This window comes from Salinisphaera sp., assembly GCF_035690525.1.
Lineage (GTDB): Bacteria > Pseudomonadota > Gammaproteobacteria > Nevskiales > Salinisphaeraceae > Salinisphaera.
Genome location: NZ_DASSKM010000123.1, coordinates 1 through 57,671, shown reverse-complemented (window position 1 = coordinate 57,671; position 57,671 = coordinate 1). Strand labels below are relative to the sequence as shown.

Sequence of the window (57,671 nt, the reverse complement as noted above, 5' to 3'; positions counted from 1 at the left end):
TGGGCGATTTCATCGACCACTGCCATGCCCTCGACCACGCGGCCGAATACGGCGTAGCCGGGCCGCGCGCCCATATTGTTGAGGGCCTCGTTGTCTTCAAGATTGATGAAGAATTGCGAGGTGGCCGAATGCGGGTCCTGCGTGCGGGCCATCGACAGCGTGCCGCGTTCGTTGTCCAGGCCGTTGGTGGATTCGTTTTCGATCGGCGCGCGCGTCGACTTCTGATTGAAGCCCTCGTCGAAACCGCCGCCCTGGATCACGAAACCCGGAATCACGCGATGGAAGATCACGCCGTCGTAGAAGCCGTCGCGCACATAGGCCAGAAAATTTTCGGCCGTGATCGGCGCGTTGTGTTCGTCGACATCAATATGGATGTCGCCGAGATTGGTCTTGAAGATCACCATGACAAAGGCTCCGCGCAAAAACGGCTATTGTGCGCCAACCGGTCCGGCTTGCCTATGCCGGGATCCGCTCCGCCGGGGTGACGCGAGCCAGCGCCGCGTCGATGACCTCGAGCCCGGCGCCGGGCCGGCCGCCCTGTTCGGACAGCACACGCCGCCAGGCGCGGCCGCCCGGCTGGGCATGAAACAGGCCGAGCATATGCCGGGTGACGTTCTTCAGCGCGCCACCGGTAGCCAGATGGCGGCCGATGTAGTCGCGCATCGACTCGACCACTTCGAAGCGCGAGGGCGCGGGCGCGTCGTCGTCGAAAAAGCGCGCATCGATCCCGGCCATCGAATAGGGGTTGCGATAGGCCTCGCGGCCGATCATCACACCGTCGACGTGTTCGAGCTGTTCGGCAGCCGTGTCCAAATCCACGATGCCGCCGTTGATCGACATCGGGAGGTCCGGAAAATCCGCGGCCAGCCGATGGACACGCGCATAATCCAGCGGCGGCACCTCGCGGTTCTGTTTCGGGGAGAGCCCCGACAGCCAGGCCTTGCGGGCGTGCACGATCAGCCGATCCGCGCCCGCGGCGGCCACGCGCGCGGCGAAGTCGTAGAGAAATTCGTAGCTGTCCCGATGGTCGATGCCGATGCGCGTCTTGACCGTCACCGGGATCGAAACACGCGCCTTCATGGCGGCCACGCAGTCGGCGATACGCTGCGGCTCGCCCATCATGCAGGCGCCGAAGGCGCCGTTCTGGACCCGATCGGACGGGCAGCCGACATTGATATTCACCTCGTCGAAGCCGGCATTTTCGGCCAGTTCGGCGCAGCGCGCCATGGCGGCGGGCGCGCTGCCGCCGAGTTGCAGCGCCAGTGGATGTTCGTCGGCATGATGCGCCAGAAAGCGCGCCGTATCGCCGTGGATAAGCGCGGCCGTGGTCACCATCTCCGTATACAACAGCGCATGGCGCGTGATGCGGCGCATGAAATAGCGCTGGGCCGGAGTGGTCCAGTCCATCATGGGTGCCACACTGATCCGCGAAGCCCGCCCGTGCCGGTTAAGCGTTGTATTTTCGAGGCTGTCAGAGGTCAATGAAGGCAACTGTCTAGCGCGGTTTATCGTTATTTTACGTGCTTTTTGTTATGCCGTGGCGGCATTTTCACGTGGGCTCGATGACAGCGGCACAAACGCAGCCGGGTCGGCGCCAGTCAATCGATGCAGCGCTTCAGCTCGAGGTCAAGTAAGGTATCTTGCCGCCTTGCGGGGCGACTAGTGATAGATTTCGTCTCTTCGTTTATAGCCTGTCTCGGCCGTGTTGGCCCGGGGTTTGGCTTCACACTGGCGAATAATGATGCATTCGGCAATAGAGCGGGATTATCGGGGCTCCAAGTGCCTATATATTTTCTTTGGCGGCATCAGCAACGGTGTGGAAATACCGCCGTTTGAATTTTATAACGCGGCTCGGATTCTGGATGCGGATAAAATATTCGTTCGCGATCTTAAGCAGGCCTGGTATCAAGCGGGTCTGCAGAATCAAACAAGCAACATTCCCGAAACGACCGCGTTATTAAAGCGAGAAATCCAGGAAGTTAATCCCGACCAGGTCATGTGCGTGGGCGGGTCGATGGGAGGTTTTGCGTCGATGCTGTTCGCGCCGCTCATCGGTGCCACTAAAGCCGTCGTTTTTTCGCCCCAGACATTTATATCGCCCTGGTCACGCATCCGATACCGGGATGGACGCTGGAAAAAAGAGATTCTTCGAATGTATCGTCGTTCTTTTTTCCTGCCGAAAATCTGGGATATAAAATCCCATCTCCAGCGCCACCCGGCTGCTGTGGACGTTTATTACGCCAAGAACCATCATCTTGATCACCTGCACGTCATACGCCTGGCTGCCTTGCCCTCGGTAACTTTGCATGCGATGCCGGGCAGTGGCCATAACGTAGTACGGAAATTACGAGACGACAACGTACTAAAAGACGCTTTGCGGCCGCCTATGTAGGGCTCTGGGCTCTGATCGGCCAGGTTTTCGCATTAAAGTTTCGCTCTCGCTTCGGATGCCATGTATTCGCTGATTCGCCCCGCGCTTTTTCGGCTGGAGCCTGAACGCGCCCATGCACTGACTCTCGACTGGCTGTCGCGGATGGCCCCGGCCGCGAACAGGCTCTACGGCGCGCGTATACCGTCGCTGCCAACCACCGTCATGGGGCTGACGCTGCCCAATCCGGTCGGCTTGGCCGCCGGACTGGACAAGGACGCGGCCCATATCGACGGGTTGGGCGCGCTCGGCTTCGGTTTCGTCGAGGTCGGCACGGTCACGCCCGAACCGCAGCCGGGTAACGACCGGCCGCGGCTGTTCCGCCTGCCCGAGCAGCGCGCGCTGCTCAATCGGTTCGGGTTCAACAATGCCGGCGCCGAGGCTTTGGCCGCGAACCTGGCGCGAGCGCGCTTCGGCGGTATCGTGGGCGTCAATATCGGCAAGAATAAAGCCACGCCCGCCGAGCGGGCGGTGGCCGACTATACGTCGGCGCTGGCCGCGGTCTACGACCGGGCCCACTACGTCACGCTCAATGTGTCGTCGCCCAACACGGCGGGGCTGCGCGACTGGCAGGGTGCGGATGCGCTCGATGGCTTGCTGACGGCCGTGGTCGCCGAGCGGAACCGATGGGCAGACATGCGCGGCCGCTATGTGCCGCTGGCGCTCAAGATCGCGCCGGATCTGGACGAGGCCGGCGTGGACGCGATCGTCGCCCGTCTGCGCCATCACCGGATCGACGGCGTGATCGCGACCAATACAACCACCGCGCGCGACGCTCTGCCGCCGGCCTGGCGCGAACAGGCCGGCGGCGTGAGCGGACGGCCGGTGCGCGCCGCCTCCAATCGGGTGATCGCCGCCCTCAAGGCGCGTCTGGGCGACGATATTCCCATCATCGGCGTGGGCGGCATCATGAGCGGCGCCGATGCCGCGGCCAAGATCGCGGCCGGCGCTTGCGCCGTCCAGCTCTACACGGGGCTGATCTATCGCGGCCCGGCGCTGGTGCGCGAGGCCGTCAGTGCGCTTCGCGCGCAGCGAGACAGCGCATTAGCTGCGTCGCAAAACGCTGACCGATGAATCGATGCACGCGGCCAGATGCCGAATTTTCGAGCCCCGGGGCCGCTTTCCTTGCCGTGGGCGAAGACGACGCGGGGTACGCCGCGGGTGTCGTTCATCGATGGACGCCGATTCGGGTGGCGGGCTACTATGCCATGCGGAAATGTAACGGTGCGCCGGGGCGCAAGGTCGACTTCTGAAGTTCGTTTCGTTCGCCAATCGGGTGGTTCTCACCCTCGCCGTATTGGCGAACCGGGTAGCGAGCCCGGCCGGAGCCGGCGTCCGCCTGCTGATCGGCACCGAGCCCGGCATCGGGGGCGCCGCGGCGCTCCACGACGGCCTGTCGCAGCGCTGATATGCAGCCGTTGCCCGATCCCTCGCCGATGCGCTGGCAGCCGCGCCGGTTCAAGTCGGCGGCGATCGTGGTCGCGGTCGGCCTGGGCTGGCTGGCGGCCGCGTGGCAGGCCAATTGGGCGGTGGCCGTGGTCGGCAGCGTGCCGGGCGTCGTATTGATTGCGACCGGCGCCGGCCAACTGTTTTGGGCCGGCGATCGTCAGCTCTGTTACCACATGGCGTTGGCCGGGCCGGTGAGCTCGCTGTTGGCGCTGATCCTGGGATATTGGCTCGGCTGGATCGCGTGCATCACGCTGATCGTCGGTGGAGCGGCGGCGTTCATCGTCGCCGGCTGGGCGCTGCGCATCCAGCATCCGGTGCCCGCCGATGTCTCGCCGCCGACCGCGCAATTGAAAGTGCTGGCCAAGATAGCCGCCGACGCCGCGCTGTTGGGTTTTTTCGTCAACTGTGCGCGGGTGCCGCATGGGGCGGCGGTGGAAACCGATATCGCCGAACTCGAGGCGATCGGCGCGACGGCCGACGAGCGCGATTGGCTGGCGTGCCCGGAGCGGCTGCATGGGCCTGTCGGGCCGTTCGAGGCGCCGCGCATCGAGCGCGCGCGTACGCTCGGCATCGACTACGAATGGCTGACCGCGGCTTCGCGCTATACCCCCGATCCGGCGCTGCCGGGCATCGAGCGCTGGCAGGCGCATGCGCGCAACCGCACCATGGCCGCGCGCGTGTTGCGCCACGGCAACGGCGCGGGCCGGCCGTGGCTGTTGTGCATTCACGGCTATCGCATGGGCGTCGCCGGGCTGGATTTTCAGTTGTTCGACGTGGGCCGGCTGCATGCGCGGCGCGGTTTGAACCTGATGATGCCGATTCTGCCGCTGCACGGCGTCCGCCGGGCCACGCCGCTAACCGGCGGATTGTTCCTGGACGGCCCGTTTGCCGACCTGATGCATGCCCAGGCGCAATCGCTGGTCGATCTGCGCGGCTGCATCGCTTGGATCCGCGCAATCGATCCGGATGCGCGCATCGGCGTGCTCGGTTACAGCCTCGGCGGCTATCATGCCGCACTGCTGGCAGCGCACGAACCCGATCTGGCCTGTGTGATCGCCGGCATCCCGATGACCGACATCCCAGCCACGCTGTGGCAGCATCTGCCGACCGCGCACGCGCGCTATTTGGAAGCGCGCGGACTGAGCGCCGCCGCCGTGGGCACGCGTCTGGCGCCGGTTTCGCCGTTGGTGGCGAAACCGCGGGTGGCGCGCGAGCGGCGCTTCATCTTCGCCGCCACGGCGGATCAGCTTATCGCGCCCGAACAACCGCTGGCGCTATGGCGCCACTGGGATGAACCGGCCCTGCAGTGGTACCACGGGTCGCATCTTTCGGTGCGCCATGAAGTCGATGTCGACCCGTTCATCAACCGCGCGTTAGCCGATACCGGAATGCACGGGTAACGGCGGCTAAACGAGCCGCGGTTGTGGCCGGGGCTCGCACCGGCCAGAATTGCCGGAATTGTCGGAATCTAATCATGGTCGAACCCCAAGGATAGGAGCTGCGGTGAGCAATGTCGTTCTGACGGCCTCCGGGCTGTACACGCCGGACGAGGCGATTTCCAACGATGAACTCGTGGCGTCTTTCAATGCCTATGTGGATATTTACAACCAGGCGCACGCCGACGATATCGCGGCCGGGCGCGTGGCGCCCCTGTCGCACTCGAACAGCGACTTCATCACCAAGGCATCGGGCATCGAAAGCCGCTACGTGGTCGACAAGGCGGGCATTCTCGACCCCGAGATCATGCACCCGCGTATTCGCACGCGGTCCAACGACGAGCCGTCGATTCAATGCGAGATGGCGCTGGCCGCGATCCGGCCCTGCCTCGAAGCGGCGGGCCGCGCGCCCGAAGACATCGACGCGATCCTGGTGGCCTGTTCCAATCTGCCGCGGCCGTATCCGGCGCTGGCGGTGGAAGTACAGGAGTTTCTCGGCGGCGGCCGTTACGGTTTCGATCTGAATGTAGCCTGCGCCTCGGCGTCGTTCGGTATCCAGACCGCGGCCGATATGATCAATTCGGGCAGCGCGCGGCGGGTGCTGATGGTCAATCCCGAAATTTGCTCGGCGCACCTGAATTTTCGCGATCGCGACAGCCATTTCATCTTCGGCGATGTGGCGACCGCGGCGCTGATCGAGCACGTCGACGATGCGCCGGCCGATCGCGGTTTCGAGGTGCTCGGCACCCGATTATCGACCCGATTTTCCAACAACATCCGCAACAACTTCGGTTTTCTCAACCGGTCCGAGACCGAGCCGCGCCCGCCGGCCGACCGGCTGTTCGTCCAGAACGGACGGCGCGTGTTCAAGGAAGTGGGGCCGATGGTCGCCGAGATGATCGTCAACCATGTCGGCGAACACGATCTGGATGCCGGCGACATCAAGCGGCTGTGGCTGCACCAGGCCAACATCAATATGAACACGCTGATCGCCAAGCGCGTATTCGGGCGCGCGCCGGAAAACGGCGAGATGCCATCGGTGCTGGCCGAGTACGGCAACACCAGTTCGGCGTCGCCGATGATCGTGTTCCACAAGTTCTCGGACGACCTCGCGGCCGGCGATGTCGGCGTCCTCTGCGGCTTTGGCGCCGGCTATTCGGCTGGTAGCGTCATCCTGCGGCGCCGCTGAAAAATAAGAATTTATCCGCAGATCAACGCAGATAGACGCAGATTTAATACAGATAAGACGAAGCTCTTTTTTATCTGCGTGAATCTGCGTCCATCGGTGGATAGTTTTCGTCTGAAGATAAGAATTTGTCCGCAGATCAACGCAGATAGACGCAGATTTAATATAGATAAGACGAAGCTCTTTTTTATCTGTGTGAGTCTGCGTTCATCTGCGGATAGCTTTCGTCTGTATTTAGCCTTCTTTGGAGTCAATCCATGACCGGCAACTCTCAGCGCAAGTATCGCGCCGACTATCGGCCGCCGATCTATCTCATCGATACCGTGGATCTGGATTTTGATATCCGCGATGGCGTGATCCGGGTCACCGCCCGCCATTCGGTGCGCCGCAACCCGCAGGTAATCGGCGAGGGAGATCGCTGGTGGCTCGACGGCCGCGAGCTTCGCTTGCTGAGCATCGCCGTCGACGATGAACCCGTGGCCGACGCAGCCCTGGAAATCACTGCGACCGGCCTGTGGCTGGACGGTCTGCCGGATCGTTTCACGCTCACGGTCGTCACCGAGATCGATCCCGAGCGCAATCTGTCGCTGGAAGGGCTGTATCGCTCGGGCACGATTCTGTGCACGCAGTGCGAGGCGACCGGTTTCTCGCGCATCACCTATTTTCCCGATCGGCCGGACGTGATGTCGCGCTACACCACGCGCGTGGAGGCCGACGCCGCGCGCTATCCGGTGCTGCTGTCCAACGGCAACTGCATCGAATCGGGCGAGGCGGACCACGGGCGCCATTACGCCGTATACGACGACCCGTTCGCCAAGCCCTGCTATTTGTTCGCGCTGGTCGCCGGGGATCTCGGCGTGATCCGCGATACCTTCACCACTGCCTCGGGCCGCGCGGTGGCGCTGCGCGTGTATACCAAACACGGCAACGAGGATCAGTGCCATCACGCCATGGCTTCGCTCAAGGACGCGATGGCCTGGGACGAAGCTACCTACGGTCTGGAATACGACCTCGATTCCTTCGTGATCGTGGCCGTGGGCAGCTTCAACATGGGCGCGATGGAGAACAAAAGCCTCAACATCTTCAACACCGCCTGCATCTTCGCCCACCAAAACACCGCGACCGACGGCGATTTCGCCCGCGTGCGCGATGTGGTCGCCCACGAGTACTTTCATAACTACACCGGCAACCGCGTCACCTGCCGGGACTGGTTCCAGCTCTCGCTCAAGGAAGGATTGACGGTCTATCGCGAGCACCAGTTTGCCATCGACCACGGCTCGCCCGGCGTCACCCGCATCGAGCAGGTGCGCATGATCCGGGATGTTCAGTTCCCCGAGGACGCCGGCCCCAGAGCCCATCCGGTACGGCCCGAATCGTATGTGGAGATGAACAACTTCTACACCATCACGGTGTACGAGAAGGGCGCCGAGCTGATCCGCATGATGGCCCGGATGGCCGGCCGCGACGCCTTTACCACGGCGGTCAAGCACTATCTGGACAAGCACGACGGTCAGGCCGTGACGATCGATGATTTCGTGGCCGCCGTCGAAGAGTCGACTGGGCTGGATTTGGCCCAGTTCCGCCACTGGTACGGCTTTGCCGGCACGCCGCGCCTGCGTGTCGTATCGCGCTACGACGACGGTCGTCTGACGCTGGAAATGGCCCAGGCCACGCCGGCTACGCCGGGCCAGAAGAGCAAGCCGAACTTCGATATACCCGTGTCGGTCGCGCTGTTCGACGATGCCGGGCGCGTCGTCCGCGAACCCGAAATCGTGCGGCTCGACAAACAGCGCGACACCTTCGTGTTCGAGGCTCTCGACCAAGCGCCCACGGTATCGGTACTGCGCGGTCTGACCGCGCCGGTGCGACTGGAGTTCGACCAGAACGAAGCCGCGCTCGTGCGCTTGATGGCGCACGATTCGGACCCGGTGTCGCGCTGGGACGCCGCCCAGAGCCTGTACATGGCCACGCTCAAGGTCGCGGTGAGCGCCCACCGGAATGCCGGACCCATGCCCGAGCTGGGCGCCGGCGTGATCGAGGCGATCGCCACGCTTGTGGCCGATCCGCCCGAAGACCGAGCGCTGCTGGCGGAAATGCTGAGCCTACCGAGCGCGACTCAGATCGGCGAGGCGTTCGAGGCGATCGACGTGGCCGCGGTCGAGGCCGGGCGGCGCCACGTCAAGCGCCGGATCGCGGTGCGGTTCGAGACCGAGCTATGGGCGCTCGTCGATGCCCACGCGCCGCGCGGTGACTATGTCTTCGACCGGGACGCGGCGGGGCGCCGGCGGGTATTCGCCACCGCGCTGGATTATCTGGCCGGCCTGAATACGCCGGCAATTCGCGAGCGCGCGCGTGAGGTATTCGAGCGCGCCGACAACATGACCGACCGCATGGCCGCGCTTAACGCGTTGCAGGACCTGCCGGGCGAGGATCGCGATGCCGTACGCGCCGCGTTCGCGCACCGCTTCGCCGATTATCCGTTGGTGATGGACAAGTGGCTGCGGCTGACCGCGGCCACCGAGGACGGCGACGCCGTGGCCCGGGTGCGTGATTTGCTGGGCGACGCCCGCTTCGATTTCACCAACCCGAACCGCGTGCGCGCGTTGATCGGAGGGTTCGTGCGCGGCAACCCGTTGGCTTTCCATCGCGAGGACGGCGCCGGCTATCGGTTGGTGGCCGACGAGATTCTGCGGCTCGATTCGCTCAATCCCCAGCTTGCGGCGGCGCTGGCCGGTCTACTGGCGCCGTGGCGCCGCTACGCCGAACCCTATGCGTCGGGCATGCGCGACGCATTGGCCCGAATCGGCGCGGCAGAATTGTCGGACAATACCCGCGAAATCGTCGAGGCGGGCTTGGGCGAGGCGGCGTGAGCCCAGGCGGGCGCGCTCTGTGTCACACGGGTGTCATATTGCGTTCATAACATCGACACAAGCCCGATGTGATCGTTCGCCATGGCAAGCAAGCACATACTCGTCGTCGAGGACGAAGCCCCCATTCGCGACATGATCCGGTTCGCGCTCGAGCGCACCGATTTCTCGGTGGCCGAGGCGCCCGACGCCCAGGCGGCCCGGCTCGCGATCGCCGAGCGACGGCCCGATCTGGTGCTGTTGGACTGGATGTTGCCGGGGGTGTCGGGCGTGGAACTGGCGCGGGAATGGCGTCGCGACGAACTGACCGCGAATCTGCCGATCATTCTGGTCACCGCGCGGGTCGACGAGAACGATCGTGTGCGGGGGCTGAATCTCGGCGCCGACGACTACGTGACCAAGCCGTTCTCGTCCTCGGAACTGATTGCCCGCGTACGCGCGGTGCTGCGCCGCAGTCTGCCGGGCGGCGAGGATGAAACGCTCGAGCTCGACGGCCTCATTCTCGACGCCGCGAGCCAGCGCGTCACGGTCGGCGATACCTCGGTCAAGCTGGGGCCGACCGAATATCGTCTGCTGCGTTTTTTCATGAGCAATCCGGAGCGGGTCTACAGCCGCGAGCAGATGCTCGATCGCGTCTGGGGTCAGAATGTCTATGTCGAAGAGCGCACGGTGGATGTGCATATCCGCCGGCTGCGCAAGGCGCTCGCGCCGCACGGTTTCGACGGTTTCATCCAGACGGTGCGCGGCAGCGGCTACCGGTTTTCCCTTAAACCGGTGTAGCCTGCCGGCATGAATGCGCCGGCCAACGACATGCGCCGTGTCTGGTGGATGGCCGGAATGCGATTGGCCGCTTGGTTGGCGTTTGCCGCGTTGATCGGGCTGTTGTTCCACCGTGTCACGCTTGCGCTGCTGGTTGCGCTGGCGATCTATACGGCGGGTCATCTGTTTTTCGCCTATCAGTTGCATCGCTGGCTGACCCAGGCACGGGTCGAGCCGCGCGACGGGTTCGGCGTCTGGCGGGAGATCTATACCGAGCTGTTCCGGCTCAAGCAGCGCAACCGCCGCCGAAAGAAACGGCTCAAGAGCATCGTCGGCGAATTTCAGGCCTCGACCGCGGCGCTGCCCGACGGCGCGGTGGTCATCGACGGCCGCGGCCGTATCGTCTGGTTCAATAATGCAGCGGCCGCGCTGCTCGCGCTACGGGCCGGGCAGGACAACGGCCAGCGGATCGTCAATCTGGTACGCCACCCGCGGTTCGCCGCATTTCTCACCGGGGCCGATCAAACGGGCGCGCCGCTGGAGGTGCCGTCGCCGGTCAACGATGCCGATACGCTGTCGCTGCGCATCGTGCCCTACGGCGACGGCCAACGGCTGCTCGTCGCACGCGACATCAGCGAGCAAAAACGCCTCGAATCCACGCGCCGCGATTTCGCCGCCAACGCCTCGCACGAACTGCGCACGCCGCTGACGGTGCTACGCGGCTATTTGGAGATGATGAAGGAAGAGGCGGTCGATGCCGGTGAGCTGGCGGCTTGGCGGGTGCCGATTCGCGAGATGGACGCGCAGTCCGCGCGCATGGGGCGCATCATCGACAGCCTGCTGCGCCTGGCGCGGCTGGAAAGCGAGGGGCTGGCGCAGGCGCAGGAGGTCATCGACGTGCCGGCCATGATCCGGCGGCTGGCCGAGGATTTTCGCAGGGCCGACGAAGGCCGGCACGAGATCGAGATCGATGTCGAGAACGGGCTGTCGCTGTTCGGGCGCCCGGCCGAAATCGAAAGCGTGATCTCCAACCTCGTGGCCAATGCGCTGCGCTACACGCCGGCCGGCGGCCATGTGACCGTACGCTGGCACGGGCGCAATGGTGCGCCCCGGCTCGCGGTCAGCGACGACGGGCCCGGCATCGCGGCCGAGCATCTGCCGCGATTGACCGAGCGCTTCTACCGGATCGATCCGGGGCGCGGGGCCTCCGACGGCGGCACCGGTCTCGGGCTCGCCATCGTCAAACACGGCCTCGAACATCACGAGGCCGAACTCGTGATCGACAGCACGCCGGGCGTGGGCTCGACCTTTGCCGCTGTTTTCCCTCGTCAGCGTGTCGTGGCCGACAGCGCGGCGTAAACACTGCCCGGGCCAGGCATAAATGGTCCAGCTCCCTAACGGTTCGGCCGGCTGATCCAAAGCCGGGTTCAATCGCTGTCCCCGGCCGTATTGCACGCCGCGCTTTGGCTGCGACCGATATCCAGTGTCACAAAACGTTCACCTTTCGGTCATCGAACTGACACGGCGTGCGAATAACTTGCGTGTTGAGCCACGGCTCCAGGGCCTGGCGCCGAATCTCAACTAGCAGGGAGTTCAATATGAGGAATCCGCTCGCCGATGCTGTGTCGGCGCCGACCCCGCGCGCGCGCGCCGGCCAGTTCGGCGTTGCCGTCGGATCAACGCTCGTCGCCGCATCGTTGCTAATCGCGGCCCCGGCCTCCGCCCAAAGCACGACTATGAAACTGATTCAGATGATGCACGCCAACGGCAGCATCACCGATACGCAGTTCAACCAACTCAAGGCCGCTGCCGCCGAGGAGGGGCGCAATCGGATGTCGTCGATGGCGGATACCAACGCCGGCACGGATACATCGATCCCGACGACACTGGACAATGATGCCAATACCGCCGATTTTCGTCAGAGCGTCGAGGATCGTTTCGATGAGCTATCCTGGCTCGACAAGATCAAGTTCACCGGCGATCTGCGCCTGCGCTACGAATACAACGACAACAGCACGCGCCAAAACGCCGCCGGGCACAATATCGCCCGCAATCGCGGACGACTGCGTTACCGGCTGGGCATCATCGCCGCTCCGATCGCCAATCTGGAAGTCGGCGCCGGGATTGCCAGCGGTGGCGACGATCCGCGTTCCACCAATCAAACCTTCGGCGACGACTTTAGCTCCAAGCCGATCCGGCTCGATTACGCCTACGCGGCCTATAAATTCAACGACTACATCGAAGGCATTGGCGGCAAGTTCAAGTTCGGCGACTATCTTTGGATGCCGACCGATCTGATCTGGGACGGCGACATCAATCCCGAGGGCGCGTCGGTTCATTTACATAGCGACACGGCCGTCGGCACGACGTTTCTAAACAGCGGCGTCTGGGTGCTTCAGGAATTTTCCGGCAATTCGAGCGATCCTTACCTGTACTACGTACAGGGCGGCCAGCATTTCGAAAGCGACAACTTGTTCGCATCGCTGGCCGGCACCTACTATGGCTACGAGAACACGGCCCAGCCGGGCACCTTCAATCCGGACTACAGCGCCGGCACCAACACCACGACCCAGTTCTCCGTGATCGACGTGAACGGCCAGATCGGTACCCGCTTCGGCGCCGGCGGCAAGGCCTCGCTGATCGGGGAATACGTCAAGAACATACATAGCGGCGTCGGCGCCGACACCGGCTATGCCTTGGGCGCCAAGGTCGGGTGGAATAAGTGGGCGATGAAGTATCTCTACGGCGATCTGGATGCCAACGCGGTACCGGACACGTTCCCCGACTCCGATCGCCTGGGCGGCGCAACGGCCATGAAAGGGCACGAAGTCGCGCTGAGCTATGCGCTCAACGATGCCGTCGAACTCGGGCTGGATTACTACAACAGTCAGAGCAAGCGCACGACCGAGGACGAGCAGTTGCTCCAGGCCGATGTCGTCTTCAGCTTCTAAAAAGCGCCGTCGCGGTCTCGAGCGGATCCGGCCGTGTCGGTGTCGGCCAGGCCTGGACGTCCGGTCGTGCCTAACCGGCCATGCTCCGCACCGGATGTGCAATGACGGCGTGTAGAGGCAGCCGTGGTCGCTCCAGGCACAGCCTCGGGCCGGCGATGGCCGTTTTCGTCGCTGGCGCGCACGGATGATGGGGTGGTCGCCGGGCTCGGCTTCACAGCCGGAGGCCCAGCGCACCCAGGCCGCTGCTATATTGGGTTGTTCGGGCGTAGTCGTTTGTTAGTCGGTTGCCGTCGTCAATTCGATCTGTATGGTTACGTGCTCGCCCGGGAACGAACCGCGGACCACGGTTACGGGGTCGGGACGGCACGGTTTCCTGGAGACGGCATGACCCTGAGCGTTTTCCAATTGATCGGCATATTGATGACGCTGACCGCGCTTTTTGCGTGGTGCAATCAGCGCTTCATCGGGCTGCCGTCGGCCATCGGTGTCATGCTTTTGGCCCTTGCGGTCTCGCTGGCCATGCAGACAGCCTCGTGGTTGGGGGTGGCCGATATGACCCGGGCCGGGAAACTGGTCGGCGAGATCAATTTCAACCATGCGCTACTCGATGCCATGCTGGGCGGTCTGCTTTTTGCCGGTTCGATGCAGATCAATCTGCGCGATCTCAAACGAGAGGCGGTCGTGGTGGTCCTGCTGACGACCATCGCGCTGACGGCCTCGACACTCTTGATCGGGGCCGTGATCTGGGGCGTGTTCATCTGGCTGGGTATCGGCGTAGAGCCGATCTACTGCTTTATCTTCGGCGCGCTCATTTCACCGACCGATCCGGTGGCAGTGCTGGCTATTCTGCGCCAGGCGGGTGTTCCCAAAACACTGGAAACTCAGTTTACCGGGGAGTCGCTTTTCAACGATGCAATCGCGATCGTGATGTTTACCTTGCTCATCCAGATTGCCAGTGGCACCGGCGGCGCCGCGCTCGAGCCGGGCCATGTGGCTCGGCTATTCGCTGAAGAAGCCGTGGGCGGTATCGCGTTTGGAATATTGATTGGCGGTATCGCCTTCATACTGCTCCGCGGTATCAACGAGTATAAAGTCGAAGTCATCGTCACTCTGGCGCTGGTTACCGGAGGCTATGCCGCCGCCGAGGCTCTGCACATATCGGGGCCGCTGACGGTGGTTTCCGCCGGTCTGCTGGTCGGCAACCCGGGGCGGGGGCTGGCCATGTCGTCGCATACGCGAGAGCACGTCGACACTTTCTGGGAATTGATCGACGAGATCCTCAACGCCGTGCTGTTCGTGCTGATCGGACTGGAAGTGCTGCAAGTGCCCTTTTCCAGCGGCGCTATCATCGCCGGGCTGATCTCGATCCCGATCATTCTTGGCTCGCGGGCGCTGTCGGTGGCGGTACCGATCGGATTGCTTCGGCTGCGACGTACGATGGCTCCGCATACGATCAAGATTCTGACCTGGGGCGGTCTGCGTGGCGGTATCTCGGTCGCGTTGGCATTGTCGCTGCCCGCTGGTGACGCCCGCAATATCATCGTCGGCATGACCTATATCGTGGTCGTTTTTTCGATCGGCGTTCAGGGGCTGACGATCGGGCGCGTCGCACGGCTGTCTGCATAGACACCGGCCGGGCGCCGAGCACCAAGTAATGCGGAGATCGGGCCGGATTGAATCCGACGTCCGGGTCCGACAACTGGATACGACTGCTCGTCGGCCGCGTACGATCCGAAATCCGGATCGCCTGGATCGCTCTTGTGCTCGTCGCGGCCATCGGCCGCGAAGCACTTGAAAATCAAGGATGGACATATGCCGGCCTTGATTTTCGGGGGCGTTGAAAACAGCTGACATTTCAGCTGTTTTGGTGCCGGGTTAATAGCTCGCATCGACAGGCCGCGAGTGCAGAGATTATCGTGACTGAATCGGCTGGCCCATGATCACCCAGCTCTTACCGTCTATCTTTGACCGATTTTTTTGTAAAGCGAACAGGCCATGCACATTATCGTGGTAGGTGCCGAACAAGTCGGTGAGTATCTGGTCCGGCTGGCACTCGAGGTCAGGCATGACGTGGTGTTGATCGAGTCCAACGAAGAGCGGGCCGAGCACTGCGCTCAGACGTACGACGCCCAGGTGTTGCATGCCACCATCGGCGAGGAGGATATTCTCGACGAGGCCGGTGCCAGCCAGGCGGACGCGCTGGTCGCGACCACCGCAGATGATTCGATCAACCTCATGGCCATGGTGCTCGGCCAGGAATACGAGATTCCGCGTTTGATCAGCACGGTTAATTCGAATCATCGCAAGCCTCTGTTTGACCGATTGGGTGTCAGTACGCTGGTCGATCCGGAGATTCTGGCGGCGCGTCATCTGCTCGATCTGGTCGTGCATCCGGGCGGCGAGACCGTGACTTCGTTAAGCGGTCACGGCGTCATCTATGAGATCGAACTCGACGCCGGGTCCATCCTGGCGGATCGTACCCTGGGCGAGATCGATGACGATCGGGCCTTGCCGGAAAACAGTTGCATCGTGCTCATCGAACGCGACGATCAACAATTGTTTCCGCGTGAAGACAAGCAGCTCAGGGGCGGCGACAACCTGCTCGTATTCAGCGCCACGCCGTTGAGCCAGGACGATCTGACCTTGTTTGCGGATCAAGACGAATAACGCGGTGCGCAACCAACAATCCGTTCTGCTCCAGCCTGTCTGTCGGGGTGTGGGTCTGCTACTCCACGTGCCGGCGCTCATGGCGCTTTTTTCGATGCCGGTTTGCGTTGTTTTCGACGAATATTCAGGCATGCAAGCGTTCGCCTGGACAGCGGCGGCCGGTTTCGTACTCGGCCAGGGTTTGTACTGGCCGGCGCGCGGCCATACGCCTACCCAGGCTCGCCACGCCATGTTGATCGCAGCTCTCGCATGGCTGGCGGTATCGGCCGTCGGTACTCTGCCGTTTATCATCGGCCGCGGTATCCCGGTGATCAACGCAATGTTCGAATCCTTATCGGGATTTACCGGCACGGGCATGAGCGTGCTTCGCGCCGACCGACTGCCGCATTATCTGCAGTGGTGGCGTAGTCTGTCGCAATGGATCGGCGGCGTGGGCGTGATCGTGCTGTTGTTGTCGATACTGCCGCCCCGACACAGCGCACTGGAGCTCTATTACTCCGAAAGCAGAGAGCAGAAGTTGCTGCCGTCGGTCCGCTCGACGGCACGGGCGATCTGGTCGATCTATGTCGTTTACACCGGCCTTGGCATCGGCTTGCTCTGGCTCGGCCAGGTCCCGATCTGGCGCGCGATCAATCAGGGAATGACGGCCATCGCTACTGGCGGCTTCGCCATCACCGGCGACAGTTTGATGTCGTCGACGCCGTTGGCAAAACTCCTTTACTTACCGATCATGATCGCCGGCGCGATCGGTTTCTATGCCCACTATCACGCCGTTCGCGAACGCCGGCCGATACAAGGCTGGTTCGGCAGCTCGGAACAGAAACTGTTCTGGTTCATACTGGTGCTGGGTGCTCTCGCGCTGGCGGCCAACAACTTCATCCTGTACCGGACCAGCTGGCTCGACAGCGTTCTGCAGTGGGTTTCGGCGGCTACGACCACCGGTTTTCAGAGCGCTTCGCTGGCGCACTGGCATCCGGGCGCGCTATTCATGATGTCGCTGGTCATGCTCGTTGGGGCGACTGCCGGCTCGACGGGCGGTGGACTCAAGATGCTGCGTCTTGTACTGCTTTATAAATCGATCGTATGGCGGCTGGCTGAAATCACACGCCGTCCGCATGAGATCGTCCGTCTGACTTTTGACGGCGAAGCGCTAGCCAAGGACGACGCAAACTCGCGCGTACAAGCCGCGACCACTCTAACCTACGGCTGGTTCCTCGTCAGCGCGACCGCGGTTCTGGTTATGACCTATTCGGTACCGGATACGACGCCGTTACAGATCACCATCTTCGATGTGTTCTCGGCGCAGTCGAACGTCGGGCTGACCGCCGGACTGGTCGGTCCCTCGCTGAGCATTCCGGGCAAACTCACGCTCATGGTCGTGATGTGGATGGGTCGCCTGGAAATCATCCCCATCATGGTGCTGATTGCGGTCGCCTTACAGCGGACCACGCGAAAACGAATCTGAGACCGCTCCGGGGTAGGGGAAGCGAATCAACCCGCCACCTTCGCGGCAAACGTCAATGCTGTCGGTCGTCCGCGTAGGGATGACCGATCGCGTGGGCGTCCGGGCGGTGGAAAATCAGCGTGATGATCACCGACGACGCGGCCAGCGCCGCCATCAGGAAGAACGCCTTGTCGAAGCTGCCCTGGCTGCCGACCACCCAGCCGGTGATCGCCGGCGCCAGAAAGCCGGCGATGGCGAAGCCGAAGTCCATGATGCCGAGCGCGGTGGCCGCGCGGTCCGGCGCGATATCGACGTTGACGGTGTAGTAGGCCGAATTCGCGCCCATCGATGCGGCCAGGGCCACCGTGATGAGGATCAGCGACAGCGTCAGGCTTGAGGAAAACGCCACCGGCACGATCGCGACCGCGGCGAGCGCCTGCGTGCCGGCGATCAGATAGCTGCGCGACGGGCGCAGTCGATGCGTGCGCTTGAGCAGCCGATCGGAAAAATGGCCCAGAACGTACAGTGCCACCGCGGCCGCGGCCCACGGCACCACCGAAAACCAGCCCACGGCCGAAACGCTCAGATGAAAGGCTTTTTCGAGATAGCCCGGCAGCCAGGTCATGAAAAAGAACAGGAAATAGCCGAACACGAAGAACGCCCAGTAATTGGCGAGCAGCGTCGGGTTGGTGGCCAGCCGGCGCCAGGAGGTCGATGTGGCGCCGTCGGCGCGCGCGGGCACGCGTTCGTTCGTATCGCGCTCGTCGTCCGGTTGGTCCGTCATGTCACCGCGCACGCGTATCTTTTCGAGCTCGGCCTTGTTGACACACGACGACTGCTCCGGCTGGTCGCGGAACAGGAACCACCACAGCGGCAGCCAGATGAAGCTGAGCAGCGCCAGGATATAGAACATGCCGCGCCAGCCCAGCCAGGTGATCAGGGTGGACACCACCGGCGCGCCGATCGCCAGCGCCACCGGCACCGCGGTCAACGACGAACCCATGGCCTGGCCGCGTTCTCGTGGTGAAAGCCAGCGGCTGATCGCCCCGGTCATGCCCGGAAACATGGGCCCCTCGGCCACGCCGAGTGCGGCGCGCGCCACCAGAGCGAGGGTAAAGCCTTGAACCAAGCCGGTGCCGCCGATCGAGATCACCCACAGCGCCACCGACACCGCCAGCACGATGCGCGCGCCGAATCGGTCGACCAGGAGGCCGCCCAGAAACGTGGTCAGCGCATAGCCAATGCCGAACGCGCCCAGTATCAGGCCGCGCTGCGAAGTGTCGATCCCGATCTCCTTGGCCATCGGGGCGATCGCGTAGGAAATGGCCGAACGATCGATATAGTTAATGACGATGATCGCGAATAGAAGGCCGACCACGACCCAGCGGTAATGGCTCGCCTGTTCCCGGTGTTGCGGGGACCGTGCTTCGTTCATGTAGCACTCTCGCAGTGATTGATCATGGACAAGATATCAGTGGGCGAGCAGGCCGTGGCCGTTCTCGCTATAGCACGGGCAATCTCGCTCGGGCATCGCTCCGCATCCGAGGCGTCCGCGGAACCGGGTCGGGCCAGCTTATGATGCGCGTTCGCTTTTTGCTCCTCGGTCAATATCTTGTTCGTGACGTTGCCCTTGATTTGCGCCGAAATATCGCCGCCGACGACCTTGTCCTTGCCGGCCATCAGGGCCTCGTAACCCTGGCGGGCGACCTCGGTGGGGTCGTTCTTGTCGCCGGCGCCGATCGCGGTATCGTCCATATCGCCGCGATGGAAGAAATTGGTCCGGGTCTGAGCGGGCAATAGAGCGGTTACGCCGACTCCATGTTCGGCCAATTCGTTGCGAATCGCCTCGGCGAACGACAGCCCGAATGCCTTGGTGCCGCCATAAACCGCTTCGAATGGGGTCGGGGTGGTGCCCGAGATCGAGGATACGATCAGGATTCGCCCGGCGCCGCGCTCGACCATGTCGGTCGCGACCCGCTTGGCCAGATGCACCGTGGATGTCACGTTCAGCGCGATCAGCCGCAGTTCGTCCTCGAGCCTCGTCCCGCCGACGAAATGCCCGCCCAGGCCGAGCCCGGCGTTCAACGCGATTGCGTCCACCGGGCGGCCGGCGTCGCGGATCGCGGCATAAAGCTGCTCCACGCCGTCGTATTCCGTCAGATCGGCCCGCGCGGTTGTGATCGTCGTGCCGTGCTCGGCCAGCTGTTTCGCCGCTTCATCAAGGCCGTCGCCGTGCGCGCTGATGAGCACATCGTGCCCGTTCAGCGCGAACTGGGCGGCCAATTCGTAGCCGATACCTTGGTTGCCGCCGGTCACGACGGCGAAAGGGCGTTGTTCTGTATTGGTCATGACTCGATCCTGGAGTCGAAAATTCATGGCCTTACTTTAGCGTGGCGGCGCCGGCTCTTGGGGCGGTTAGCGAACGTCGCGGGCATCATGGGGGCAATCATTCCGGCGCGGCAGTAACGGCCCGGCCGGCGGAGGGTTTCCTTAGGTGCCCTGCAGGCGACGTTCCGCGCCTTTGTCCGACTTTCGTGTCGTTGCGCCCGGCAGGCACTTGTCCGAAGGTTGAATACTCGCATCACCCGCGTATGAACGGAAAAACCAATAAAACGGCACGACCCGTTGCTGGGCCGGTGCATCAAGGAGGAACTCATGGCAAACCGGCATATTCTGCGCAGGGGCATGACTATCGGTCTGTCCGTGACCGCCATGGCAATCGGCAGCACGGCGATAGCCGCGCCCACGAAAGGAACGGTCAGCGTCCTCAATTGGTGGACTTCGGGCTCCGAGGCCAAGTCCATGAACATTCTGGAGCAGATGCTGGCGGATCAAGGCTACAAGATGGTCAACGACGCGGTATCCGGCGGCGGCGGCTCGAATGCCCGCACCGTGCTCAAATCGCGCATCCAGTCGGGCAATCTGCCGGGCGTGGCCCAGATCAAGGGCCCGCAGATCCAGCAGTGGTGCAACACCGGGCTCACCATGAACATCGATCCGGTGGCCGAGAAGGGCAACTGGAATCAGGTTCTGCCCGAAGCGGTGTCGAAATATATGAAGTGCGACGGGCACTATGTCGCGGTGCCGTTCAATATTCATCGCACCAACTGGCTGTGGATCAACAAGTCGGTGCTCGACAAGGCCGGCGCCCAAATGCCGACGGACTGGGACTCGTTGGTCGCCGCGCTTAAAAAAATCAAGCAGGCCGGAATAACCCCGATCGCCGGCGGCGGCAATACCTGGCAGGTCGCGACCGAACTCGACGCGATCGCCCTGGCGGCCGGCGGCCCCGATTTCTATCGCAAGGCCTTTGTCGATCTCGATCCGGATGCATTGTCGAGCGACGCCATGATCAAGTCGTTACAGCATCTGCGCACGATCCAGCAATACACGGATCCGAATGCGCAAGGCTTGTCCTGGAACCACGACACCGGCGAAGTGGTGCAGGGCGAGGCTGGTATGCAGATCATGGGCGATTGGGCCAAGGGCGAAATCACCAACGCCGATGCCACACCCGGTAAAGAAATCGCCTGTATCGCTTTCCCCGGGGCGTACACGGGATACAGCTATCAATCCGACAGCTTCGAAATGTTCGCGCATTCGAACTCCGACAAGAACGCCCAGTACGCGTTCGCGCGCACCGCGCTGTCGCCCGAGTTCCAGCGCAAGTTCAACAAGGCCAAGGGCTCGATTCCGGTGCGCCAGGATGTCTCCCTCGAGGGCTTCGACGCCTGCGCCCACAAAGCGAAAAAAGACTTCATCACCGCCAAGAAGAACGATGCCCTCGTGCCCACCTTCTCCCAGGACATGGCCGAAACAGGCGCGGTCAAGGGGGCGATCTTCGACGTGATCGCCAAGTTCTACAACAACAAAGACATGTCGGCCGAAGATGCCGCCAAGGAGATGGCGCACCGGGTTCAGCAAGCCCAGGCTATGTCGTAGGTATCACGGCGCCGCAAAGCCAATTGAAACTCACGTTGCCGGTCTGTTTCGTGAAGATAAATATACTGTACCGGAATTTCCGCAGGGTGACGGCTGTGCCTGGGTGCCGAACCGTTATCATCTTGTGACGGCCGATCGCTGAGCGCCACCCGAGCTTCCGCGAAACTCCCGCCGGTACATCGACGGCGTGGTGTTGAAGACCGTGCCGAAATGCTGGCGCATCGACAGAGTGGAGCCGAAGCCGGCGCGTTCGGCGACCCGCTCGATCGGTTGTGCCGTGGTTTCCAGCAGGCGCTGGGCCAGCGCCAATCGTTGCCCGAGCAGCCATTGTCCGACGCTGGTGCCGGTTTGCTTGCGAAAATGACGGGTGAAGCTGCGCCGGCTCATCAGCGTTTTTGCGGCCAGCGAGTCCAGACTGTGCGGCTGATCGAGGTGGCGCACCACCCAGTCCAGCGTCTGCGCCAGCGGCCCGTCGTCCGTTGTTGGCAATACCGGTTGCTCGATGAATTGCGCCTGGCTGCCTTGTCGATGCGGCGGCACCACCAGAGTACGGGCGATACGTGCGGCCACGTTCGCCCCGAGTTGCTTGCGCACTACGTGCAGGCAGCAGTCGATACCGGCGGCAGTGCCGGCCGACGTCAGCACGTCGCCCTCGTCCACATACAGTACGTCCGCATCGACCGAAACGCGCGGAAAGCGCTGCGCGAACGGTTCCGCCCAGCGCCAGTGCGTGGTGGCGCGACGGCCGTCGAGCAAACCGGCTTCGGCCAGCACGTAGGCGCCCAGGCACAAGCCCACGATCAACGCGCCGCGTGCGTGCGCCTGTTGCAGCGCCGCCAGCAGCGCTTTCGGCGCCGGTTCGTGCGGATCGCGCCATGACGGCACCACCACGATGTGCGCCTGCGCCAGGTCGTCGAGGCCGTAGTCCGTGCTGATGCTGAAACCGATCTGGCTGCGCAGTTCGCCGGGCTCGGCGGTGCATACGCGCACGTCGAACGGCGGCGGCTCGATGCCGGCCGGTTCGCCGAACACCGCACAGGGCACGGATAGATGGAACGGGCGGATATCGTCGAAGGCGGCAATGGCCACGGATGTTGCACGCATGACATGAGGGTTTGGCGATTTGGCCCGATTATAACTAAATATGGCATACAGGCCACTATTGGCGATGCCGCAGGTGGCGGATGATGACGACTCCCGGGACACAGTGTCCTCAACATCAAGGAGATGTCGTCATGACTCAGCCCAACAACAGCCAACAGCCGAAACGGGCCCTCGTCGTCATCGACGTGCAGAACGAGTACGTTACCGGCGGTCTGCAAATCGAATATCCGCCGGTCGATGACTCGCTGCGCCACATCGGCAAGGCCATGGACGCCGCTCGCGATGCCGGTATTCCGGTGGTCGTGGTACAGCAGATGTCGCCGCAGGCGGCGCCGCTGTTTGCCGAAGGCTCGGATGGCTGGCGGTTGCATGATGTGGTGGCCAGCCGCCCGCGGGACCACTTCGTGCAGAAGAAACTGGCCAGCGCGTTTGCCGGCACCGACCTGGGCCACTGGCTGCGGCAGCAGCGCGTCGATACGCTCGCCGTGGTCGGTTACATGAGCCACAATTGCGACGACACCACAATCAAGCACGCAGTCGATGCGGGCCTCGACGTGGAATTCCTCAGCGACGCCTCGGGCAGCGTGCCGTACGCCAACCGTGCGGGTGCGGCCACGGCCGAGGAAATCCACCGTGTGTTCGCCGTGGTTCAGCAGTCGAACTTCGCCGCCGTGCTGAGCACCGACGAGTGGCTACAATGCGTGGCCGAGGGCAGCCGCCCGGAACGCGACAACATCCACGCCACGCATCAGCGGGCGCTGGCGGCGATGAAACACGCGGCGGCCTGAGCGGCGACGGACTTCGCCCGTACCCGTTCGGGGGCGCCCTTTCGCTGGCGAAATATCCTTTTAACGGCGCGAGGCTGGATCCCGCCTCGCGCCGTCGAATGGCCGAAACCGCAGAACTTGCCGGCAACGAACCCGATCAAGTTTATGAAGCCATTCCGTCCAGTTGGAGCAATGCGTCTTCAGGCAGCGTCAGTGTGGCAACAGCGATGTTCTCGCGCAGATGCGTCACGGACGAGGTGCCGGGAATCAACAGGATGTTCGGCGAGCGTTGCAGCAGCCACGCCAGCGCCACCTGCATCGGCGTGGCGTCGAGTCGTTTGGCCACCTCGTCCAGCGTGGACGATTGCAACGGGTTGAACCCGCCCAGCGGAAAGAACGGCACGTAGGCGACGCCGTCACGGGCCAGGTCGTCGATCAGGGCGTCGTCGTCACGATGCGCCAGGTTGTAGTGGTTCTGCACACAGACGATCTCGGCAATTCCACGGCCTTCGGCGACCTGGGCAGGCGTAACATTGCTCAGCCCGATGTGGCGCACCAGACCCTGCTGCTGCAACGCGGCCAGCGCCGTCAACGGCTCTTCGATCGATCCTTCGGCGGGGCCGTGGGCGTCGAACATGATGCGCAGATTGACCACATCCAGCACGTCCCGCCCGAGGTTGCGCAGGTTGTCGTGTACGGCCTGGGTCAGCTCGTCGGCCGAAAAAGCGGGCAGCCAGGCGCCCGTTTCGTCACGCCGCGCACCAATCTTGGTGACGATGACGAGATCGTCCGGATACGGCGCCAACGCTTCGCGGATCAAGTGGTTAGTGACGTGTGGGCCGTAGAAATCGCTGGTGTCGATGTGGTTCACACCCGAATCAACGGCTTCGCGCAGCACGGCCAAGGCCGCGTCACGATCCTTCGGCGGGCCGAATACGCCGGGGCCTGCCAGCTGCATGGCGCCATAGCCGAGGCGTTTAACGGGCCGATCTCCGAGAGTGAATGTGTCAGGTATCGCAGTATGGGACATGAAAAGTCTCCTCAATGGGTGTGACGTGAAGGACGATTAAACTCGGCAAAATGTGACAACCGTGCAACGGTTGCATCCGTTGCTCGGCCATCCGTGGATGCGGCCCTGCGTGAAAGCAGGGGTCACGCGTCATCCTGCAGCATGGCCAGCGTCAGGACGTTGTCGCCGATCCCCCAACCGCCATCGGTCACTTCTTCGACGAGAACCATGGTGTTCGAGCGCGCCCGCTCGCCGTAAATCTCGGCGTACAGGTCGGTGGTGCGATGGACGATCTTTCCCTTTTGTTCGGCGTTCAGGCTGCCGGCGGGTACTTTGAAGTTGGCGAAAGGCATGATGAGACCCCTTTCCTTGGTGATGTGAATGAATAAAGCGCTGCAACCGAATCAGGCGAATCCGCCATTGACGCGAAGCACCTGCGAGTTCACCCAGGCGCCGTCCGGTCCGGCCAGGAACGACACGGCGGAGGCGATTTCCTCGGGCTGGCCGATGCGCTCCATCGGCGCTTGATGGGCAATCTGCGCAATCAGCTCGTCGGACTTGCCTTCGCGGAACATGTTGGTTTCCACCGGACCGGGCGCGATGGCATTCACGGTGATGTCGCGACCACGCAGCTCATTGGCCAACACGTGCACCAGACCCTCCACACCGGCTTTGCTGGCGATATAGGCGCCGTAGGCCGGAAACGCCTTGGCCACCACGCTGGAAGAAAGCGCGATGATGCGCCCGCCCGCGCCGAGATGATTGGTCGCCTGCGCCATGACCAGATGCGTGCCGCGCAGGTTGGTGGCGATCGTGCGGTCGAATGCGTCCATGTCGCCTTCACTGATCGGTGACAGCGGCAAGATGCCGGCGCTGTTGACGACCACGTCGATGCGACCGAAGGCTTGGCGGGTTGCCGCAAACAGACGCTCCACGTCTTGGGCATCGCTGATATCGCCCTGGACGGCAAGGGCCTTGCCGTTACCGGCCTCGATGGCCTGCACCACGGCTTCGGCCTTCTCGACATTGCCGGCAAAGTGAACGGCCACGGCAAAACCGTCAGCCGCCAGACGCAGCGCGATGGCCTGGCCGATGCCACCGGATGCCCCGGTGACGATGGCGCTCTTGTGTATTGGGTTGTTCATGATCGGCTCCTGTCTACGAGTGGAAATCGTGGCGCAGGACCATTCTTGTCATTTCTTCAGATGAGATAAATACCCTAAAATTGTCATCACTATTCAATAATCGATAACAATTCTTGCCCCATGGATCATCTGAACGCCCTGCACTTGTTCACGCGCATCGTCGAGGCGCGCAGCTTCAGCCGCGCCGCCGACATGCTGGACATCCCGCGCGCCACGGCCACCCACGCCATCAAGCAACTGGAAGCGCGATTGAGCACCCGACTGCTCGAACGCACCACCCGCCACGTACGCCCGACACCCGATGGCCAAGCGTTCTACGAGCGCTGCGTGCATGTGTTGAGCGAACTGGACGACGCCGAAGCCTCGTTGCGCCACGCCGCCGCCGACCCGCGCGGCACCTTGCGCGTGGACATGCACGGCACCCACGCCATCGAAATCGTGCTGCCGAGAATCACTGAATTCCGCGAGCGTTATCCGCACATCGACATCGTCATCAGCAGCGAAGACCGGCTGGTCGATCTGGTCCGCGAAGGCATCGATTGCGCGATTCGCGGCGGCACTCCGCGCGATTCCAGCCTCATCGCCCGACGACTGGCCGTCATCCCCGAAGTCACCTGCGCCAGCCCGGCCTATCTGGAACGCTTCGGCACGCCGCGGCACCCGTCCGAACTGTCCTCGCACCAGGCCGTGAAGTTTTTCAACTCGAGCGGCGGCGTGGACTATCCCTTCGAATTCCTTGTCGACGGCAAGATCCGCGAATACGACCTCGCGGGCTGGCTGACGGTCAACTACGCCGAAAGCTACGTGGTCGGCGCCCTGCACGGTTGCGGCCTGATCCAGTTGCCCCGCTTTCACATCGAGGACGCATTGCACGATGGTCGTCTGGTCGAAGTGCTTCCCGACTTCGCCGGTCCCGGCGTTCCGGTCACCGCGCTGTACCCCCACCGACGCCAGCTATCCCCGCGCGTGCGCCTTTTCATCGACTGGGTCAGCCAGTTGTACGAAGAAAAGTTCGGACCGCCGAAGCCAGTATGTCTTCCTCACAGCAAGAGGAAGGGGTAAAACCGGGGCGTATACCGTGGACGATAAGGCCGCCAAACAAAGCAGATTGGAACTCATCACGTACAGGCTTCGAGCCTCTTGCTGTCCGCTCGTGCCTTTCCGTGGCGCGGGCCGGTTGGATACCTTCTTGCCCCGAGCCTTTCGCTAACCTACTGAGCTTTTGGCTTCGGCTTGCTTTTGCGCTTGGCTTGAGCTTTTTTCTTCTTCTTGAGCGATTTCTTGTGGCGCGGCTTGTCTTTGGCATTGGCGGATTTCGCGCGAGGCCCGGGTGCCGGCGCGCCGAAGCTGTTCTTGACTCGGCTGATCGCGAGCTGGCGGTTGGCAACCCACACGGTTTTCAGATGCGTGAAGATTTCTTCCGGCATCCCCTTGGGCAGGTCAACCAGACTGAAATCGTCGCGGATCGCGATACGCCCGATATCCTTGCTGTCCACACCGGCCTCGTTGGCAATCGCACCCACGATATTGCGCGGTTCGACACCGTGTTCGCGGCCGACCTCGATCCTGAAGGTCTCCATGCTCAGTGCGCCGGCGGCCGGTTTTTTCTTGCGATCCGGCTTTTCGCTGCCGGCCGTTGTCTCGTGAAATGTTTGTCCGGCCGACTTGTCGACGGGCACGGCTTGCAGCACGAGCGGCTCACCGCCCTGTGCGAGCCGGGCGAGTGCCGCCGCTAACCGGGTCGCATCGACATTGTGTTCGGCGCGATACGCCTCCACTAAATCCGTGAACGGTTGCAGGCCGCCGGCTTCCAATGTCTCGGTAATGCTCTGCTTGAAACGTTCGATGCGCTGCGCATTGACGTCGGCCATGCTCGGCACGTCCATCGGTTCGATCGCCTGCCGGGTGGCGCGTTCGATGTTCTTGAACAGGCGCTTTTCGCGCATCGTCACGAACAGAATCGCGTCGCCTTGTCGACCGGCGCGCCCGGTACGGCCGATGCGATGCACGTAGGACTCGGTATCGTGAGGGATATCGAAATTGATGACGTGGCTGATGCGATCCACGTCCAGCCCGCGCGCCGCGACGTCGGTGGCGACAATGATATCGAGCCGCTTGTTCTTGAGCTGCGCGATCGTGCGCTCGCGCTGAGCCTGGACGATATCGCCGTTCAACGCCGCACAGGCATAGCCTCTAGCGGCGATCTTCTCGGCCAGTTCGTCGGTGGCTTTCTTGGTGCGGGCGAATATCAGCATCGCGTCGAACGGCTCGGCCTCGAGCAGCCGGGTCAGCGCTTCGAGCTTGCTGATGCCGCCGCCCACGATCCAGTAGCGCTGCCGGATATTGTCGGCGGTGGTGGTTCGGGTCTTGATCGTCACTTCCTGCGGATCGCGCAGATGGGTTTTGGCAATCCGGCGTATGACGCTCGGCATGGTCGCCGAGAACAGCGCGACCTTCCGCTCGGGCGGGGTATTCTCGAACACCCACTCGACGTCGTCGATAAAGCCCATGCGGAGCATTTCGTCGGCTTCGTCCAGCACCAGCCATTCGAGGCGATCCAGACGCAATGTTCCACGTTTGAGATGATCGATCACGCGCCCCGGTGTGCCCACCACGACATCCACGCCGCGTTTGAGCGCGGCCAACTGCGGGCCATAGCCTTGCCCGCCGTAGATCGGCAGCACATGAAAGCCCGGCATGTACGAGGCGTAGCGCTGAAACGCCTCGGCCACCTGGATGGCCAGCTCACGCGTCGGCGCCAGAACCAGCGCGCGCGGCTCCTTTCCGGCGTCCTTGCCAAAGCGCATGGTGGACAGAATCGGCAAGGCAAACGCCGCCGTCTTACCGGTACCAGTTTGTGCCTGACCGAGCACATCGCGACCCGCCAACAGCGGGCCGATCGTGGCTGCCTGAATAGGCGAGGGCGTCTCGTAACCGACGTCGGATAACGCTTTCATTACCGCGTCGGACAGACCCATGGCCGAGAAGGCCGTGGGAGCGTTTTCTGATGTGCTGGGGGAGGACATTTGATGCCTGCAAACTCGGGCGCACCGTCGCGCCGGGGACAGCCACGTCGAAGCGACATGGAATCGTACAGTTTAACGGTTCCGGCATCTGATCGCGCGGCGTTAAGTAATCGGTAATTCAGGAGCTGATTGCCTCGCTTTATGTTTTGTGAAGATAAGTATACTGTCCCCGTAATTTAAGCATTGCCTGGTCCCTATAAAAATTAGGGAGCGGCCTCATTACTCGTCGATTGCCGTCGGGTTTAGCATCAGGGCGCTGATTTTAACTCTTGAGAGCAGCCGCCATGAAAGCGAACGAACTCAAAGATTTATACGCGATATCGTTGCGAAAAATGCACAACGGCGAGAAGAGGATCGTGGACGCGCTGCCGGCCATGGCCGAAAACGCGAGCCACGACGAATTACGGAGCGCGTTCGAAAGTCATCTCGAAGAGTCGGGCCAACATCAGCGCCGGTTGGAAGAAATTCTACGGGATTTCAAGCAAGCTCCGGCCGAACCGCAGAATCAAGCCATCGCAGCCGCGATAAAAGACGGCGAAGCCGTTATGACCGCCGATGCCCAACACGATGTAAAAGACGCAGGTTTGATTGCCGCCGCGCAGCAGATCGAGCACGTGGAGATCGCGTGCTATGGCACACTCGGCACCTACGCGGAATTGCTCGATCGCCCGGAAGATCTGCATTTGCTCCAGCAAACGCTGAGCGAAGAAAAAAGCGCCGACGACAAGCTCAACGACATCGCCAAGAGAGTCGTCAACCCGAATGCTCAGCCGGCATGAGCCAACCGCCGAGCGAGCGGTGACGCGAGGCCAAACGTCCTCGTACCCACTTGGCGGGCGCGTACGGTAGCCCGCGGGGCGTGGCTCGCTTTACCGGGCGTAAAGGGGGCGTAAAGGGGTCGGAGACAATTCCGACGCTATATCGGCCAATAACCCGGCGCTTCTGTGTTAATCGTGTCTGACCCCTTATTCTCGCACAAGATCGTGCAGCGCGTTAGCCCGGTGTATGAGCGGAACCCGGCGATGCCTGGCAAGGCCAGAAGCTCGATAAAGCAAGGTCGTCTTCAGCGCTTGGTCTTGCGGACGACAACGGTTGAATGCTGGCCTGATCGATCGCAGATATAGACATGAATTGACGATTATTCAGAAGGCACTCGAAAATGGCCAATAGACTTTTAGGCAAAGCCAAGCGCTGGCTTAAAAAGCCAGAAAACCAAGCCAAAGTAAAACGCGCAGCTCGCTCGGCCTACAGTAAATACAAACGCAAGAACCACTCGTAGAGCTAACTGCGAAGCGCCGGTCAAGCTAGACTAAGTGCGCTGGCTAGCAGTCACGTCATAGCCACGGCTATGCGGAGAGTCGGGTAGCAGCTCGCGCGCTTTGACTAGGTGATTTCAGCCGACGACGGTGTCAGCGCCGGTCGGGAGTAGGGGGCTAATCTTGAGACGTGCGCAAAGCTGATCAGGGCTAAAGACGTGGTCAAGATAAGTATACTGTCCCCGGAACCGGCTCCCGGAACCGGCTATTGCTTGCTATTGCTTGTCTTGCTTGTCCTATTGCTCGCTATTGCTCGTGTCTGACCTTTTATTCCCTAACTGGAATCTACCGTGTCTGACCGTTATCCCGACCCCTTACCCCATCATGAAAACTATGGCCTTGTAGCGCAACGATATCAGGGCTATGCAAAACTTCATGCGCCATCTGTCTTAATGCAATAAAATGAGCACCTTTAATTGAAACTTTTTCCGCTCCAAAGCGCTTATGATCATTTCCGTAAAAGTGCAAGAATTTATTCTTGAAGAAGTATCCAATAGCGGCATTTTTCGATAGCTCTTTATAAGCTCCTTTAAGCTTGTTACCTTTAAGCTTCGGCGCGATATGTCCTCCTCCGTCCTGATTTCTGGCAACTACAATTAGTTCTTCCCTTGTTACATAAAATTTCCTGTTGGTGATCAAGACGATTTCATCCATCCACTCTCTAATTGGTAGTAGCCGCGATGTTTTCTTTTTAGAGGGATCTTTCAGATTCGCAGAGTAAGAACTCTCTCCCGTTCGAGTCCCAATCGCCATTGTACCTAAGCCTAGGTATAAAATGATTTTGTCAATATTCTTTCTCAAATCCTCCTGTTTTTTGATTTGTTTTGTGTTACCTAAAGTTATTAAGGTGCTGTCCAGAAATTGAATTTTATTTTCTGGGCCTGAAATTTTCTCCTTAGGTAAGAAAGCCTTGCTCTCTTCCCTAAACTTATTGTCTTTATTGCCATCAAACTGTCCCGCGGTGCTATAAAGCTTTATACTTTCAGAGTTCAAATGTTTTACTATAGAGATAGCATTTTTTCTTAGGCTGATTAAATTCTCTAGCGCGACAGCTATACGTAAAGCTTCCTCTTCATAACCCTCATCATAAAGACGACAGGAGTTATTTAGAAAATTTATTTGATAGTGAAGCTGTTTTCTTATTCTTTCTCTTTTATTCACTGCTGACGTTCGTCTGGTGGTTGAGATTAGCGTGCACGATGGCTTGGCTTGATCGTTGGCGTTTATGCATGAGTGCTTAGTCCAACCCAATCAAAATGTACTTGAACGCTGCTTTAGCCATCATCTATTCCCAATCAATAAGCACGCGCGATGCGAGTCCTGAAACGCGAGAAATTTGCCAGTTTAGCGTTCGTTGTAAAGCGCCATGCTCAGCATAAACGGTAAGCTGATTGCGAGCTCGAGTAAGCCCCGTATAAAACAACTCGCGAGTCAAGACTGGCACGTCATAATCCGGCAGCACGAGCGTGACCGTATCGAACTCGGATCCCTGACTCTTGTGAATGGTCATCGCGTACACGGAATCGTGCGCGGGTAGTGCGCTCGGCAAGAAGGCCCGCAGGCCGTTGTCCCCCATGAACCAGACCCGAATTTGCCCGTGTTTGCCGTGTAGGGCAACTCCTACGTCGCCGTTGTAGAGCCCGGTGCGGTAGTCATTTCGACTTACCATGACCGGTCGCCCGTGATACCAGGCGTCCGCTGGGTTGAAGTCGAAGCGCCGGGCCAGGCGTTCGGTGATGCCGGCGTTGATGGTTTCGCTGCCGGCCGGACCCTGGCGTACGGCGGTAAGCACGCATTGTTTGCCAAGCTGGGCCAGGGCGAATGTCGGGTCGGTCGCCTCGATGAGGCTCGCATAGTCGTCGGCCAGTCGGTCCATGAGTTGGCTGATGGTGGCGGCGTCCGAGGTGTCGTGATAGACGAGATCGGCGTGGCCGGCGGTGAGCAGAGCGTGTGCGGCGTCGACATCGCCGGCGTTCACGGCGGCGGCGAGGCGGCCGATGGTGCTGTCGGCGTTGAAGCGGCGGCTGGTCTGCAGCGTGACGACGTGATCGGCCAGGGCGTGCGTGGCCGGTTCCATCGATTCGACGAGCAGGCCACCCGTGTCGACTTGTTGTTCGGCGGTGAAGCGATTGACGCCGGCGTTGGCGCAGATTTCGGCGAGTATGGAGCCGGATTCGACGGAGGCGAGCTGGTAGCGGTCGCCGAGCAGGATGAGCCGCGCTTCGTTACGAATGGCGTCCGCCAGCTTGGCCATCATCGGTAGATCCACCATCGACGCTTCGTCGACGATGACGACGTCGTAGGGCAGCGGATTGTCGGCGTTGAAGCGCGGTTTGGTTGTCGCGCCGCTCAGACCGAGCAGGCGGTGCAGCGTGCGGGCGTTCTGCGGGATGTATTCCTGGATAGCGTGGTCGAACGCCGGGTCGGCGGCCATATCGTCCAGCCCCTTGCGGACGGACTCGACCATACGGGCGGCGGCCTTGCCGGTCGGCGCGGCCAGGGCGATGAGCGGTGGCGTGCGGGCCTCGCTCAGCGCCGTTTCGATGAGCACGCGCAACAGGCGCACGATGGTGTAGGTCTTGCCCGTGCCGGGGCCGCCGGAGATGACGGTGAAACGGTGCCTAAGCGCCACGAAGGCCGCGACGGCCTGCCAGTTGGTAGCGTTCGGATCGTTCGCATCCAGCGCAAACAGGCTGTTGCCGGGTTTGAGCGTGTCGACGTTCACCGGGTTGGGCTCGGCCGCCATCAACTCGCGGAGCCGTTCGGCTAGTTGGGTTTCGTAGGCGTGGTAGCGCTGTAGATAGAGCCGGCCGTGGTCGAGAATCAGCGGACGGATTTCGTCCGGGCCGCTGATGAGCGGGCTGGCGTCGAGCGCGGCCGGCAGTTCGGCCTGATTGTCTGCGCTCATCAGCGCGGTCGGAATCTGATCCAGCGCCAGGCAAGTATGGCCCTGGGCGACGGCCCAACTGGCGAGCGCGAAGGCGCGGGCGACCAGCGGATCGGCGCCGTGGCGGCGCGCCCAGTGGGCCAGCGCGCGGTCGAGATCGGCCAGGCCGGCGTCTTCGGCATCTGGAATCGTATCGACCGGCAGAACCGCCGAAGCGCCTGAATCGGGCGTTTCGGCGTCGAATAGTTCTTCCATGGGAGTATCGCTCATGCAAGACACTCGCGGCTATTGTTCGCGAGATGCGGCGAGTACGAAATGAGCGGATGAGTTTCTAAAGGCCGAACGATAATCTACTCCCAGGCTGATATGGTCTACTGTCGTTCCGCAGCGATCTGTTCGGCTACAACTTGTTTGTACAGAAATTCCGGGGCGAAATCGGCACCATTCGGCCAGCTGAGCGTTTCCAACTCTGGATGAACCTCCACTTGTCGAAATATGCTCGAATCCTTGAGCGGTTCAAACATCGGGCCCCACAGTTCCCGGGAAAGATCGATGACCCCCGATTTGCCGTCACTGAACCTCAACCACAGTTTGTATTCCTGGATGTATCTCGCTTCTTTGACTTTGGGAATCATCGCTATCACTCCAGGGGTTCGATGCTGTTGAGCGGGTGCCTGGTTCGAGCCAAGCGCCAGTCCTCTCGTAATTCGCTTTGATGCAAACCTCTCCATTCTTCGACGAGTCGAAGAGCTCTTCTGCTGAGACTGCCGTCGAGTAAGTCGCCATTTTCAATGGCAATCGTCGCTTCGTCGCCGGCGTACTTGGCATGAAAATGCGGAGGCGCATGATCGTTGTAGTACAGCGCGATAATGATGCCGTAGAAACGGCTGACCTGGCACCCGAGACTCTCGCTAAAGCTTATCTTCAAGTATAAGTAATGGCGTCGTGTAACAACACCTGTATCAAAGCATTCACGCTGTTTCGACAGGCGCGTCGAACAGCGCATCCAACGTTTCGATCAATTCGATCGGCGGCTTATCGGCATACACACCGGTCTCGGTTTCGCCGTTCATCGCCCGCACGAACAAATACTGCACGCCGCCGAGGTGCGTGGCCGGATCGTAATCGGGCAGACAGCGCCGCAGATGACGATGCAGGGCCACGGTGTAGATCAGATACTGCAGGTCGTAATGGGCCCGGCCGATGGCGCGTCGTAGCGACTCGGCCTGATAGGCGGCGGACGTGTCGCCGAGGCGATTGGTCTTGTAGTCGAGGATGTAGTAGCGGCCGTCGACTTCCACGACCAGATCGATGAAGCCCTGCATGAGGCCGTAGAGCGTCTGGCCCGGATGGCCGCCGAGGGCGGCGGGCAGATAGCCGGCTTCGCGGAGCGTATCGACCAGCGTGCCGAGGCGGTTGCCGCGCAGGCGCAGCATGAATTCCATTTCGGCGAGCGTGCGGCGGCCGTCGAGCGCGATGAGCGGGCCGATGCCCGGTAGCGGCGTGTGCAGCGTGCGGGCGACGAGATTGGCGGTGTCGTCGATGCGCGGGTCGGTATCGGATGCGTCGATCAGGCCGTGCTTGCGCAGCGTGCGGGTGACGAGGTCTCGGTGTTCCCCGGCCGGCGGCTCGCCCGGCGTCGGCCAGGGCGAGACGTTCGCGTTGCCGACCCGATTTTCGAGGATGTCGTGCACGGCGGAGCCAAAGCGCACGCCGGATAGGCGTTTGTCCAGCCGCGCCAGCTCGCCGTCGGGCTCGGCTTCGAGCGCTTCGGCGGGCGCGCCGGCCAGTTCGTCCGCGGCGCCCGGTTCGGGTAGTTCGGCCGGGGCCGTATCGGCCGGCGCATGGGCCAGGCGCGAGAAGCTATAGGTCGACCAGCGTGGGCGGGCGGCCGGCAGGTCGGCGCGGGCCTCGATGAGTTGTTCCGGGTCCATCGGAGCGGCCGGGGCGACAACCGGCGGCGGCCGCGTGATGTCGACGGGCTGGACGGTGATGGCGCTTGGCTGGGCTTGGGTGAGCATCTCGAGCGCGTCGCGGTTGCCCGCGCCGTCGCGATAGAGCAGGTCGGCCAGCGCACCGTTCGGGCCGTAGTCGTCGGGTTCGCGCCAGCCGACGACGAGCGCCTGCTCGGCGCGGGTGAGCGCGACGTAGAGCAGGCGCAGGGCTTCCGAGCGGGCTTCAACCACCGCCTGGGCGCCGTTGGCCTTGTCGTCGCCGACCAGATCGATCAGGGCCCGGTTGTCGTCGTTACCCGTCTGCGGATGGAAGATCAGCGGCGGCTTGTCGGGGCGATTCTTGTCGCTCCAGGTGCCGAGCCAGGGCGCGAAGGGCAGGAAGACGATGGGGTATTGCAGGCCCTTGGCGGCGTGCACGGTGCTGATGCGCACGAGATCGGCATCGGACTCCAGCCGGAGCTGGCTTTCGTCTTCGGGGCCGGCGAGCGAACCGTCTTCGGCGGCGGCGATGTGATCGTCCAGCCAGCGCGCGACGCTGGCCATGCCGAAGCATTCGGCCTCGGCGCCCGCCAGCAGTTCGCCGAGCTGCAGATAATTGCTCATGCGCCGCTCGCCGTCGGTGAGTGCGAGCAGGCCGGGTGCGGCGGCCACGAACAGGTCTTCCAGCGCGCTGAGCACGCCGCGCCTGGCCCAGGCTTCGTGCAGCGCGTGGAAGTGTTCGATGGCTTCCTGCATGGCGTGGTCGTCGTCGGCCAGGGCCACGAGATCGGCCAGACGTTTGCCGATGAGCGCGGTCGGCTGGGCGGCGCGCACGGCGGCGGCATCGTCCGGCTGGGCCATGGCGCGCAGGATGAGCCGAAGATCGCCGGCTTCCTCGCTGGCGAAGACCGAATCGCGATGCTGGCAGACCGCCATGATGCCGTGGGCGGCGAGCGCGGCCTGTAGCGTGGCGGCCTCTCGGTGGTTGTTCACCAGCACGGCGATGTCGCGCGGCGCGACGGATTCGCTGTGGCCGTCGCCGTATTGCCAGCGGGCGGAGTCGCCGTCCAGCAGGCGGGCGATGGCGGCGATGGTTTCGGCGATCAGGCGGGCGTTGTCGTCGGCCTTGGACGGGTTCTTGAGCTTGCCGTTCTTGAGCGTCTCCTCGCCGCCCCGGAGTTGCCAGAAGGTCAGCGCGGCGTGTTCGTCGCCGCCGGCCGCGACCAGGCGGCGGTCGCCTGCGCCGCGGCCGGCGGCGACGCGCGGGAAATCGATTTCCGGCACCACGAAGGGCTCGTCGCCCGGGAACGCATAGAGTGCCTCGATGGCTTCGAGTAGGGGTTGCGTCGAGCGGAAGTTGGTCGTCAGCGTATAGCGCGCGTCGCGCGCGGCCTGGGCGGCGGCGAGATAGGCGTAGATGTCGCCGCCACGAAAGCCGTAGATCGCCTGTTTCGGGTCGCCGATGAGCAGCAGGGCGCCGTGCTCGCGCGGCCGTGAGCCGTTGTCTTCCAAAGGCAGGTAGATCCGCGACAGGCTCGCGTACTGGAGCGGGTCCGTGTCCTGAAACTCGTCGACCAGCGCGAACGGCCAGCGGGCGTGCAGGGCGTCGGCCAGCGCATCGCCGGTGCGCCCGGCCGCGAGCGCGTCGTACAGGGCGACGATGAGGTCGTCGTAGCTGTATTGCCGGCGCTCGATCTTGCGTTTGGCGGCGCGCTCGCGCACGGCGGCGGCCGCCTGCTCGATGGCCGTCAGCCGAGCGAGCGGTTGGAGTTCGACGAGCACGGGTAGAACGGCCAGATCGGCCAACGGTTCAGCGTAGGCCTGACAATGTTTGGGCGATTTCTTGAACTGCGATGCCGGGTCGGCCAGCGCGGCGAGCCAGCCGGGCAGCGCCGGCACGGCGTGGGTTTCGATGGCGGCGCCGATACGCGCGTCCAGATCGGCGACGAGCGCGCCGATGTCGTCTTCAGGGGCCAGAGCCTTGTACAGGTCGCGGCTTTTATGCAGCGCGTCCGCCTCGACGGCCTCGATGAGCGCCTGGGCCAGCGGCTCGGCGGTGCCGGGCCAGGCCTTCGCCAGCCCGGTCTGCAGTTCGGCCAAGCGCTTGCGGTCGATGCCGGCAAGCTGCACGTGCGGCCGGGCCAGCACGGGCGCGAGGGTCTGATAGAGCGCGTCCGGCGTGGGCCAGAGGGCCAGTACGTCGCCGGCTTGCGCGTCGGCGCCGAAGACGTGCTCGCGCCAGTAGTCGATAGCGGCTTCGCGGTAGATGCTGGGGTCGTCGATCGCTTCGCCGCGGTCGAAGGCCAGCGCGGACTCGAAGGCGTTCTCGGTGGCGGCGCGCTGGGCGAAGCCGTGGATGGTGACGATGGTGGCCTCGTCCACGCGGGCGGCGGCGTCGACCAGGCGGCGGGCGAGCGCGGCGCGCTCTTCGTCGCGGTTGGCCAGGATCTGCTGCGTGAACGCATGCTCGGCGTTGTTCGGGTCGGCGTGTTCCGGCGCATAGGCGATACGCGCGGCGTCGGCCAGCCGCGCGCGGATGCGCTCGCGCAGTTCCTGGGTGGCCGCGCGCGTGAACGTCATGACCAGAATGTCGCGCACGCTGGCGCGCTGCTCGACGATCAGGCGTAGGTAGAGCCCGGCCAGGCTGAAGGTCTTGCCGGTGCCGGCACTGGCCTCGATCAGGCGCAGGCCGTGCAACGGCAGGGTGGCGGCGTCGAAGGGCCGGCTATCGCTCATGCCGAGGCCTTCGCAGCGTCGGCGACAGGCCGAACGACGCTGTTCATCGGCCCGCTGACGGCCTCGATCGCCGCGATGAACGGGCTGGCGTCCTCGGACCCGCCGAGCGGCGCCTCCGGGTCGCCCAGCAGCATCGCGAAGTAGGGGTCGCGCGTTAGGTGGTGCGGAAAGTAGGCCGCGGGCTTGAAGCGAAAGCTCAAGTTGTCGAAGGCCTTGTTCTGGTCCGGGTCGTAGCTGTCGTCCAGGTCGGGATGATACGCCAGCGGCTGCGTCTGGCCGACGATATAGAGTCGCACGAGATGGGCGAGTTCGGCGCGTGCGGTATCGGCGTCCACGCGGCCGGCGTATTCGATGAATGCGTTGTCTTTTTGCTTGGGCGCGAAGCCGGCTATCTGTAATTCCAGTTCGTGGCCGGAGGCGACGGCCGCCAGGTACTCGATCCAGTAGCGCAGGCGAAACTTTGTCTTGAGTTTGCCGGTGCGCAGCCGGCGCAGCGCGCCCGGCCAGCACTGATGGACACGGCCGGTGACGCGCACGTTGCTCGTGTCGTCGATCGGCAGATCGAGCTGGATATCCAGGGTCTCCGGCGCGCCCTCGACTTTCCACGCCTGCCAGATCGGCAGCAGCTCGTTGACCGCGGCGGCCTCATCGGCGTAGCTGGAATCGGTCAACGGCGGCGGCGGCAGCGTGCCGCGGGCGCGTTCGAGCGCGCTGGGAGCGGGCTCGATTGCGGTCAGGCCGGCCTTGTCGGCGCTGTCGAACAGTCGCTGGCGTAAAGCCGACGCGGCGAGCGGGTCGAGGGCGATCGGCTCGGCGTCGTCCACGCGGTTGTCCTCGATCTCCAGATCGAGCTTGACCCGCTCGCGAAAGAAAGCGCGCGGCGGGTGGTCGAAAAAGCGCTTCAAGGTATCGAGATCCACGGCTTCGACCGGCTCGACTTCGGGCGCGGCGCCACCGTCCAGCAGCGGCGAGCGCGCCTCGCGCACGCCGACGGCCGCCCGCGTGGCGTCGCGCCAGTCGCCGGCGAAGGTGAACACGCGCGGGTCGGGCTCGTGGCGCGAGAAATAGCGCAGCGAGAACGGCTGCATGGGCTGGCGGTGGATCAGCCGGCGCTCGAAGTTTTTGTCGTCCCAGTCGCGAAAATAATGGCGATGGACGAATTCGAGCGTCTCGCCGACGATCGGCGAGGGCGGCAGTTTTTCGCCGGTATGCACATCCTGCCCGATATAGCTGATATAGAAGGTATCGCGGGCGGCGGTCAGCGCCTGCAAGAACAGCAGGCGGTCGTCGTCGCGGGTGTTGCGATCGCCCAGCCGCGGCGCGTCGAACATCACGTTGAAGGCGCGGCCGGCGTCCTGGCGCGGAAAGGCCGAGTCGTTCATGCCGAGCACGCAGACCACGCGGAAGGGCACCGCGCGCAGCGGCACCATGCCGCAGAAGGTGATGCCGCCGGCGAGAAATGGTTGGCGCTCGGCGGCGGTTTCCAGCGTCGTCCGCAGGTTGTCGCGCACCGCCGGCCAGGACAGCCGGCGATCCTCGGTGAGGGGTTTATCGCGCGTACAATGCTCGGCGGTCTCGAAGCGGGCGAACACGCTGCGCAGGGAATGGACCGCGCGTTGTTCGTCCGGTGCGTCGGCCGAGGTGGCGATCAGCGCATCGACCATGTGGTTCAGCCGGGTTTGCCATTGGCCCGGCGTGGCCGGTTCGGCGAGGCCGCCGGCGACCGTCGCCAGCATATCCTCGAAGCGCCAGAGCTTGCCGAGCGCGGCGGTGATCCCGCCTTCCAGATCGGACCACGGCGCGACCCCGTCGACCCGCGTTTCGTCATCGGATTGCGCCACTCCGAGCAGCAGCCGGTCCAGGCCGAAGCGCCATGTGTTCTGTTCGAATGCGCCGGCACCGAGTTCGGCCCGATGCGCGCCGTCGCGCCCCCAGCGGATGCCGGCCTCGCCGACCCAGCCGGCGATCGCATCCAACTCGCCGGCCGAGACGTTAAAGCGGCGCATGACCGCCGGCACGGCCAACAGGTCGAGCAATTCGCTGGCCGTCCAGCGCGCCAGCGGCAAGTCCAGCAGCGACGAGATACAGATCACGATCGGGTGCGCCGCCGAGCGCGCGCGATCGGCCAGGCCGAACGGCAAGAAGCGCGCGGCCGGGGCGCCGCCGAATACGGCCTGGATGGCCGGCGCATAAGCGGCGACATCCGGCAGCATGACGATGATGTCGCGCGGGGCGAGCCGTTCTTCCGCGGCGATCTCGCCGGCGGCGACGCGTTTGTCATCCGCCGCCAGCCGGTCCAGCAACTGATCCTGCAAGACCTGAATTTCGCGCAGCGGGCTATGGCAGGCATGGACGTCGAACGAGGCATCGGCATCGTCCACGCCCTGGGCCGAATGGCCGCAGTCCAGCGCGACGATATCGGCCTGGATGCGATGCAGCAGGCTGTCGCTGGCGGGCGCGTCGTAATCCATGAGCGCGCCGAGCTCGGGTTCGATCATGCCGGCGAACTCGTCGGAATAAAGCACGCGCAGGGTGTCGCGGGCCATGCGGCCGAGCGCGGACAGCAGCGGGTGGCCGGCCTCGACGGCCGCCTCGCCTGGCAGCGGCGTGTCGTCGCCGGCATCCGCGCCGGGCAGGTCGAGCGACAACCGGCCCGCGGTGATATCGCCCCAGTACGCCGCGCTCGGATTCGGCAACAGGAAATGCACGTCGACATGCTCGGCCAGCGCATACAGCAGGCGCAGATGATCGGGCGCCAGCGCCACCAGCCCGAAGCAGTACAGCTCGCTCGGGCAATAGTCGATTACGCGTTGTTGCAGCGCGTGGTCGGCGCCGAGCCGCGTGATGAAATTCGTGAGCACCCGGGCGCGATGCATGGCCCCCAGGCGGTGGCGGCGCGTCAGCCAGTACCAGATGCACGCCTGCCAGCGGCCGGGATCGGTGTTCGGAACCCGGCCGGCTTCCCAATCGGCCAACATGTCGGCGCGGTAGACCAGATATTGATCGAACACGTCGGCGAGCCGGCGCGCGAGCTGATAGCGCCGGATCTCGTCCACCGGCGCGCCCAGATAATCCGCCACCGCCGGCACTTCGTGCGCGATCTCGGGAAGCGCGGCATACAGATGCCAGGGCAGACAATCCGCTTCGAAGTGGTCGCCGGCCTCGGCGTCGTCCATTACCGCGTGCAGCAGATCCCAAACGAACTCGCCGGGCAGCAGCCCCTTGATGTTGGCCGCGATGCCTTCGCTTTCCGCGAGCTGGATGCGCAGCCAACGGCCGATGCCGGCATTGGGCGCCAGCACCGTATCCACCGCCAGCGGCGAGGTCGGACGCGCCAGCCGGCGCGCCGCGAACAACTCGGCCAAGCGCGACAGATCGTTGTGGTGATAGAGATAGAACATGCGCCGAATCAACGTCGAATGAGCGGCGCCGGCCGCCAGAGCTAACCCCGAACCCGGCAAACCGACCCGTCGGGGAATTTAACGCGAATTCGGTTCGATCGAACACCTTGGACGATCAGGCGTCGCCATTCTTTACACCCGGAATTGGCGGCCCGGCCCGGCCCGAATGGCTGATTATAATAAAAATACATGATAATCAGCATCATATAGATAATTTTCGTATATTTAATCGGCCCCGGAACAATTCTTGCCGTACAGGCCGGGACGCTGTTCACGCGCCGGTCGTGACAGCGAACCAATGAATAATTAAGGAGACTTCATGCAGTTCAAGAACTTTGCCGCCGTATCCGCCGCAGCCCTCGCGCTTGGTCTGAGCGCTTCCGCCTCGGCATCCGTGATCAACTTCGACCAGGCTGGCGCCGCGTCGCCGACGGGCTCCATATCCTATGACGGTAACGGCGGTGCGCTGATCGGCAGCGGCATTTCGTTCGACGAAGTGAGCCTCAACGGCGGCACCGTGCCGGACGGCCATGCCAGCACGCTGACTTGTGTGTCTTGCTCGATCGACTTCGCGACCGGCGACAATATTTCCGAGGGCCTCGACGATAATGTCTGGTCGTTTGCCGGCGGCGGTTACTTCAAGCTGAGCGGCACCGTCATGAACGGTAACGAGACCATCGCCGATGGCACGCTGTTTAGCGGCGTGTTCGACGGTGGTGGCTCGCAGTTCGTGTTTGGTACCAGCAACGACAGTTTCACCGCCGCGCTGAGCGGCGAGGACGATTTCAACAGCGATTTGGCGTCCTATTTCGGCCTGAGCGGTAACAGCGGCTTCGCGTTCTCGAATACCGAGATCGCGCTGGGCAACGCCACCTTCGGCGACAACGGCAGTTTCGACAGCGGCCTGCTGCGCAACGCCGACGTCACCGTCGAGGCGTCGTCGCAGGATGTGCCCGAGCCGTCGCCGTTGGCCATGTTCGCCATCGGCCTGGCGCTCGTCGCCGGCGGTCTTGGATTCCGTCGCAAGCAGAACGGCGGCACGGCCTGATAAGCGTTCGGAAAACCGAGTCCCCGAGGGCCCGGTTTTCAGATTGTCGGAGGAGAGGGAGAGAGAGACGGCCCCGCTTTGCGGGGCCATTTTATTTGGAACGGCCGACGACGCCGAGCGTGCCGGCCGACACGCATGGAGCCGCTCGGGTCGGCGCAGCGCCGGCCGTTCGCTAGCCGGTCTCGCTGGCCGTCAGCCGGTTGGGGCGAGGATCACGCTCGAGGCCTTGAACAACGCTGTCGCCGCATCGTCCTCGGACAGATCGAGCGCCACGGCCGACTTGCGGGTAATCACGGCGGCCAGCGTCGCGCCGCCGGGCAGGCGCAGCGTGATCTCCGAGGCTACATCGTCGCGCGTAATCGCTTCCACCGTGCCGACCAGCCGGTTACGGGTGGAAAGCCGGGCGGCCGACATGTCGCCGGCGGCGATGATCAGCCAGCTCGCCTTGATCAGAGCGGTGATCGGTACTCCGGGCTCAAGGCCCAGATTGTCGGCGCTGGCGTTAGTGATTACCGCCGCCAGGCGATCGCCGCCGGCCAGTTCGATATCCACCTCGGCATTGACCGCACCGCGGGTGAGGCCGGTGACGCGGCCGAGCAACTGATTGCGGGCACTGGTCTGCATGGCAAGACGCTCCATCAGGTTCAGGTCGTCGCCGGCGAGATGCGCCAGGCGGCGGTTGAGCTGTTCGAGAAAACGCATCTGCTCGGCTTGCGCGGCGCGATAGGTCGCCACCAGCCGTTGTCCGCGCGCGGTGAGTTGCGTGCCGCCACCGCCGGCGCCGCCCGCGCTGCGTTCGACCAGTGGCGTTTCGGATAGATTGTTGGCCGCGTTCACGCCGTCCCACGCGCCCTTGTAGCTCAGGCCGACCGTCTTGGCGGCGGCCGTGATCGAGCCGGTGCGGTCGATCGCCTCGAGAAGAGCGATACGGCGCTCGCCGATGCCGCCGGTGCGCGGGCCGACGTGGAGTTGGCCGCCGAGTTGCGAAATACGGCTCGTCATTCGGGCTTCGTTTGCATAGCGTACTGCGTTAGTCTACGCGCTCGGCGTGTCCCCGTAGCTCAGCAGGATAGAGCAGCCGCCTCCTAAGCGGCAGGTCGCAGGTTCGACTCCTGCCGGGGACGCCATTTTCCTGCGCCGCTCAGGGTTTGCCCAAAACAGCGTCGAGTGTCGCCGCCAGCCGTATGCCACCGCGCTCGAGCTGGCGGCGTATCACCGGCCAGGCTTGGCGCTGATAGCGCGCCGATCCGTCGTTGCCTGACAGCAACCCCAGATTGGCGTAGGCGACGCGGCGCGCGAGCGCGTGTGCCTGATTGGCCCAGTGGACGGCGGCGCGGGCCAGGCCGCTATCGGCGAGTACACGTGTCCAGCGGCGATGCTCGGCCAAACTGATATTGCTATCCAGACGCCGTGCCGCCGCGCGCGTGGCGCCGTAGTCGATTGAGAAATGTCGGCCGACATGCAGATGTAGCGCGTGTTCGAGTATGCCGCTGTCCCAGAGCGCGTGCAGATTGCTTTGGTCGCCGAAATAGGTCAGATCGACGTCGTTGCCGCCGGCGTCGTGGTGATTCTCGGCGTGCAGCGGCTGCTGGATGTCGGCCACGAAATGGACGACGAACTTGAGCGCTTCCAGGCGTTGGGCGCTCGTAGCGGAACGATCGCCCAAAATACGGGCGTAATAGGGAATGCGCGCGACTACGCAGTGGGCGCGCGGGCAATCGCGCTGCGCTTTGTAACCACGCGCAGTCAGAGGAATGTCCACGTAGTGCCACGGCCCGGTACCCGGCCGGTCGCGTCGGGCCGCATCCGCCCAGGACGCGATCCGGTCGAGCCCATGAGCGTCGTCGATGGCCAACAGCCGGGTGACCTCGCGGCGGGCCGCGGCGCTTAAATGCCGGGCGGCGATATCCGCGATCAGCGCGTGGCCCTGCGGTCCCCAGGCGAGTGCCGCGGACGGCCAGGCGAAAATCAGGATTGCAGACGTCGTCAGCAGGCGTTTCAGGATCGTTGCAGGCACGGCCATAGCGTTCAGAAACCGGCGCCGGATTCGGCCAGAAACGCGGTTTCCTCGGGCGTGCTCTCGCGGCCCAGCGCGGCGTTACGCTGGGGGTAGCGGCCGAAGCGTTCGAGCACAGCCCGGTGGCGTTTCTCGTGGCCCAGTTGTTTCTCCAGGCCCGGCTCGGAAAACAGTGCCAGCGCGCGGTCGTGATCGGCCAGCGATTCGCTGTGCATGAACGGCATGTAGAGGAATGCACGCTCGCGGGCCGGCAGTTCGCCGGCGGCGCCCGTTTCCACGGCTTGTTTGGCCAAGCTGAGGGCCAGGGGGTCGCCGGCGAAGGCTTCGGCATGGCCGCGAAATACATTGCGTGCGAACTGGTCCAGCACCAGGATTTCCGCCAGCCGTCCGGTCGGTGAGCCGCGCCAGAAATCCAGCGCTCCGGCCCGGGCGGTCGGGATCAGGGCGCCGAATTCGGCGGCGATGCGCCGATCGAGTTTTGCATCGGCGGTGAACCAGTCGCGGGGCGCCAGCGTGTCGAACCAGAACTCGTGGACTTCGCGTGCAAGGGTCGGTGTGCTCATGATTTCTCTTCGGTTCGCTCGGGTGGCGGTAGGCCGGCGTTGCGATAATGGGCCACGTCGATTTCGGCGCGCCGGCTTCCGGCATCGTCGAGCGAACGCCGAATGGAAAACCCCAAGGCGCGCGCGAGTTCCAGCATCGGGCGGTTGTGCGCCAGAACATCGCCGTAGACGGTGGCGATGCCGCGGGCGTGGGCCTGGCGCAGCAGGCAGTCCAGCAGGTGCCGGCCGAGCCCGACGCCGGTATGTGCATGGTGTATCAGGATAGCGAATTCGGCTTCGCGGCCGTCCGGATCGGCGATCAGCGTGCCCATGCCGGCCAGCTTTTCGGGCGCGTCGACCGGGCTGATCACCAGCGAGACCTCGCGGTCGTAATCGATCTGGGTCATGCGCGCGGCCATATCGTGCGAGAAATGCCGGATCGTGCTGAAAAAGCGCAGCCGGATCTCCTCGGGGCTCAAACTGTCGAGCAGCCCGAGCACCAGCGGTTCGTCGGCGGGATGAATCGCGCGCACGATATAGACATGCCGATCGTGCAGCGTGACCCGGTGGCGCATACGCGCCGGGTAGGGCGACATGGCGAGCCGCTGGCGGTCCGGGCGCGGGTGCGCGGTAATCTCGATCAGCGTGTCGGTCGGCGTGTGCAGCCGTCCGTGCGGCCCGATCGCCAGATGCAGATCGAGCCGAACGACCTCGCCGATATCCACCACGAGTTTGGACAGCCGGACCAGGGCCTGGGCGAGCGCCTCGACCGCCGCCACCGTGGCCGAAAGGCGGCCCGCGCTGGCGCCTTCGAGCATGCGCCGGGCGAGCAGCGGGTCGAGCGGCGCGAAACCGTAAGCCGGCGCCACGCCGAGCGCCTCGTCGGTCACGCGCATGACCCGGCCGAGCTCGGGATGGTCGATCACCTCGATGCGCACGCGAATCGACGGATCGGCGCCGCGCCGCCCGCTCGGTGCGCCGACGATGCCGTAGGCGCCCAGCGTTTCCTGCGTATCCTCGGGCGAGAGCCATTCCACGCCGTCGTCGGCAAGAATCCGCAGGCGCCGCCGAACGGCTTCGGCGTCGGCTGTCACCGTGGGGTCGGGCGGCGGGGTGGCGGTCAGCAGTTCGCGGGTTTCGTGGTAGCGCCGGCGATAGCCGATGGCCTGCGCGGCCTGGTCGGCCGAGGCGAAGGTCGCCAGCCTGGCCTTCGCGCTGGTTGTGCGGGCGGACGATGCCGTATGCAGCCCAAGCCATACCGTCATCAGGCGCGCATCGAGGCCGGCTTCGGCGATGGCTTGGACCATCGGCGCGTGCGGATGGCCGGCGACCGGACTGTGTACCAGCAATGCCGCGTCCACCCCCGGATCGGCCAGCGCGAGGCGCAATGCGGCCACGGTCTGCTTGTTGTTCGAATGCGCCAGATCGATGCCGGCGCCGGTGTTATGGGCGCGCGGCGCGGCGCTCGCCAGCGCCTCGATGGTGCCCTTGGTCGCCTCGGCCGGCTTGAGCGCGGCGCGACGCAGAGCGTCGGTGCCCAGCGCGCAGACCCCGGCGCCGTTGCCGAGCACGATCACCCGGTCCTGACGCACGGCGGGCAGAAGCTCCAGCGCCGCCAACCCGTCGAACAGGCCGCCGAGGTTCTCGCATTCGACCAGCCCGGCGCGGGCGAAAGCAGCCGAGCGCGCCGGATCGGGCCCCGGCGGCGCGGCCGGCCGATCGGCCCGGGTCTGCAGCACCAGCACCGGCTTGACCCGGGCGGCGGCCCGGGCGGCCGACATGAATTTGCGGGGTTCGCCGATCTCGCTCAATTGCAGCACCACCGCGCGCGTGCGCGGGTCGAGCGCGGCATGATCGAGCAGATCGGCGACGTCGATATCGGCCTCGGCGCCGGTACAGGCCAGCCACGAAAAGCCGATGTTGCGCCCCAGCGCCCAGTCGACCGCCGCCGCGGTCAACGATTGCGACTGGCCGATCAGCGCGACCTGGCCGGGCCGCGGCAACGAGGCCAGGGTGGTCATGTTCAGCCCCTTGCGGGTATCGAACACGCCGGCGCTGCGCCCGCCGAGCAGCCGCATACGGGTCGGCCGCGCCGCGCGCAGCACGTCGTCGCCGATGCGCGACCCGGCGGCCCATAAAATCGCCCGGCAACCGGCCTCGGCGAGCGCCGCGATAATCTCGGGATGGCCCCAGTGGCGGTCCAGCACCACGGCACAGGGGCCGGGGTCGTCGGGCAGTCGTGAGCAATGGGCGCGCGCCTCGATCTTGACCGAACTCTTGCCCGAACTCTTGCCTGGGTTGGCGCTTGCGCTGGCGTCGAGATTGGCGACGAGCTGCCGCTGGCCCGGCGTGCGCGCCCGGCCGAGAACGACGGCGCGCTCCGCACAGAACAGCGCATCGATATTGCGCAGCGTCATCAGGCGGGGCCGCGGCCGGGGCAGTCGGAGAAACAGGCGGGCGGGTTCGGCATTATATCGTTACCGTCGGCGTCCTCGTATCGCGTTTACAGCCGGCCGCGATGCATAGACTCGGGGCCGCCGTCGTTTCATGAGAGCAGGCCGTCGCCACCGGCTCAAGATGACTTTCGGCGCACCCCGGTCGCGTGGACCCGCGTTGGCGCCATTGGCGACGCTGGATGACGAGCGGTTCGCGGCGTTGCCTGATCATGCCCCATGATCGGCGTTGACGGCCGCCGGCCGGCGCGCTTCGGTAGCGCCGCGCACGAGTCGGCGAATCGACGGACGAAGCTTGAGGCCGGCGCCGGGCCGGCGTATGGTGCGCGTCGATCCGGGCGCGGGCGAATGCCGAGCGCGCCGCGTCGTCATGCTTTTCCGAGGGCGATCGATATGTGGCTACGTAATCTGTGCGTGTTTCTGGGTACCGAGAACTTTCCCTGGAGCGCGGCCGAAATCGAGCATGCGCTGGGCGAGGCGCTGTGTCCGGAGTGCGGTGCGCAGACCGTTTCGGTCGGCGGATTCGTGCCGCCGATCAAGGGCGAGGCAGCGATGACGCACGGGGTCGACGGGCTGGTCATCTGCGTCTATCAGGAGATCAGCCGGGTGCTGCCCGGCCCGGTGCTCGCCGAAGAGGTGGCCGAGCGTATCGAGCGCATCCAGACCAACGAAGGCCGCACGGTGGGCCGGCGCGAGAAGGCCGATATCCGCGATCAGGCGCATTTCGAACTGCTGCCGCGGGCGTTTACGCGCGCCAAGCGCACGACTTGTGTCATCGATCTGCGCGCGTCCCGCGTATGGGTCGAAGCCAGCTCCGAAACGCGCGCCGAAACGGTGATCACCGCTTTGCGCGAAGCGCTCGGCAGCCTGCCGGTCACGCGCGCCGAACCGCGGCTTAATCCCGCCGAGGAACTCTCGCGCTGGGTGAGCGACGAGCATGCGCTGCCCAACGGCTTCGAATGCGGCGACCGTTGCCTGCTGGAATCGACCGACGAAGTGAAATCCAGCGTGCGCGTCAACGCCATGGATTTGCAGGCCGAAGAGATTCGCGCGCATCTGGCCGGCGGCCTGCAGGCGACCAAACTCAATGTGGCGGTCGACGACGCCATCGAATTCGATCTGGACGATGCGCTCGATCTCAAGCGCATCCGTGCGCTGGACCTGATCCAGGACGACCTGGACTCGCTCGACGCCGAGGACGCGGTCGCCGAACTGACCGCGCGGATCGCGCTGCAGGGCGAGGCGCTGCGCGGCATTCTGGACCGGCTGTATACGCATTTCGGCGTGGTCGGCGAGGCGGGCGCAGCCGCCTGAGCGCGCGCTGTTCATGTCGCACGACACGATCGAAACCAACCAACGCACGGCTGCTTTCGCCGACCATGACGAACTCTGGCTGTTCGGCTACGGCTCGCTGATCTATAAAGCCGGTTTCGACTACAGCGAGCGTCGGCTCGCGACCATCGAGGGCTGGGCGCGGCGGTTCTGGCAGGGTTCGCACGATCATCGCGGCACGCCGGTAGCGCCCGGGCGCGTGGTGACCTTGGTCGAAGCGCCCGGCGAGACCTGTTTCGGCATGGCCTACCGGATCACGCCGGCCCATTTCGAATATCTCGATCATCGCGAGAAAAACGGCTACCTGCGTTTCGCCCAGCCGATGACCCTCGACAACGGGCAGGTGGAAAAGGGCCTGGTCTATATCGCCACGCCGTCGAACGCGGCTTGGCTGGGCGAGGCGCCAATCGACGCCATCGCGCGCCAGATCGTGGATACGGCCGGCCCGAGCGGGCCCAATCGCGATTACGCGCTGGATCTGGCCGATGCGTTGCGCGAGCATGGCGCGCGCGATGCGCACGTATTCGCGGTCGCCGAGCGCGTGCGCGCATTGATCGCGGCCGACTGAGCCGGCCGGCGCCGGCGACCGGTGCACGACGATGCGATTCAGGCGGTCTCGGTATCGGCCTCCAGCGCGATTTCGACTGCCTCCTCGACCTTGGAGACGTAGCGGATATCCAGCGCCTCACGCACGTTGTCGGGAATATCGTCCTCGTCGCGCTTGTTGCGCTCGGGCAGCATGACGGTCTTGATGCCGGCCTGATGGGCGGCCAGGGTCTTTTCCTTCACGCCGCCGATCGGCAGAACCTGGCCGCGCAGGCTTATTTCGCCGGTCATGGCGACATCGGCGCGCACGTTGCGATCGATCAGTAACGAGACCAGGGCGGTATAGAGCGCCACGCCGGCGCTCGGGCCGTCCTTCTTGATCGCGCCCGCCGGCACATGGATATGGATGTCCGACTTGTCGAGGCGTTCCTGGTCGATGCCGAGCGTCTCGGCGCGGGCCTTGACCAGCGACAGCGCGGCCTGCGCGGATTCGCGCATCACGTCGCCGAGCTGGCCGGTGATGGTCAGCTTGCCGCTGCCCGGGGCGCGGGAGGCCTCGACGAACAGAATATCGCCGCCGGCCGGCGTCCAGGCCAAACCGGTGGCCACGCCGGCCACACCGGCGCGCAGGGCGACCTCGTCATCGACGCGGCGCGCGCCGAGGATGTCGTGCAGGTCGTCGGCGCCGATCAGGCCCGGGCCTTTCTTGCCCTCGGCGATCTGAACCGCAGCATGCCGGGCGATCGCGCCGATCTCGCGCTCCAGGTTACGCAGCCCGGCTTCGCGGGTATAGCCGGAGATGATCGCATCCAGCGCGTCGTCGGCGATGTCGCACTGCTCGCGCGTCACGCCCGCCTGTTCGAGCTGGCGGTCGATGAGATAGCGCTTGGCGATCTGCTTCTTTTCCTCGCGCGTATAGCCCGGCAATTCGATCACTTCCATGCGATCGCGCAACGGGCCCGGAATGGTGTCGAGCACATTGGCGGTGGCGATGAACATCACCTTCGACAGATCGAAGGGCGTACCCAGATAGTGGTCGTTGAACGAATCGTTCTGCGACGGATCGAGCACTTCCAGCAGCGCCGAGGCCGGGTCGCCGTGTGCCGAGGCGCCGAGCTTGTCCATCTCGTCGAGCATGAACACCGGATTGCGGGTGCCGGCCTTACGAATCTGGCTGACGATCGAGCCCGGCATGGCGCCGACATAGGTGCGGCGGTGGCCGCGAATCTCGGATTCGTCGTGTACGCCGCCGAGCGCGGCGCGCACGAACTCGCGGTTCATCGCGCGCGCGATCGAACGCCCGAGCGAGGTCTTGCCCACGCCCGGCGGGCCGACGAAGCACAGAATCGGCGCCTTGCCCTCGGGGTTGAGCTTGTGCACCGCGAGATGCTCGAGGATACGGCGCTTGATCTTGTCCAGGCCGTAATGATCCTCGTCGAGAATCTGGCGCGATTCGGCGATATCGATGGCGTCCTCGGACAGCTTGGCCCAGGGTAGCTCGGCCATCAGTTCGAGATAGGTGCGCACCATCGAGTATTCGGCCGAGGATTCGTTCATGCGCTCCAGGCGCTTCAACTCGCGATCGGTCTGTTCGGCGGCGTTCTCGGGCAGCTTGGCTTTGTCGAGCGCTTCGCGCAGGCGCTCGGCTTCCTCGGCCACCGTCTCGTCCTCGCCCAGCTCGCGCTGGATCGAGCGCATCTGTTCGCGCAGCATCGCCTTGCGCTGATGCTCGGACACGCGCTGCTGGGTCTGCTGGTTGATGTCGTTGGACAGCCGCATCACCTCGAGCCGGTAATCCATGAACGACTGCACCAGCTCCAAGCGCGACCCGATATCGATCGTCTCCAGAATGCGCTGCTTTTCCTTGGGCTTGAGACCCAGGTAGCCGGCCGTGGCGTCGGCCAGCAACGAGGCCGATTCGATCGAGCCGATCGCGCTGGCCAGCTCCTGCGAGGGCCGGTCCATGAGCTGGATCGCTTCCAGCGCCCGGTTGCGCAGGTTGGTCATGCGCGCATCCACCTGCTTGTCGCCCTCGGGTTCCGGCTCGTCGATCCAGGTGACCTTGGCCGCCAGCCCGCCGTGTTCGTCGTCGAACAACTCGCGTACGTGAAAACGCGAGATGCCCTGGCAGACCAGATGATGCTGGCCGTCGTTGCCGGTGACGTAGCGCAGAATATTCGCCGCCGTGCCGATCTTGTGCAGGCCGCGCCGCGGCGACTCGGCGTCGCCGTCGGCGCTGCCGAGCAACAGGCCGACCGGCTGCTCGGCGCGCATCGCGCGCTGAGCGGCGTCGATCGCGGGTTTGCGATCGAGCACCACCGGCATCACCAGCTCCGGGAACAGCACCGTGTCGCTCATCGGCAGGATGGTCAGCGTTTCCGGTCGGTTCGGCGCGGCCCGGCTGTAGACCATTGTGGTGCTCGGGCCCGCGACGGTTTCGGGGGTCTCGTGATTTTCGGTTTCGCTCATAAGACTAGCGTTTGGCGAGCGTCAGGTACAGACAGCCGTCGACGAGTTTGTGGCCGGTGATCGCCATGCGCGGCCACGGCAGCACGACGCGACGCTCGAAATGACCGTGCGGAATCTCCAGCCGATGCAACAGGGCATCGCCGGCCGGCGTGGGCACGCTGCGGTCGCCGGCGACGTAGAGCATGTCGCCGGACACTTCGAGATCGCTCAGGCTGCGATCGGACACCCCGGGCAGGGCGACGATCACATACACCGCATCCGCGGTTTCGAAAACATCCACCGGCGGTTCCCACTGCTTGCGCGGCCGGGTCTCCACGCGGCGAAAGAACTGCCGCTGAATCCGGTCGGCGCGCTCCTGGCGGCGCATCGCCTCGGACCACATCCAGCTCTCGAAATCGTCTACGGACATCGGTTCGCTCGGTTGATGATTGTTTCCAACATACGGTCGCACACCCGGCGAGACAACCGGGGTTTAACCGAGGCCGAACGCCCAAGCTCAGTTGCCGCCGAAGCAGGCGAAGCCTGCGGAGGGGCCCAAAGCGCGTCAGCGCTTTGGCGGTCAATTACAGTGACCTATTGGACCTGCTTTTATACCGCTATTGACGCTGAAGCCAATAGAACGGCTGGCGCTTCTGATGTGCCACTGCAAGAATACGAATGACGCTGGAAGTAGCGCGGTAATGTAGCGTGTAGCTCCACCGCTGCGACGGCTGGACAACGAGCGAACGCACTGAACCACGACTGATAGGAGCAGATTTGGGAAATTGGCGAACCTGCTCGATTGCTGCTTCGACCTGCCGCAAGAGGTCGTGACCTTTACCAAATTCCAATGCTTCGTAGTAACCCACCGCCTCATCGAGTTCTTTCTCGGCAAGAGGGTGGAACTCATAGGCGAGCATCAGAAGCCGTGGCGGCTTTTGATGCGGGTGAAGACCTCATCGCCAGGAACGGCCTCGACCGAACCGGATGCAAGCTCGGTGTCGCGTCTTTCGGCTTCGTCGAGCCACAAGCCCTCAAGCTCGGCTTCCGAGAGATTGCCTAGGCTTTTGACAAGCGAATGCACAAGTTTTGCTCGATCCGCCGGATCAAGCCGGAGCATTTCCCGTTCAATCGATTCAGTGCTGTTTATAGTCGCCATAACCTCGATTATATGCCGATTTTCCGCGCGGCCGAAAACCGGACGACCAGCGGCGTCGAGGCCCTTCACCGGGCCGGAGAAGGCGTCGAAACTACTTGAAGTAGCTGAACGTCTCGCCGGATTCGATGCCGCGCACGCCCTCGTACATTAGGCGGATGACGTTCTCGACGTCGGCGCGGTGCACCATCTCGACCGTGGTGTGCATATAGCGCAGCGCCAGCGCGATGAGCGCCGACGGCACGCCCTGATGGCTGTAGGCAAAGGCGTCGGTATCGGTGCCGGTGATCGGCGCGCGGGCCTGGCGTTGGAAGGGAATGCTCTCGCGCTCAGCGGTGGCGACCAGATGCTCGCGCAGCTTGTTCTGCACCGCCGGGGCATAAGCGATCACCGGGCCGTCGCCGATCTTGAGCGCGCCGTGGGTGGTCTGCTCGATCATCGGCGTGGACGTGTCGTGGGTGACATCGGTGACGATCGCCACGTCCGGCTTGATGCGCTCGGCGATCATGCTCGCGCCCTTCAGGCCGACTTCCTCCTGTACCGCGTTGACGATATACAACCCGAAGTTTGGCTTGTCGCCCGACTCGTGGAACAGCCGCGCCACCTCCGCGATCATGAAGCCGCCGATGCGATTGTCGATCGCGCGGCAGACAAACTTATCGCCGTTGAGCACGTGAAATGCGTCCGGATAGGTCAGAACACAGCCGGGATGAATCCCCATGCGCTCGACTTCTTCCCTGGAGGCCGCACCGACGTCGACGAAGATATTGTCCTTGGCCGGCGCTTTTTCCTTGGCCGGGTCGCGGGTATGGATCGCCGGCCAGCCGAATACGCCTTCGACCGGGCCGTCGGCGGTGTGTACATGCACGCGCTTGGAAGTCGCGATCTGATGATCGGAACCGCCGTTGCGCAGCACATAGATCAGCCCGTTCTCGGTGATGTGGTTGACGTACCAGCCGATTTCATCGGCGTGACCCTCGATCACGACCTTGTAATCGGCCTCCGGATTGATCACGCCGACCGCGGTGCCGTAGGCGTCGGTAATGAACTCGTCGACGTAAGGCGCCAGATATTCCATCCAGAGCTTCTGGCCCGCGGTCTCGTAGCCCGTCGGCGAAGCGTTGTTCAGATAGCGTTCGAGAAACGCCATCGACTCGGCGTTGAGAATCGATTCGGTATCGGACATGAAAGATTCCGGTTGTGCGCCGCGCGGCGCTCAAATAAAGCGCCATAAAAAAGCGCCAATAAAAATATCATGGTCAAGCCGCGCGCCTACGCTTTCAAGCGCGGGCCGTGGCGCGGCTATTGCTCGTGACAGATAGTAATCATATCGCCGGTCGAGCCGTTGTCGGCGTGCATGAACAGCGTCGCCTCGCTGCCGCCGTGGGTCCACCATTCGTAGCGGTCGCCGACGTAGCGCGAGCCGCTTCCCGAGACCGCGATGCGCATTGGCCGGTCCTGGCCCTGGTAATGAACCCGCGCGTGATCGGTATCGGGATAGCGCACGATGATCGTACTGCCGTCGTTACACTCGTATCGGACGGCGCCGTGGTCGACCGCGACGTTCTGCCACAGCTCGGGGTCGCGCTCGGGCGTGCCGTCGATCGGGCCGCCGGTGGTCGGCGACGCCGAAGCGGCCGATCCTTCCGGCGGCGGCAGCGTATTCGGAGCGCAGCCGGCCATAGCGGCTAGCGCCGCGACGCCGGCCAGGGCGTGCAAGATGGAGCGTCGAATCATGCGTCGTCTCATGGCAACGGGAACGGCGTCAGCTTGGCACAGCCGCCACCATATGACGAGGCGCGGCCGTAAGCCAGGGCAGGGGAGATCAGTCGGGGCGCTTCATCCGGAACAGGTTGCCGGCGTCGATGCCGAAGTAATCGGCGGGCCCGCCGGCGCGCATGATGGGGGCCGCAGCGACCGTGTCGAAGATGCCGTCGACCAGTAGGCGCTGGTCGATGTGCACGCCCACCACTTCGCCGATCGTCAGCCAGTTCTCGGTCGGTTCGCCGGCGGCGGTGTGTAGATGCACGACCTGGCTCAGCCGGCACTCCATGGCAACCGTCGCCTCGGCCACCCGCGGTGGCTCGACCACGCGTGACGGGGCGGGGGTCAGGCCGGCGAGTTCGAATTCGTCAACCTCGGGGTCGACGCCGGCCGAACTCCGGTTCATGGCCTCGGCGAGATGGCGGGTGGCGAGATGCCAGACGAATTCACCGGTCGCCTCGATATTGCGCACGCTGTCCTTGTAGCCGTAGCTGGAGAACGCGAGCATCGGCGGTGCGGCGTTGATGGCGTTGAAGAAGCTGTAGGGCGCGAGGTTGCGATGCCCCCGATCGTCGATGCTGGACACCCAGCCGATCGGTCGCGGCGCGATGATCGCCTTGAATGGGTCGTGGGGCAGACCGTGGCCCTGCGCGGGCTCGTAGAAATGATAGGCCATGCAATGCGTTGGCTTGATTGAGGCCCGCCAGCCTAACCTAGGTGGAGCGCTTGCGGCAGACCGCCTGCCGATCGTCGAAACGATCGTCAACGCTTGCTCGACCGGCGGCCGCTGCGCAGCGACGCCTCGGTGAGGTCTATATCGGCCAAAAGCCGGCGCATGGTCACGTCGTTGATCTCGAGCCGGCCGCGCAGCCGATAGAGCTCCTCGCGCTCGGCGTTGAGCGCGGCCAGGCGCAGCGTGCGCTCCATGGCGAAGCTACGGCGCGCGCGTTGCTTTTCCTCGGCGTCGGATTCCGGATCGAGCCAGGGTCGATAGGCGGCCATCACGCGCGCCGCGACTTCCGCGTACAGCGACGCCTCGTCGGGATCGTCGGACTCTTCCTTGCGCTGTTCGCTCATGCGATCGAGCGCCTGGATCGCCGCCGTCGCCGAGGCGGCGCGCGCGTTGCGCTCTTCGGTCGCCCCCGGATCGTCCGCCGGCAGCCGGATGCGCCGTAGCAGCGACGGCAGGGTGACGGTGGCGATGATCAGCGACAACAAAATCACTCCGGCCGCGATAAACACGAATACCCCGCGGCCCGGGAACGGCGTGCCGTCGCTCTCGGTCAGCGGCAGGGAGAGCACGGCGGCCAGCGTGATTGCGCCGCGCACGCCGGCCAGCGTCGTGGTCGCGATGATGCGGCTCGATACGCGGATCGCAGTCTCGCCGCGCCTGCGCGCGCGTATCACCACCAGCTTGAGCATGACCCAAACCCACAAACCGCGCGTCACCATCAGCAGGGCGAGTATGGCGACCGGATAAATCGCCAGATGCAGCCAATCGACGCCGATCGATGCCCGGGCTTCGCCGACGTGGGCGAGAATGGCGGGAATCTGCTGGCCGAGCAGAACGAATATCACACCGTTGAACACGAATTCGAGCATCGCCCACATGCCGCGGTTCTGCATGCGCGTGGTGAGTTCGCCCTTGAGCGTATCGATGCTGTTGAGCGTCATGCCCGCCGCCACCGCCGATAGGATGCCGGAGACCCCCAGATGCTCGCCCATGAGATAAGCGCCGAACGGCAACAGCAGGAGCAGGGCCACATGACTGGACGGATCGTCGCCGCGCCAGCGGGTCAGAAAATAGCGAATCTGCGCGAACAGCCAGGCAAGCGCCCAGCCAACGGCCAGGCCGCCGGCGGCGATGATCAGGAAACTGAGCGCCGCGCTGGGCAACGAGAAGGTTCCGGTCAGGGCCGCCGCTACGCCAAAGCGCAGCGCGACCAGGCCGGAGGCGTCGTTCATCAACGATTCGCCCTGCAGGATATGCAGCAGGCGCGCCGGAATACGGGCGTTACCGATAATCGCGGATACCGCCACCGGATCGGTTGGCGAAAGCACCGCGCCGAGCGCGAAGCCGGCGGCCAGCGGAATGGCCGGAATCAACCAGTGTACGAAGAAACCGACGCACACCACGGTGAGCATGACCAAACCGAGCGCCAGCGCGGTGATCGGCGCGAGCAGGCGGCGAAACTCGCGCTGCGGCATGCGCCAGGCGTCGGCAAACAGCAACGGCGGGATAAACAGCAAAAAGAACAGCTCGGGATCGAGCCTTACGTGCAGCCCGGAACTCGGCACCGCCAGCGCGGCGCCGAGCGCGATTTGTACCAGCGGCCGTGGCAGGCGAAACGGCAGCAGGCCGATCAGCACACCGGATACGGCCACTGTCAACAGCAGAATGAGGGTGGTAAAAACAATCGTCATTGTGCTTTAAAGTCTTCTGATCTCGTGCCGCGCCGGCCGCGCGCAAGCATACCGATCTCCGGTTTGGGGATATATCGAGAATGACCCGGATCGCAGACCAGGGCGGCGACCAGAGCGACAACTTTCGTGGCGATTATTGTAGAACCCGCGCCGTGTCGCGAGCGGCGAGCTGGGCAGCGGGGCGGCGCTCGCGCATGATGGAGCCGCCCTGCGAACCATATTGTCCATGACGCGCATTGAAGACTGGTCGGCGCTGACCGGCCCGGAACTGGCCGCGATCGGCGGTAACGATCCGGTGGCGCTGCTACCGGTGGCCGCGATCGAGCAGCACGGCCCCCATCTGCCGCTGGCCACCGATGTCACCATCGGCGCCGGCATCATCGACGCGGCCTGCAACTACCTGCGCAGCCAAGCCGCGGCGCTCGATCTCGTGGTGATGCCGTGTCTTGTGCTCGGCGCCAGTCTTGAGCATACGAGTTTCGCCGGCACGCTGAGCCTCGGCGCCGAGCAGGCGATCGCCCAGATCCGCGCCGTCGGCGCGGGAGCGGCCGCGGCCGGTATCCGTCGTTTGGTCATCTTCAACAGTCACGGCGGCAACAAGGCCGTGCTCGATTTGGCCGCGCTCAAGCTGCGCGCCGAGTTCGGCATGCTCGCGGTCAAGGCCAGCTATTTTCGCTTCGCGCCGCCGGCGAACGCGCTGGCCGCCGAAGAACTGGCGCACGGCCTGCACGGCGGGGCGCTCGAGACATCGATGATGCTGCATCTGGCGCCGCGCAGCGTTCGGTCCGAGGCGCTCGCCGATCATCCCGGGCTTGGGGCGCGGCGGGCGCGTGCCGGCGCCACACTCGGCCCGGAGGGCGATGCCGGTTTCGCCTGGATGGCCGAGGATTTGCATCCGGCCGGGGTGGCCGGCAACGCCGCCGCGGCCGATGCCGCGACCGGCGCACGGCTGGTCGAGACGTTCGGGCGGCGACTGGCGCAAATCGTGGTCGAAACCGCAGCCTTCGATCCGGCAACGCTCGGCGGCGCGCCGGGTGAATAGGGGCCAACTCACGAAACGGAGAAAATCGTACGCTAGAGCACCTTCGATCACGATCTTACGGCGAACAGCCGCCACGATCCGTGGTCATGCCATCTGTCGGTTCAAACGCCGTACGCCGCCAATCCGTCGGCGCGTGAAACCTTGCCGACATAGTCCAGATCGCGGCGCGCGGCCGCATCGCTCGAAGTGATGATAAGGCGTCATATCGGCTAAGACCGAGCTATGCTCAATCGTGGTGTATAAGCGAATTTGAAACAGGCGGCGTATCCGGCTGGAATGGAAGTACCAGCAACCACCCAGCCATGAAGGATACGCCATGGATTACGATACGCATGAGCCCGAGACAAGACCAGCAACCGACGTCGACGATCCGCTTACCGACCTGCTGCGCCGCGGCGCACGCGACTTGCTGAGACAAGCCGTGGAAGCCGAGCTACAAACCTTT

47 protein-coding genes, 1 tRNA gene and 1 pseudogene (1 of these 49 running past the window's edge) are annotated in these 57,671 nt (G+C 63.9%); 22 read left to right on the top strand and 27 right to left on the bottom strand.

What is annotated here, in order from left to right; genetic code table 11:
- On the bottom strand, positions 1–404 hold the 5' portion of the coding sequence (locus VFJ08_RS09310) for a peptidylprolyl isomerase (RefSeq protein ID WP_324996924.1). It extends 79 nt beyond the left edge of the window; only the first 404 of its 483 coding nucleotides appear in the window; the start codon lies at positions 402–404; its stop codon lies off the left edge, out of view.
- Between the two features lie 52 nt (positions 405–456).
- A complete protein-coding gene (dusA, locus tag VFJ08_RS09305; protein WP_324996923.1) occupies positions 457–1,482 on the bottom strand; it encodes a tRNA dihydrouridine(20/20a) synthase DusA in 1,026 nt (341 codons plus the stop codon).
- A 256-nt stretch (positions 1,483–1,738) separates the two neighbouring features.
- Here dusA and VFJ08_RS09300 point away from each other — a divergent pair, with 256 nt between their 5' ends.
- The 12 genes from VFJ08_RS09300 (at position 1,739) to VFJ08_RS09245 (ending at position 17,208) form a co-directional block, all read left to right on the top strand.
- Positions 1,739–2,392 (top strand): hypothetical protein, encoded by a 654-nt coding sequence (locus tag VFJ08_RS09300; RefSeq protein ID WP_324996922.1) that lies wholly within the window; start codon positions 1,739–1,741, stop codon positions 2,390–2,392.
- A 60-nt stretch (positions 2,393–2,452) separates the two neighbouring features.
- Positions 2,453–3,502: a quinone-dependent dihydroorotate dehydrogenase gene (locus VFJ08_RS09295; protein ID WP_324996921.1), complete on the top strand. Its 1,050-nt coding sequence runs from the start codon at positions 2,453–2,455 to the stop codon at positions 3,500–3,502.
- Between the two features lie 202 nt (positions 3,503–3,704).
- Positions 3,705–3,836, top strand: a complete 132-nt coding sequence (locus VFJ08_RS09290) for a hypothetical protein (protein WP_324996920.1) — start codon at positions 3,705–3,707, stop codon at positions 3,834–3,836.
- A 1-nt stretch (position 3,837) separates the two neighbouring features.
- Complete coding sequence (locus VFJ08_RS09285; protein ID WP_324996919.1) at positions 3,838–5,277, top strand: alpha/beta hydrolase family protein; 1,440 nt, start codon at positions 3,838–3,840, stop codon at positions 5,275–5,277.
- Positions 5,278–5,380: 103 nt separating this feature from the next.
- Positions 5,381–6,502, top strand: a complete 1,122-nt coding sequence (locus tag VFJ08_RS09280) for a beta-ketoacyl-ACP synthase III (protein WP_324996918.1) — start codon at positions 5,381–5,383, stop codon at positions 6,500–6,502.
- Positions 6,503–6,756: 254 nt separating this feature from the next.
- Positions 6,757–9,369, top strand: coding sequence for an aminopeptidase N (gene pepN, locus VFJ08_RS09275; protein WP_324996917.1), 2,613 nt, complete (start codon positions 6,757–6,759; stop codon positions 9,367–9,369).
- An 81-nt stretch (positions 9,370–9,450) separates the two neighbouring features.
- A complete protein-coding gene (gene phoB, locus VFJ08_RS09270) occupies positions 9,451–10,146 on the top strand; it encodes a phosphate regulon transcriptional regulator PhoB (protein ID WP_324996916.1) in 696 nt (231 codons plus the stop codon).
- A gap of 9 nt (positions 10,147–10,155) precedes the next feature.
- Positions 10,156–11,484, top strand: coding sequence for a phosphate regulon sensor histidine kinase PhoR (gene phoR / locus VFJ08_RS09265; protein ID WP_324996915.1), 1,329 nt, complete (start codon positions 10,156–10,158; stop codon positions 11,482–11,484).
- Positions 11,485–11,861: 377 nt separating this feature from the next.
- Positions 11,862–13,076 carry a putative porin gene (locus tag VFJ08_RS09260; protein WP_324996914.1) on the top strand — a complete coding sequence of 405 codons (1,215 nt, stop codon included), beginning with the start codon at positions 11,862–11,864 and terminating at the stop codon, positions 13,074–13,076.
- A 192-nt stretch (positions 13,077–13,268) separates the two neighbouring features.
- Complete coding sequence (locus VFJ08_RS09255; protein ID WP_324996913.1) at positions 13,269–14,702, top strand: sodium:proton antiporter; 1,434 nt, start codon at positions 13,269–13,271, stop codon at positions 14,700–14,702.
- A gap of 369 nt (positions 14,703–15,071) precedes the next feature.
- Complete coding sequence (locus VFJ08_RS09250) at positions 15,072–15,743, top strand: TrkA family potassium uptake protein (protein ID WP_324996912.1); 672 nt, start codon at positions 15,072–15,074, stop codon at positions 15,741–15,743.
- Between the two features lie 130 nt (positions 15,744–15,873).
- Positions 15,874–17,208, top strand: a complete 1,335-nt coding sequence (locus VFJ08_RS09245; protein WP_324996911.1) for a TrkH family potassium uptake protein — start codon at positions 15,874–15,876, stop codon at positions 17,206–17,208.
- Positions 17,209–17,260: 52 nt separating this feature from the next.
- Here the strand turns inward: VFJ08_RS09245 and VFJ08_RS09240 are convergent, their stop codons facing one another.
- Together VFJ08_RS09240 and VFJ08_RS09235 are read right to left on the bottom strand one after the other, a co-directional pair.
- Positions 17,261–18,622 (bottom strand): MFS transporter, encoded by a 1,362-nt coding sequence (locus VFJ08_RS09240; RefSeq protein ID WP_324996910.1) that lies wholly within the window; start codon positions 18,620–18,622, stop codon positions 17,261–17,263.
- A complete protein-coding gene (locus VFJ08_RS09235; RefSeq protein WP_324996909.1) occupies positions 18,619–19,536 on the bottom strand; it encodes an SDR family NAD(P)-dependent oxidoreductase in 918 nt (305 codons plus the stop codon). The genes VFJ08_RS09240 and VFJ08_RS09235 overlap by 4 nt, the downstream gene beginning before the upstream one ends.
- A 306-nt stretch (positions 19,537–19,842) precedes the next feature.
- Between VFJ08_RS09235 and VFJ08_RS09230 the strand changes: the two genes are divergently transcribed.
- Positions 19,843–21,129 carry an ABC transporter substrate-binding protein gene (locus VFJ08_RS09230; RefSeq protein WP_324996908.1) on the top strand — a complete coding sequence of 429 codons (1,287 nt, stop codon included), beginning with the start codon at positions 19,843–19,845 and terminating at the stop codon, positions 21,127–21,129.
- A 117-nt stretch (positions 21,130–21,246) separates the two neighbouring features.
- On the opposite strand, the gene VFJ08_RS09225 is transcribed toward VFJ08_RS09230, so the two are convergent.
- Positions 21,247–22,233, bottom strand: coding sequence for a GlxA family transcriptional regulator (locus tag VFJ08_RS09225; RefSeq protein ID WP_324996907.1), 987 nt, complete (start codon positions 22,231–22,233; stop codon positions 21,247–21,249).
- A gap of 131 nt (positions 22,234–22,364) precedes the next feature.
- Here VFJ08_RS09225 and VFJ08_RS09220 point away from each other — a divergent pair, with 131 nt between their 5' ends.
- Positions 22,365–23,021, top strand: a complete 657-nt coding sequence (locus VFJ08_RS09220; protein WP_324996906.1) for a cysteine hydrolase family protein — start codon at positions 22,365–22,367, stop codon at positions 23,019–23,021.
- A gap of 142 nt (positions 23,022–23,163) precedes the next feature.
- Here the strand turns inward: VFJ08_RS09220 and VFJ08_RS09215 are convergent, their stop codons facing one another.
- From VFJ08_RS09215 to VFJ08_RS09205, 3 genes are all read right to left on the bottom strand, one after another.
- The gene (locus tag VFJ08_RS09215) at positions 23,164–24,030 is read right to left on the bottom strand and encodes an aldo/keto reductase family oxidoreductase (RefSeq protein ID WP_324996905.1); all 867 of its coding nucleotides are present in this window, start codon (positions 24,028–24,030) and stop codon (positions 23,164–23,166) included.
- 122 nt (positions 24,031–24,152) lie between these two features.
- Positions 24,153–24,362: a 4-oxalocrotonate tautomerase family protein gene (locus VFJ08_RS09210; protein ID WP_324996904.1), complete on the bottom strand. Its 210-nt coding sequence runs from the start codon at positions 24,360–24,362 to the stop codon at positions 24,153–24,155.
- 51 nt (positions 24,363–24,413) lie between these two features.
- Positions 24,414–25,154, bottom strand: a complete 741-nt coding sequence (locus VFJ08_RS09205) for an SDR family oxidoreductase (RefSeq protein WP_324996903.1) — start codon at positions 25,152–25,154, stop codon at positions 24,414–24,416.
- Positions 25,155–25,274: 120 nt separating this feature from the next.
- On the opposite strand from VFJ08_RS09205, the gene VFJ08_RS09200 reads away from it, so the two are divergent.
- Positions 25,275–26,216 (top strand): LysR family transcriptional regulator, encoded by a 942-nt coding sequence (locus VFJ08_RS09200; protein ID WP_324996902.1) that lies wholly within the window; start codon positions 25,275–25,277, stop codon positions 26,214–26,216.
- A 149-nt stretch (positions 26,217–26,365) separates the two neighbouring features.
- Here the strand turns inward: VFJ08_RS09200 and VFJ08_RS09195 are convergent, their stop codons facing one another.
- Positions 26,366–28,180, bottom strand: a complete 1,815-nt coding sequence (locus VFJ08_RS09195) for a DEAD/DEAH box helicase (RefSeq protein ID WP_349256983.1) — start codon at positions 28,178–28,180, stop codon at positions 26,366–26,368.
- Positions 28,181–28,464: 284 nt separating this feature from the next.
- On the opposite strand from VFJ08_RS09195, the gene VFJ08_RS09190 reads away from it, so the two are divergent.
- Positions 28,465–28,959, top strand: coding sequence for a ferritin-like domain-containing protein (locus VFJ08_RS09190; protein WP_324996900.1), 495 nt, complete (start codon positions 28,465–28,467; stop codon positions 28,957–28,959).
- Between the two features lie 822 nt (positions 28,960–29,781).
- Here the strand turns inward: VFJ08_RS09190 and VFJ08_RS09185 are convergent.
- The 6 genes from VFJ08_RS09185 to recC all read right to left on the bottom strand — a co-directional run bounded on the left by VFJ08_RS09185 (position 29,782) and on the right by recC (position 40,454).
- The gene (locus VFJ08_RS09185; protein WP_324996899.1) at positions 29,782–30,657 is read right to left on the bottom strand and encodes a hypothetical protein; all 876 of its coding nucleotides are present in this window, start codon (positions 30,655–30,657) and stop codon (positions 29,782–29,784) included.
- Between the two features lie 124 nt (positions 30,658–30,781).
- Positions 30,782–32,653: an exodeoxyribonuclease V subunit alpha gene (gene recD / locus VFJ08_RS09180; protein ID WP_324996898.1), complete on the bottom strand. Its 1,872-nt coding sequence runs from the start codon at positions 32,651–32,653 to the stop codon at positions 30,782–30,784.
- A gap of 101 nt (positions 32,654–32,754) precedes the next feature.
- Positions 32,755–33,018, bottom strand: a complete 264-nt coding sequence (locus VFJ08_RS09175) for a DUF2442 domain-containing protein (protein ID WP_324996897.1) — start codon at positions 33,016–33,018, stop codon at positions 32,755–32,757.
- A gap of 5 nt (positions 33,019–33,023) precedes the next feature.
- Entirely contained in the window at positions 33,024–33,311 is a 288-nt protein-coding gene (locus VFJ08_RS09170; RefSeq protein WP_324996896.1) for a DUF4160 domain-containing protein, read from the bottom strand.
- 43 nt (positions 33,312–33,354) lie between these two features.
- Positions 33,355–37,053 carry an exodeoxyribonuclease V subunit beta gene (gene recB, locus VFJ08_RS09165; protein WP_324996895.1) on the bottom strand — a complete coding sequence of 1,233 codons (3,699 nt, stop codon included), beginning with the start codon at positions 37,051–37,053 and terminating at the stop codon, positions 33,355–33,357.
- Entirely contained in the window at positions 37,050–40,454 is a 3,405-nt protein-coding gene (gene recC / locus VFJ08_RS09160; RefSeq protein WP_324996894.1) for an exodeoxyribonuclease V subunit gamma, read from the bottom strand. The genes recB and recC overlap by 4 nt, the downstream gene beginning before the upstream one ends.
- A 319-nt stretch (positions 40,455–40,773) precedes the next feature.
- Here recC and VFJ08_RS09155 point away from each other — a divergent pair, with 319 nt between their 5' ends.
- On the top strand, positions 40,774–41,502 hold the full coding sequence (locus tag VFJ08_RS09155; protein WP_324996893.1) for a PEP-CTERM sorting domain-containing protein: 729 nt from the start codon (positions 40,774–40,776) through the stop codon (positions 41,500–41,502).
- A gap of 192 nt (positions 41,503–41,694) precedes the next feature.
- On the opposite strand, the gene VFJ08_RS09150 is transcribed toward VFJ08_RS09155, so the two are convergent.
- Positions 41,695–42,504, bottom strand: coding sequence for a TOBE domain-containing protein (locus VFJ08_RS09150; protein WP_324996892.1), 810 nt, complete (start codon positions 42,502–42,504; stop codon positions 41,695–41,697).
- A gap of 48 nt (positions 42,505–42,552) precedes the next feature.
- On the opposite strand from VFJ08_RS09150, the gene VFJ08_RS09145 reads away from it, so the two are divergent.
- A tRNA-Arg gene (locus VFJ08_RS09145) sits at positions 42,553–42,629 on the top strand.
- A 14-nt stretch (positions 42,630–42,643) separates the two neighbouring features.
- Here VFJ08_RS09145 and VFJ08_RS09140 read toward each other — a convergent pair.
- The 3 genes from VFJ08_RS09140 to VFJ08_RS09130 are packed head-to-tail and all read right to left on the bottom strand — an operon-like array spanning position 42,644 to position 46,478.
- Positions 42,644–43,519 carry a S1/P1 nuclease gene (locus VFJ08_RS09140; protein WP_324996891.1) on the bottom strand — a complete coding sequence of 292 codons (876 nt, stop codon included), beginning with the start codon at positions 43,517–43,519 and terminating at the stop codon, positions 42,644–42,646.
- A gap of 11 nt (positions 43,520–43,530) precedes the next feature.
- Positions 43,531–44,082, bottom strand: a complete 552-nt coding sequence (locus VFJ08_RS09135; RefSeq protein WP_324996890.1) for a DUF924 family protein — start codon at positions 44,080–44,082, stop codon at positions 43,531–43,533.
- A complete protein-coding gene (locus VFJ08_RS09130; protein WP_324996889.1) occupies positions 44,079–46,478 on the bottom strand; it encodes a GNAT family N-acetyltransferase in 2,400 nt (799 codons plus the stop codon). Before VFJ08_RS09130 ends, VFJ08_RS09135 begins: the two co-directional genes overlap by 4 nt.
- Positions 46,479–46,907: 429 nt before the next feature.
- Between VFJ08_RS09130 and VFJ08_RS09125 the strand changes: the two genes are divergently transcribed.
- Together VFJ08_RS09125 and VFJ08_RS09120 are read left to right on the top strand one after the other, a co-directional pair.
- Positions 46,908–47,828: a recombination-associated protein RdgC gene (locus VFJ08_RS09125; RefSeq protein ID WP_324996888.1), complete on the top strand. Its 921-nt coding sequence runs from the start codon at positions 46,908–46,910 to the stop codon at positions 47,826–47,828.
- 13 nt (positions 47,829–47,841) lie between these two features.
- Positions 47,842–48,414 carry a gamma-glutamylcyclotransferase gene (locus tag VFJ08_RS09120; RefSeq protein ID WP_324996887.1) on the top strand — a complete coding sequence of 191 codons (573 nt, stop codon included), beginning with the start codon at positions 47,842–47,844 and terminating at the stop codon, positions 48,412–48,414.
- Between the two features lie 38 nt (positions 48,415–48,452).
- Here the strand turns inward: VFJ08_RS09120 and lon are convergent, their stop codons facing one another.
- From lon to VFJ08_RS09080, 8 genes are all read right to left on the bottom strand, one after another.
- Positions 48,453–50,861, bottom strand: coding sequence for an endopeptidase La (gene lon, locus VFJ08_RS09115; protein WP_324996886.1), 2,409 nt, complete (start codon positions 50,859–50,861; stop codon positions 48,453–48,455).
- Positions 50,862–50,865: 4 nt separating this feature from the next.
- Positions 50,866–51,270 (bottom strand): Hsp20/alpha crystallin family protein, encoded by a 405-nt coding sequence (locus VFJ08_RS09110; RefSeq protein WP_324996885.1) that lies wholly within the window; start codon positions 51,268–51,270, stop codon positions 50,866–50,868.
- Between the two features lie 187 nt (positions 51,271–51,457).
- The gene (locus VFJ08_RS09105) at positions 51,458–51,760 is read right to left on the bottom strand and encodes a type II toxin-antitoxin system RelE/ParE family toxin (protein WP_324996884.1); all 303 of its coding nucleotides are present in this window, start codon (positions 51,758–51,760) and stop codon (positions 51,458–51,460) included.
- Entirely contained in the window at positions 51,760–52,068 is a 309-nt protein-coding gene (locus VFJ08_RS09100; RefSeq protein WP_324996883.1) for an addiction module protein, read from the bottom strand. The genes VFJ08_RS09105 and VFJ08_RS09100 overlap by 1 nt, the downstream gene beginning before the upstream one ends.
- Positions 52,069–52,090: 22 nt before the next feature.
- Positions 52,091–53,182, bottom strand: coding sequence for a M42 family metallopeptidase (locus tag VFJ08_RS09095; RefSeq protein WP_324996882.1), 1,092 nt, complete (start codon positions 53,180–53,182; stop codon positions 52,091–52,093).
- 116 nt (positions 53,183–53,298) lie between these two features.
- Positions 53,299–53,733 (bottom strand): MliC family protein, encoded by a 435-nt coding sequence (locus tag VFJ08_RS09090; RefSeq protein WP_324996881.1) that lies wholly within the window; start codon positions 53,731–53,733, stop codon positions 53,299–53,301.
- Positions 53,734–53,821: 88 nt separating this feature from the next.
- Positions 53,822–54,436: a flavin reductase family protein gene (locus VFJ08_RS09085; RefSeq protein ID WP_324996880.1), complete on the bottom strand. Its 615-nt coding sequence runs from the start codon at positions 54,434–54,436 to the stop codon at positions 53,822–53,824.
- 86 nt (positions 54,437–54,522) lie between these two features.
- Entirely contained in the window at positions 54,523–56,184 is a 1,662-nt protein-coding gene (locus tag VFJ08_RS09080; protein ID WP_324996879.1) for a Na+/H+ antiporter, read from the bottom strand.
- Between the two features lie 226 nt (positions 56,185–56,410).
- On the opposite strand from VFJ08_RS09080, the gene VFJ08_RS09075 reads away from it, so the two are divergent.
- Positions 56,411–57,226, top strand: coding sequence for a creatininase family protein (locus tag VFJ08_RS09075; protein WP_324996878.1), 816 nt, complete (start codon positions 56,411–56,413; stop codon positions 57,224–57,226).
- Positions 57,227–57,542: 316 nt separating this feature from the next.
- Positions 57,543–57,671: pseudogene (locus VFJ08_RS09070) on the top strand (IS256 family transposase); the annotation flags it as partial.

What these genes read in the sequence shown, in the direction of transcription:
- VFJ08_RS09300 (WP_324996922.1), top strand. Translation starts at nt 1,739, where the DNA reads ATGATGCATTCGGCAATAGAGCGGGATTATCGGGGCTCCAAGTGCCTA.
- VFJ08_RS09295 (WP_324996921.1), top strand. Translation starts at nt 2,453, where the DNA reads ATGTATTCGCTGATTCGCCCCGCGCTTTTTCGGCTGGAGCCTGAACGC.
- VFJ08_RS09285 (WP_324996919.1), top strand. Translation starts at nt 3,838, where the DNA reads ATGCAGCCGTTGCCCGATCCCTCGCCGATGCGCTGGCAGCCGCGCCGG.
- pepN (WP_324996917.1), top strand. Translation starts at nt 6,757, where the DNA reads ATGACCGGCAACTCTCAGCGCAAGTATCGCGCCGACTATCGGCCGCCG.
- phoB (WP_324996916.1), top strand. Translation starts at nt 9,451, where the DNA reads ATGGCAAGCAAGCACATACTCGTCGTCGAGGACGAAGCCCCCATTCGC.
- phoR (WP_324996915.1), top strand. Translation starts at nt 10,156, where the DNA reads ATGAATGCGCCGGCCAACGACATGCGCCGTGTCTGGTGGATGGCCGGA.
- VFJ08_RS09260 (WP_324996914.1), top strand. Translation starts at nt 11,862, where the DNA reads ATGAAACTGATTCAGATGATGCACGCCAACGGCAGCATCACCGATACG.
- VFJ08_RS09250 (WP_324996912.1), top strand. Translation starts at nt 15,072, where the DNA reads ATGCACATTATCGTGGTAGGTGCCGAACAAGTCGGTGAGTATCTGGTC.
- VFJ08_RS09245 (WP_324996911.1), top strand. Translation starts at nt 15,874, where the DNA reads ATGCAAGCGTTCGCCTGGACAGCGGCGGCCGGTTTCGTACTCGGCCAG.
- VFJ08_RS09240 (WP_324996910.1), bottom strand. Translation starts at nt 18,622, where the DNA reads ATGAACGAAGCACGGTCCCCGCAACACCGGGAACAGGCGAGCCATTAC.
- VFJ08_RS09235 (WP_324996909.1), bottom strand. Translation starts at nt 19,536, where the DNA reads ATGACCAATACAGAACAACGCCCTTTCGCCGTCGTGACCGGCGGCAAC.
- VFJ08_RS09230 (WP_324996908.1), top strand. Translation starts at nt 19,843, where the DNA reads ATGGCAAACCGGCATATTCTGCGCAGGGGCATGACTATCGGTCTGTCC.
- VFJ08_RS09225 (WP_324996907.1), bottom strand. Translation starts at nt 22,233, where the DNA reads ATGCGTGCAACATCCGTGGCCATTGCCGCCTTCGACGATATCCGCCCG.
- VFJ08_RS09220 (WP_324996906.1), top strand. Translation starts at nt 22,365, where the DNA reads ATGACTCAGCCCAACAACAGCCAACAGCCGAAACGGGCCCTCGTCGTC.
- VFJ08_RS09215 (WP_324996905.1), bottom strand. Translation starts at nt 24,030, where the DNA reads ATGTCCCATACTGCGATACCTGACACATTCACTCTCGGAGATCGGCCC.
- VFJ08_RS09210 (WP_324996904.1), bottom strand. Translation starts at nt 24,362, where the DNA reads ATGCCTTTCGCCAACTTCAAAGTACCCGCCGGCAGCCTGAACGCCGAA.
- VFJ08_RS09205 (WP_324996903.1), bottom strand. Translation starts at nt 25,154, where the DNA reads ATGAACAACCCAATACACAAGAGCGCCATCGTCACCGGGGCATCCGGT.
- VFJ08_RS09200 (WP_324996902.1), top strand. Translation starts at nt 25,275, where the DNA reads ATGGATCATCTGAACGCCCTGCACTTGTTCACGCGCATCGTCGAGGCG.
- VFJ08_RS09195 (WP_349256983.1), bottom strand. Translation starts at nt 28,180, where the DNA reads ATGTCCTCCCCCAGCACATCAGAAAACGCTCCCACGGCCTTCTCGGCC.
- VFJ08_RS09190 (WP_324996900.1), top strand. Translation starts at nt 28,465, where the DNA reads ATGAAAGCGAACGAACTCAAAGATTTATACGCGATATCGTTGCGAAAA.
- recD (WP_324996898.1), bottom strand. Translation starts at nt 32,653, where the DNA reads ATGAGCGATACTCCCATGGAAGAACTATTCGACGCCGAAACGCCCGAT.
- VFJ08_RS09175 (WP_324996897.1), bottom strand. Translation starts at nt 33,018, where the DNA reads ATGATTCCCAAAGTCAAAGAAGCGAGATACATCCAGGAATACAAACTG.
- recB (WP_324996895.1), bottom strand. Translation starts at nt 37,053, where the DNA reads ATGAGCGATAGCCGGCCCTTCGACGCCGCCACCCTGCCGTTGCACGGC.
- recC (WP_324996894.1), bottom strand. Translation starts at nt 40,454, where the DNA reads ATGTTCTATCTCTATCACCACAACGATCTGTCGCGCTTGGCCGAGTTG.
- VFJ08_RS09155 (WP_324996893.1), top strand. Translation starts at nt 40,774, where the DNA reads ATGCAGTTCAAGAACTTTGCCGCCGTATCCGCCGCAGCCCTCGCGCTT.
- VFJ08_RS09150 (WP_324996892.1), bottom strand. Translation starts at nt 42,504, where the DNA reads ATGACGAGCCGTATTTCGCAACTCGGCGGCCAACTCCACGTCGGCCCG.
- VFJ08_RS09135 (WP_324996890.1), bottom strand. Translation starts at nt 44,082, where the DNA reads ATGAGCACACCGACCCTTGCACGCGAAGTCCACGAGTTCTGGTTCGAC.
- VFJ08_RS09130 (WP_324996889.1), bottom strand. Translation starts at nt 46,478, where the DNA reads ATGACGCTGCGCAATATCGATGCGCTGTTCTGTGCGGAGCGCGCCGTC.
- VFJ08_RS09125 (WP_324996888.1), top strand. Translation starts at nt 46,908, where the DNA reads ATGTGGCTACGTAATCTGTGCGTGTTTCTGGGTACCGAGAACTTTCCC.
- VFJ08_RS09120 (WP_324996887.1), top strand. Translation starts at nt 47,842, where the DNA reads ATGTCGCACGACACGATCGAAACCAACCAACGCACGGCTGCTTTCGCC.
- lon (WP_324996886.1), bottom strand. Translation starts at nt 50,861, where the DNA reads ATGAGCGAAACCGAAAATCACGAGACCCCCGAAACCGTCGCGGGCCCG.
- VFJ08_RS09110 (WP_324996885.1), bottom strand. Translation starts at nt 51,270, where the DNA reads ATGTCCGTAGACGATTTCGAGAGCTGGATGTGGTCCGAGGCGATGCGC.
- VFJ08_RS09105 (WP_324996884.1), bottom strand. Translation starts at nt 51,760, where the DNA reads ATGCTCGCCTATGAGTTCCACCCTCTTGCCGAGAAAGAACTCGATGAG.
- VFJ08_RS09095 (WP_324996882.1), bottom strand. Translation starts at nt 53,182, where the DNA reads ATGTCCGATACCGAATCGATTCTCAACGCCGAGTCGATGGCGTTTCTC.
- VFJ08_RS09090 (WP_324996881.1), bottom strand. Translation starts at nt 53,733, where the DNA reads ATGATTCGACGCTCCATCTTGCACGCCCTGGCCGGCGTCGCGGCGCTA.
- VFJ08_RS09085 (WP_324996880.1), bottom strand. Translation starts at nt 54,436, where the DNA reads ATGGCCTATCATTTCTACGAGCCCGCGCAGGGCCACGGTCTGCCCCAC.
- VFJ08_RS09080 (WP_324996879.1), bottom strand. Translation starts at nt 56,184, where the DNA reads ATGACGATTGTTTTTACCACCCTCATTCTGCTGTTGACAGTGGCCGTA.
- VFJ08_RS09075 (WP_324996878.1), top strand. Translation starts at nt 56,411, where the DNA reads ATGACGCGCATTGAAGACTGGTCGGCGCTGACCGGCCCGGAACTGGCC.